This is a genomic window from Falsiroseomonas stagni DSM 19981 (assembly GCF_900114315.1).
GTDB lineage: Bacteria > Pseudomonadota > Alphaproteobacteria > Acetobacterales > Acetobacteraceae > Falsiroseomonas > Falsiroseomonas stagni.
In genome coordinates this window covers 697,757-752,997 of the sequence record NZ_FOSQ01000001.1, presented here as the reverse complement: position 1 = coordinate 752,997, position 55,241 = coordinate 697,757, and the positions used below count along the sequence as shown (strand labels likewise).

The 55,241-nt window shown below is 71.9% G+C and carries 56 protein-coding genes (2 of these 56 running past the window's edge); 32 read left to right on the top strand and 24 right to left on the bottom strand.

Going from position 1 to position 55,241, the window contains the following annotated elements; genetic code table 11:
• Both BM041_RS03530 and BM041_RS03525 read left to right on the top strand, forming a co-directional pair.
• Positions 1–851, top strand: partial view of an alpha/beta fold hydrolase gene (locus BM041_RS03530; RefSeq protein ID WP_092955523.1) — the 3' portion only. 226 nt of this gene lie to the left of the window's left edge; 851 of the gene's 1,077 nt are visible here — the last part of the coding sequence; its start codon lies beyond the left edge, outside the window; its stop codon occupies positions 849–851.
• A 68-nt stretch (positions 852–919) separates the two neighbouring features.
• The gene (locus tag BM041_RS03525) at positions 920–1,900 is read left to right on the top strand and encodes a Bug family tripartite tricarboxylate transporter substrate binding protein (RefSeq protein ID WP_175533703.1); all 981 of its coding nucleotides are present in this window, start codon (positions 920–922) and stop codon (positions 1,898–1,900) included.
• Positions 1,901–1,906: 6 nt separating this feature from the next.
• Here the strand turns inward: BM041_RS03525 and BM041_RS03520 are convergent, their stop codons facing one another.
• From BM041_RS03520 to BM041_RS03505, 4 genes are all read right to left on the bottom strand, one after another.
• Positions 1,907–3,427 (bottom strand): tripartite tricarboxylate transporter permease, encoded by a 1,521-nt coding sequence (locus BM041_RS03520; protein ID WP_092955517.1) that lies wholly within the window; start codon positions 3,425–3,427, stop codon positions 1,907–1,909.
• A complete protein-coding gene (locus tag BM041_RS03515) occupies positions 3,427–3,909 on the bottom strand; it encodes a tripartite tricarboxylate transporter TctB family protein (RefSeq protein ID WP_175533702.1) in 483 nt (160 codons plus the stop codon). Before BM041_RS03515 ends, BM041_RS03520 begins: the two co-directional genes overlap by 1 nt.
• Before the next feature lie 2 nt (positions 3,910–3,911).
• Positions 3,912–4,925 carry a Bug family tripartite tricarboxylate transporter substrate binding protein gene (locus BM041_RS03510; protein WP_175533701.1) on the bottom strand — a complete coding sequence of 338 codons (1,014 nt, stop codon included), beginning with the start codon at positions 4,923–4,925 and terminating at the stop codon, positions 3,912–3,914.
• Between the two features lie 77 nt (positions 4,926–5,002).
• Positions 5,003–5,821: a GNAT family N-acetyltransferase gene (locus BM041_RS03505; RefSeq protein ID WP_092955512.1), complete on the bottom strand. Its 819-nt coding sequence runs from the start codon at positions 5,819–5,821 to the stop codon at positions 5,003–5,005.
• 98 nt (positions 5,822–5,919) lie between these two features.
• Here BM041_RS03505 and BM041_RS03500 point away from each other — a divergent pair, with 98 nt between their 5' ends.
• From BM041_RS03500 to BM041_RS03490, 3 genes are read left to right on the top strand one after another with little or no spacing between them, the layout of a single operon-like run.
• Entirely contained in the window at positions 5,920–6,741 is an 822-nt protein-coding gene (locus BM041_RS03500; RefSeq protein WP_092955509.1) for a sugar phosphate isomerase/epimerase family protein, read from the top strand.
• Positions 6,738–8,165, top strand: coding sequence for an enolase-like domain-containing protein (locus tag BM041_RS03495; RefSeq protein ID WP_092955506.1), 1,428 nt, complete (start codon positions 6,738–6,740; stop codon positions 8,163–8,165). The genes BM041_RS03500 and BM041_RS03495 overlap by 4 nt, the downstream gene beginning before the upstream one ends.
• On the top strand, positions 8,162–8,749 hold the full coding sequence (locus tag BM041_RS03490; RefSeq protein ID WP_139225942.1) for a hypothetical protein: 588 nt from the start codon (positions 8,162–8,164) through the stop codon (positions 8,747–8,749). Before BM041_RS03495 ends, BM041_RS03490 begins: the two co-directional genes overlap by 4 nt.
• A 68-nt stretch (positions 8,750–8,817) precedes the next feature.
• Here BM041_RS03490 and BM041_RS03485 read toward each other — a convergent pair whose 3' ends face one another.
• Genes BM041_RS03485 through BM041_RS03450 form a run of 8 tightly spaced genes read right to left on the bottom strand, consistent with a single transcriptional unit; the run spans position 8,818 to position 16,333 of the window.
• Positions 8,818–9,381: a DUF2585 domain-containing protein gene (locus BM041_RS03485; RefSeq protein WP_092955500.1), complete on the bottom strand. Its 564-nt coding sequence runs from the start codon at positions 9,379–9,381 to the stop codon at positions 8,818–8,820.
• Entirely contained in the window at positions 9,382–10,362 is a 981-nt protein-coding gene (locus BM041_RS03480; RefSeq protein WP_245761908.1) for a Bug family tripartite tricarboxylate transporter substrate binding protein, read from the bottom strand.
• A gap of 32 nt (positions 10,363–10,394) precedes the next feature.
• Positions 10,395–11,204, bottom strand: a complete 810-nt coding sequence (locus BM041_RS03475; RefSeq protein ID WP_092955497.1) for a sugar phosphate isomerase/epimerase family protein — start codon at positions 11,202–11,204, stop codon at positions 10,395–10,397.
• Positions 11,204–12,364: a dihydrodipicolinate synthase family protein gene (locus BM041_RS03470; protein ID WP_092955494.1), complete on the bottom strand. Its 1,161-nt coding sequence runs from the start codon at positions 12,362–12,364 to the stop codon at positions 11,204–11,206. Before BM041_RS03470 ends, BM041_RS03475 begins: the two co-directional genes overlap by 1 nt.
• A gap of 4 nt (positions 12,365–12,368) precedes the next feature.
• Complete coding sequence (locus BM041_RS03465; protein ID WP_092955491.1) at positions 12,369–13,523, bottom strand: Gfo/Idh/MocA family protein; 1,155 nt, start codon at positions 13,521–13,523, stop codon at positions 12,369–12,371.
• 14 nt (positions 13,524–13,537) lie between these two features.
• Positions 13,538–14,593, bottom strand: a complete 1,056-nt coding sequence (locus tag BM041_RS03460) for a dihydrodipicolinate synthase family protein (protein ID WP_245761907.1) — start codon at positions 14,591–14,593, stop codon at positions 13,538–13,540.
• Between the two features lie 56 nt (positions 14,594–14,649).
• Complete coding sequence (locus BM041_RS03455; RefSeq protein WP_092955485.1) at positions 14,650–15,291, bottom strand: TetR/AcrR family transcriptional regulator; 642 nt, start codon at positions 15,289–15,291, stop codon at positions 14,650–14,652.
• A complete protein-coding gene (locus tag BM041_RS03450; RefSeq protein WP_245761906.1) occupies positions 15,278–16,333 on the bottom strand; it encodes an NAD-dependent epimerase/dehydratase family protein in 1,056 nt (351 codons plus the stop codon). Before BM041_RS03450 ends, BM041_RS03455 begins: the two co-directional genes overlap by 14 nt.
• Before the next feature lie 47 nt (positions 16,334–16,380).
• On the opposite strand from BM041_RS03450, the gene BM041_RS03445 reads away from it, so the two are divergent.
• The gene (locus BM041_RS03445; protein WP_092955479.1) at positions 16,381–17,322 is read left to right on the top strand and encodes an SMP-30/gluconolactonase/LRE family protein; all 942 of its coding nucleotides are present in this window, start codon (positions 16,381–16,383) and stop codon (positions 17,320–17,322) included.
• Between the two features lie 4 nt (positions 17,323–17,326).
• Positions 17,327–18,283, top strand: coding sequence for a Bug family tripartite tricarboxylate transporter substrate binding protein (locus BM041_RS03440; protein ID WP_092955476.1), 957 nt, complete (start codon positions 17,327–17,329; stop codon positions 18,281–18,283).
• A 132-nt stretch (positions 18,284–18,415) separates the two neighbouring features.
• Here the strand turns inward: BM041_RS03440 and BM041_RS03435 are convergent, their stop codons facing one another.
• From BM041_RS03435 to BM041_RS03415, 5 genes are read right to left on the bottom strand one after another with little or no spacing between them, the layout of a single operon-like run.
• The gene (locus BM041_RS03435) at positions 18,416–19,591 is read right to left on the bottom strand and encodes a hypothetical protein (RefSeq protein WP_175533700.1); all 1,176 of its coding nucleotides are present in this window, start codon (positions 19,589–19,591) and stop codon (positions 18,416–18,418) included.
• Positions 19,588–21,078, bottom strand: coding sequence for a glycerol kinase GlpK (gene glpK / locus BM041_RS03430; RefSeq protein ID WP_092955470.1), 1,491 nt, complete (start codon positions 21,076–21,078; stop codon positions 19,588–19,590). The genes BM041_RS03435 and glpK overlap by 4 nt, the downstream gene beginning before the upstream one ends.
• Complete coding sequence (locus BM041_RS03425; RefSeq protein WP_139225941.1) at positions 21,075–22,106, bottom strand: hypothetical protein; 1,032 nt, start codon at positions 22,104–22,106, stop codon at positions 21,075–21,077. The genes glpK and BM041_RS03425 overlap by 4 nt, the downstream gene beginning before the upstream one ends.
• Complete coding sequence (locus BM041_RS03420; protein ID WP_139225940.1) at positions 22,103–23,260, bottom strand: hypothetical protein; 1,158 nt, start codon at positions 23,258–23,260, stop codon at positions 22,103–22,105. The genes BM041_RS03425 and BM041_RS03420 overlap by 4 nt, the downstream gene beginning before the upstream one ends.
• A 5-nt stretch (positions 23,261–23,265) precedes the next feature.
• Positions 23,266–25,161 (bottom strand): hypothetical protein, encoded by a 1,896-nt coding sequence (locus BM041_RS03415; RefSeq protein WP_092955461.1) that lies wholly within the window; start codon positions 25,159–25,161, stop codon positions 23,266–23,268.
• 231 nt (positions 25,162–25,392) lie between these two features.
• Between BM041_RS03415 and BM041_RS03410 the strand changes: the two genes are divergently transcribed.
• The 5 genes from BM041_RS03410 (at position 25,393) to BM041_RS03390 (ending at position 30,925) form a co-directional block, all read left to right on the top strand.
• Positions 25,393–27,582 (top strand): hypothetical protein, encoded by a 2,190-nt coding sequence (locus tag BM041_RS03410; RefSeq protein ID WP_092955458.1) that lies wholly within the window; start codon positions 25,393–25,395, stop codon positions 27,580–27,582.
• Complete coding sequence (locus tag BM041_RS03405) at positions 27,579–28,277, top strand: glutathione S-transferase family protein (protein ID WP_217648600.1); 699 nt, start codon at positions 27,579–27,581, stop codon at positions 28,275–28,277. The genes BM041_RS03410 and BM041_RS03405 overlap by 4 nt, the downstream gene beginning before the upstream one ends.
• Positions 28,278–28,337: 60 nt before the next feature.
• Positions 28,338–28,928, top strand: a complete 591-nt coding sequence (locus tag BM041_RS03400; protein WP_092955455.1) for a cytochrome P460 family protein — start codon at positions 28,338–28,340, stop codon at positions 28,926–28,928.
• Between the two features lie 149 nt (positions 28,929–29,077).
• Complete coding sequence (locus BM041_RS03395) at positions 29,078–29,734, top strand: DUF1028 domain-containing protein (protein ID WP_092955452.1); 657 nt, start codon at positions 29,078–29,080, stop codon at positions 29,732–29,734.
• Between the two features lie 15 nt (positions 29,735–29,749).
• Positions 29,750–30,925: a M20 aminoacylase family protein gene (locus BM041_RS03390; RefSeq protein WP_092955450.1), complete on the top strand. Its 1,176-nt coding sequence runs from the start codon at positions 29,750–29,752 to the stop codon at positions 30,923–30,925.
• Between the two features lie 3 nt (positions 30,926–30,928).
• Here the strand turns inward: BM041_RS03390 and BM041_RS03385 are convergent, their stop codons facing one another.
• Positions 30,929–31,423: an NAD-binding protein gene (locus tag BM041_RS03385; protein WP_175533697.1), complete on the bottom strand. Its 495-nt coding sequence runs from the start codon at positions 31,421–31,423 to the stop codon at positions 30,929–30,931.
• 89 nt (positions 31,424–31,512) lie between these two features.
• The gene (locus tag BM041_RS03380) at positions 31,513–32,658 is read right to left on the bottom strand and encodes a cation:proton antiporter domain-containing protein (protein WP_092955448.1); all 1,146 of its coding nucleotides are present in this window, start codon (positions 32,656–32,658) and stop codon (positions 31,513–31,515) included.
• Positions 32,659–32,741: 83 nt separating this feature from the next.
• Here BM041_RS03380 and BM041_RS03375 point away from each other — a divergent pair, with 83 nt between their 5' ends.
• Both BM041_RS03375 and BM041_RS03370 read left to right on the top strand, forming a co-directional pair.
• Positions 32,742–33,551 carry an alpha/beta fold hydrolase gene (locus BM041_RS03375; RefSeq protein ID WP_092955445.1) on the top strand — a complete coding sequence of 270 codons (810 nt, stop codon included), beginning with the start codon at positions 32,742–32,744 and terminating at the stop codon, positions 33,549–33,551.
• On the top strand, positions 33,548–34,270 hold the full coding sequence (locus tag BM041_RS03370) for an SDR family oxidoreductase (RefSeq protein ID WP_092955443.1): 723 nt from the start codon (positions 33,548–33,550) through the stop codon (positions 34,268–34,270). The genes BM041_RS03375 and BM041_RS03370 overlap by 4 nt, the downstream gene beginning before the upstream one ends.
• Positions 34,271–34,424: 154 nt before the next feature.
• Here the strand turns inward: BM041_RS03370 and BM041_RS03365 are convergent, their stop codons facing one another.
• Positions 34,425–35,285, bottom strand: a complete 861-nt coding sequence (locus tag BM041_RS03365) for a TauD/TfdA dioxygenase family protein (RefSeq protein WP_175533696.1) — start codon at positions 35,283–35,285, stop codon at positions 34,425–34,427.
• A gap of 235 nt (positions 35,286–35,520) precedes the next feature.
• Between BM041_RS03365 and BM041_RS30410 the strand changes: the two genes are divergently transcribed.
• From BM041_RS30410 to ychF, 11 genes are all read left to right on the top strand, one after another.
• Positions 35,521–35,679 carry a hypothetical protein gene (locus BM041_RS30410; RefSeq protein WP_175533695.1) on the top strand — a complete coding sequence of 53 codons (159 nt, stop codon included), beginning with the start codon at positions 35,521–35,523 and terminating at the stop codon, positions 35,677–35,679.
• Positions 35,676–35,804: a hypothetical protein gene (locus BM041_RS31740; RefSeq protein ID WP_281244493.1), complete on the top strand. Its 129-nt coding sequence runs from the start codon at positions 35,676–35,678 to the stop codon at positions 35,802–35,804. The genes BM041_RS30410 and BM041_RS31740 overlap by 4 nt, the downstream gene beginning before the upstream one ends.
• Before the next feature lie 62 nt (positions 35,805–35,866).
• Positions 35,867–37,027, top strand: coding sequence for a YeeE/YedE family protein (locus tag BM041_RS03355; protein WP_092955435.1), 1,161 nt, complete (start codon positions 35,867–35,869; stop codon positions 37,025–37,027).
• Positions 37,028–37,107: 80 nt separating this feature from the next.
• A complete protein-coding gene (locus tag BM041_RS03350) occupies positions 37,108–37,401 on the top strand; it encodes a c-type cytochrome (protein WP_217648599.1) in 294 nt (97 codons plus the stop codon).
• Positions 37,402–37,412: 11 nt separating this feature from the next.
• Positions 37,413–38,684, top strand: a complete 1,272-nt coding sequence (locus BM041_RS03345) for an NAD(P)/FAD-dependent oxidoreductase (protein ID WP_092955432.1) — start codon at positions 37,413–37,415, stop codon at positions 38,682–38,684.
• On the top strand, positions 38,684–39,121 hold the full coding sequence (locus tag BM041_RS03340; RefSeq protein ID WP_092955429.1) for a thiosulfate oxidation carrier protein SoxY: 438 nt from the start codon (positions 38,684–38,686) through the stop codon (positions 39,119–39,121). The genes BM041_RS03345 and BM041_RS03340 overlap by 1 nt, the downstream gene beginning before the upstream one ends.
• A complete protein-coding gene (gene soxZ / locus BM041_RS03335) occupies positions 39,118–39,441 on the top strand; it encodes a thiosulfate oxidation carrier complex protein SoxZ (RefSeq protein WP_092955426.1) in 324 nt (107 codons plus the stop codon). The genes BM041_RS03340 and soxZ overlap by 4 nt, the downstream gene beginning before the upstream one ends.
• Positions 39,442–39,575: 134 nt before the next feature.
• Positions 39,576–40,280, top strand: coding sequence for a 50S ribosomal protein L25/general stress protein Ctc (locus tag BM041_RS03330; protein WP_092955423.1), 705 nt, complete (start codon positions 39,576–39,578; stop codon positions 40,278–40,280).
• A 105-nt stretch (positions 40,281–40,385) separates the two neighbouring features.
• A complete protein-coding gene (pth, locus tag BM041_RS03325) occupies positions 40,386–40,961 on the top strand; it encodes an aminoacyl-tRNA hydrolase (protein ID WP_092957420.1) in 576 nt (191 codons plus the stop codon).
• Positions 40,961–41,431 carry a hypothetical protein gene (locus tag BM041_RS03320; RefSeq protein WP_092955420.1) on the top strand — a complete coding sequence of 157 codons (471 nt, stop codon included), beginning with the start codon at positions 40,961–40,963 and terminating at the stop codon, positions 41,429–41,431. Before pth ends, BM041_RS03320 begins: the two co-directional genes overlap by 1 nt.
• A 4-nt stretch (positions 41,432–41,435) precedes the next feature.
• On the top strand, positions 41,436–42,530 hold the full coding sequence (ychF, locus tag BM041_RS03315; RefSeq protein ID WP_092955417.1) for a redox-regulated ATPase YchF: 1,095 nt from the start codon (positions 41,436–41,438) through the stop codon (positions 42,528–42,530).
• Between the two features lie 126 nt (positions 42,531–42,656).
• Here the strand turns inward: ychF and BM041_RS03310 are convergent, their stop codons facing one another.
• Positions 42,657–44,681 (bottom strand): M3 family metallopeptidase, encoded by a 2,025-nt coding sequence (locus tag BM041_RS03310; protein WP_092955414.1) that lies wholly within the window; start codon positions 44,679–44,681, stop codon positions 42,657–42,659.
• A 102-nt stretch (positions 44,682–44,783) separates the two neighbouring features.
• Here BM041_RS03310 and BM041_RS03305 point away from each other — a divergent pair, with 102 nt between their 5' ends.
• Positions 44,784–45,956: a cobalamin-independent methionine synthase II family protein gene (locus BM041_RS03305; protein ID WP_092955412.1), complete on the top strand. Its 1,173-nt coding sequence runs from the start codon at positions 44,784–44,786 to the stop codon at positions 45,954–45,956.
• Between the two features lie 88 nt (positions 45,957–46,044).
• Here BM041_RS03305 and BM041_RS03300 read toward each other — a convergent pair whose 3' ends face one another.
• Both BM041_RS03300 and BM041_RS03295 read right to left on the bottom strand, forming a co-directional pair.
• The gene (locus tag BM041_RS03300) at positions 46,045–46,470 is read right to left on the bottom strand and encodes a GlcG/HbpS family heme-binding protein (RefSeq protein ID WP_092955409.1); all 426 of its coding nucleotides are present in this window, start codon (positions 46,468–46,470) and stop codon (positions 46,045–46,047) included.
• A gap of 11 nt (positions 46,471–46,481) precedes the next feature.
• Positions 46,482–48,446, bottom strand: coding sequence for an oxidoreductase (locus BM041_RS03295; RefSeq protein ID WP_092955406.1), 1,965 nt, complete (start codon positions 48,444–48,446; stop codon positions 46,482–46,484).
• A 123-nt stretch (positions 48,447–48,569) separates the two neighbouring features.
• Here BM041_RS03295 and BM041_RS03290 point away from each other — a divergent pair, with 123 nt between their 5' ends.
• Genes BM041_RS03290 through BM041_RS03270 form a run of 5 tightly spaced genes read left to right on the top strand, consistent with a single transcriptional unit; the run spans position 48,570 to position 52,787 of the window.
• Positions 48,570–49,046: a tripartite tricarboxylate transporter TctB family protein gene (locus BM041_RS03290; protein WP_175533694.1), complete on the top strand. Its 477-nt coding sequence runs from the start codon at positions 48,570–48,572 to the stop codon at positions 49,044–49,046.
• 3 nt (positions 49,047–49,049) lie between these two features.
• On the top strand, positions 49,050–50,546 hold the full coding sequence (locus BM041_RS03285; protein ID WP_092955400.1) for a tripartite tricarboxylate transporter permease: 1,497 nt from the start codon (positions 49,050–49,052) through the stop codon (positions 50,544–50,546).
• Positions 50,543–51,565 (top strand): Bug family tripartite tricarboxylate transporter substrate binding protein, encoded by a 1,023-nt coding sequence (locus BM041_RS03280; RefSeq protein WP_092955397.1) that lies wholly within the window; start codon positions 50,543–50,545, stop codon positions 51,563–51,565. The genes BM041_RS03285 and BM041_RS03280 overlap by 4 nt, the downstream gene beginning before the upstream one ends.
• Positions 51,566–51,567: 2 nt before the next feature.
• A complete protein-coding gene (locus tag BM041_RS03275) occupies positions 51,568–52,320 on the top strand; it encodes a maleate cis-trans isomerase family protein (RefSeq protein WP_092955394.1) in 753 nt (250 codons plus the stop codon).
• A 2-nt stretch (positions 52,321–52,322) separates the two neighbouring features.
• On the top strand, positions 52,323–52,787 hold the full coding sequence (locus BM041_RS03270; RefSeq protein ID WP_092955391.1) for a RidA family protein: 465 nt from the start codon (positions 52,323–52,325) through the stop codon (positions 52,785–52,787).
• Positions 52,788–52,945: 158 nt separating this feature from the next.
• Here BM041_RS03270 and BM041_RS03265 read toward each other — a convergent pair whose 3' ends face one another.
• Entirely contained in the window at positions 52,946–53,404 is a 459-nt protein-coding gene (locus BM041_RS03265) for an Lrp/AsnC ligand binding domain-containing protein (protein ID WP_456303952.1), read from the bottom strand.
• A 121-nt stretch (positions 53,405–53,525) separates the two neighbouring features.
• Here BM041_RS03265 and putA point away from each other — a divergent pair, with 121 nt between their 5' ends.
• A protein-coding gene (putA, locus tag BM041_RS03260; RefSeq protein WP_092955387.1) for a bifunctional proline dehydrogenase/L-glutamate gamma-semialdehyde dehydrogenase PutA crosses the window boundary here: on the top strand, positions 53,526–55,241 show its 5' portion. It continues 1,854 nt past the right edge of the window; 1,716 of the gene's 3,570 nt are visible here — the first part of the coding sequence; the start codon lies at positions 53,526–53,528; its stop codon lies beyond the right edge, outside the window.

Below are 55,241 nucleotides of genomic sequence, written 5' to 3'. Positions count from 1 at the left end.
GCGCCTGGGGCTGGGCGGCGGCGATCGAGGATGATCCCGTCGCGACCGAGACCCGCGCCGTGCAGAACTGCGCCGCCTGGGGCGGGCGAAGCTGCCGGGTCTATGCGCGGGACCTTGATGTGGTGTGGCCCGGGCGGGAAGCGCCGGCGCCGACCGCGCCCGCCCTGCCGCTCAGCGGGGGCATCGGCTGGCGGGTGCAGGCGGATGCGCGCTTCCTGTGGCAGGGGCCGGAACGGGCGCGGGGCGTCTACCTCTGGGCGCATGGGCGATCCGCGGGCGGGGCGGACAGCCGCGGCAGCCAGCCGCAGCCGCATGCGCGGGCCTTCAACAATGCGGGCTATGATGTGGTGCGGCTGGACCGCGACCCCGCGACGGATGAGACGGAGGCCGGCGCGGCCTGGATGCGCCTGGCGCTGGCCGATCTGCGGGCGCGGGGCTATCGCCGCGTGGTGGCGGCGGGGCAGTCCCGCGGGGCCTGGAACGCGTTGCAGGCGCTGGATGCGCCGGGGCGGGCGGATGCGGTGATCGCCATCGCGCCGGCCGCGCATGGCCCCACCGGGAGCATCGCGCATGGCTGGGCGCTGGATGATTTGCGGCGCGTGGTCGCCGCCGCGCGGTCGCCGGGCACGCGGATCGCCATCGCCAACTTCGCCGGCGACGAATTCGACCCCGACCCGGATGGCCGCGCCGCCATCTTCGGCGCCCTGGAGCGCCGGGGCGCGGCGCTGCTGCTGCTGGACCGGCCGGCGGGGCTGTCCGGCCATGGCGCGGGGGCGGATTGGCGCTTCACGCTGCGCTACGCCACCTGCCTGCTGGATTTCGCGGAAGGGCGGGTGCGCGGCTGTTCGTGAACAACGCTTGGCGATGACCGCCGCGTCGTCGTAACCCTGGGGCGGAAACGCTCCGGGAGATGACCGCCATGACCCTGATCCGACGCCGCGCGCTGGCCGCCGGCGTGCTGGCCGCGCCCTTCGTCAATGCGGGCACCGCCCGCGCCCAGGCCAGCCGCCCGATCGTGCTCGTGGTGCCCTATGCCCCCGGCGGCGGCACGGACCTGACGGCGCGCGAATTCGCCCATACCTTCAGCGAGGCGCTGGGCGGCCAGACCGTCATCATCGAGAATCGCGGCGGCGCGGCCGGCCATATCGGGTCCGTCGGCGTCGCGCGGTCGCGGCCGGATGGCAACACGCTGCTCTTCGCCGTCTCCACCAACCTGGTGGTGAACCCGCACATGCAGCGGGACGGGACGGACCTGCTGACCATGCTGGCGCCGGTCGCGCAGATCACCTCCTACCAGTACGTGCTGGTGATCGACCCGCGCCTGCCGGTGAACACCTTGCAGGAGCTGATCGCCTATGCGCGGTCGAAGCCGAAGGGGGAACTGACCTATTCCTCCGGCGGCGTGGGCAACGCCAACCACCTGGCGGGCGTGCTGTTCAGCGATGCCGTGAAGATCGAGATGGAGCACGTGCCCTATCGCGGCACCGGCCCCGCGCTGCTGGACGTGGTGGCGGGGCGGATCACGATGAACTTCTCCTCCCCGCCGCCGGCCATCCAGCTGGCGCGGGAGGGTCGGCTGCGCGCCATCGCCGTGACGGGCGACAACCGCATCGGCACGCTGCCGGACATCCCCACGCTGGCGCAGGCGGGGCTGCCGGGGGTTTCCATCACCGGCTGGCACGGCATCTTCGCCCCGGCGGGCGTGCCCGCGGACCAGATGGACCGGCTGGAACGCGCCGCCCGCCAGGCCGCCGCCACGCAGCGCTTTGCCGGCAGGCTGGAACAGGATGGGCTCGAACCATCCCCGGTGCGGCCGCGGGCGGAGTGGTTCAACGCGGTGCGGGAAGAACACGCGTTCTGGGGCCGGAAGATCCGGGAGCTGGACCTCAAGCTGGAATAGGGGGGGTCAGGCGGCGCGGCGGCGGCCCAGCAGGGACGACGCCGCCGCGCGCAGGCGCGCATTCACGGAAGGGAAGCTCATCGCCAGGGTCAGCGCCACGATCACCGCCAGCACGGCACAGACCGGCCGCGTGAAGAAGGGCGAGAGATCGCCATCGGAGATGACGAGGCCGCGGCGCAGCGACTTGTCCATCAGGTCCCCCAGCACGAGGCCGAGCACGAAGGGCGCGGCCTGGTAGCCGTGGCGGCGCAGGAAGAACATGCAGAGCCCGACGCCGAGCATGGTCCAGACATCGAACAGGCGCTGCGCGATGGAGAAGCTGCCGACCGTGCACAGCACGAAGATGATCGGCATGATGATGCTGCGCGGGATGGTGAGCACCTTCAGCAGGGGCCGCACCAGGAACAGGCCGAAGAACAGGATGCCGATGGTGGCGTAGACGTTCATCGCCACCACGTCGTAGACGAATTGCGGATTCTCGATCATCAGCATCGGGCCGGGCTTGACGCCGTGGATGATCATCGCGGCCAGCAGCACCGCGGCGGGCGCGCTGCCGGGGATGGCGAGCGCCAGCGCCGGGATGATGCCGCCGGGGATGGAGGCGTTGTCCCCGGTCTCCGCCGCGATCAGGCCATCGACGCTGCCCTTGCCGAATTCCTCCGGCGTCTTCGACGCGCGCTTGGCGGCGGCATAGGAGGACCAGGCGGCCATGTCCTCCCCCACCCCGGGCAGGATGCCGATATAGACGCCGATGACGCCACTGCGCAGGATGGTCTTCCAGTACACGATCACGTCGCGGAAGCGCGGCAGCACGCTGTCCACCGCATGGACCTTGGGGCGGGAGGCGCGTTCGGACATCACGGTCAGCACCTCCGCGAAGCCGAAGGCGCCGACGAGGGTGGGGATCAGCGACAGGCCGCCGGCCAGGTCCGCGCTGCCATAGGCGAAGCGTTCATGCGCATGGATGCCGTCCTGGCCGATCTGCGCGACGAAGAGCCCGACCATGCCCATGATCCAGCCCTTCAGCGGATCGCTGCCGGTGATGGAACCCGACATCATCACGCCGAAGAGCGCGAGCCAGAAGAACTCGTAGGATTGGAAGGTGAGCGCGACCTCCCCCAGCGCGGGCGTGAGGATGGCGAGGCAGAGGATGCCGAAGAGGCTGCCCGCGACGCTGCCGGTGGTGGCGATGCCCATGGCACGGCCGGCGAGGCCCTGGCGCGCAAGCTGGTAGCCATCGAGGCAGGCGGCGGCATTGGCGGCGGTGCCGGGGATGTTCAGCAGGATCGCCGCGCGGCTGCCGCCATAGATGGTGCCGACATAGGCGCAGATCAGGATCAGGATGGCGTCATTGGCCGGCAGCTTGATGGTGAGCGTGGTGAGCAGCGAGATGGCGAGCGTTGCCGAAAGCCCCGGCATGCAGCCGATGAGGATGCCCAGCAGCGTGGCGCCGAAGGTGTAGACCAGCGCCCGCGGCTCCGCGAAGGTCAGCATGGAGACGCCGAGCGCGGAGAGGCCTTCGAACATCAGGGGAGCCTCACCAGGAAGATCTCCTGGAACACCAGGGTGATGGCGGCGGCGGCGGCGATGGCGATGATGGCGGCCTGGACGGCGCCGCGTGCGAGCGTGCCGGCAGCCCGGCGTTCCGGCCATTCGAACAGCAGGATCGCCAGGAAGACGAAGCCGCCGGCGGCGAGCCAGAAGGGAACGCCGGTGCCGAGCACGCCGACGCCGAAGCCGGTGGTCAGCAGCAGCGCGAGGCCGACGCGCCAGGGCTCCGCCTGCGCATCGGCCGGCTGAGCATCGGCCGCGACGGGGCGGCGAAGCAGCAGGACGAGGCCGAGCACCGCGATCACCAGGCCGAGCAGCCCGGGCACGAGGCCGGGCGCCGTCCAGGGGTTGATGTGCTGCTGTTCCAGCCGGTCCATGCGCCAGGATTCGACGACGATCGCAAGCCCGATCGCCGTCCAGAGAATCCCGAAGCGCCGGTCGACGCGCGCGGCCGTCACCGCTACAGCCGCTGGATGCCGAGCGTGTCCGGCGCCACGCGCGCCGTGCCGGCATCGTGGTAGAGCCAGGCGGTCTGCCGGACCATCACCCAGGCGGCATCGTAGGCCGCCTGGCCGTGCAGCGGCGCGAACACGGCGGCGCGGCTTTCCGCGTATTCCTTCAGCCGCGCGCTGTTCTTCACCCGCGTCTCCCAGATCTGGGACACGGTCTGGGACACGGCCTCGGGCACGCCCTTCGGCACCCAGATGCCGAAATAGTTCAGCGGCGCCAGGATGTTCGGCAGCCAGCGGCGGACCGAGGGGATCTCCCCGAAGCCCTGGAGGGTGATGGGGCCTTCAGCCTGCACGGCGAGCGGCACGAGGCGTCGCCCTCGGATCATCTCCGCCATCTCCACCAGCAGCTGCGCCACCACCGGTACCTCACCCGCCACGGCGGCGAGCACGGCGGGGTTGCCGCCATCATAGGTGGCGTGGCGATAGTTCACCGCCGGCGCCGCCTGCCTGATCGTCTCCATCATGTTGCGGCCGGCGGAGGATTGCCCCGCGGTGCCGACCGCGATGTCACGGCGCGTCGACAGCGCCTGCAGAAGCTGGCCGAAATCGGCGAAGCCGGAACGCGGATTGACGGAGATGGTGTTGACGTTGGCGACGGTGAAGAACAGGTGCCAATCCGCCAGCATCGTGTCGAGCAGGCCATTGACCTTGTAGCAGCCGACATCGACCGCCGCGCCCGCCGCCCAGGTCATGCCATCCTTCGCGGCCTGCAGCACGTTGCGCGTGCCGATGGAGCCGGAGGCGCCGGGCTGGTTCACCACGACGAAGCGCTGGCCGAGCGCTTCCTCCAGCTCCACCGCCACGATGCGGGCCATCTGGTCGGTCGATCCACCCGCGGCCCAGGGCACGATCAGCGTCACGGGCCTGTCGGGGCGCCATGTCGTGCCCTGCGCGCTGACGAAGGCCGGGGCGGCGAGCATGCCGGCCGTGCTGGCCAGAAGCGTCCTGCGGCTGATGGTCATTGGTCCGTCTCCCTCTCCGGCATCGCTTGGGTAACCCACCGGTTACCGGGGATGGTGAGGCCGCATCGCGCGGGACGTCAACCGAACTCCGGCCCCGCGAAGACGAAGTTTTGTTCAGGTTTCGCGGACGGCATCGCGCCGCGCGCCATGCGGGTGAAGGGACGGAGCGATTCGCCTCCGCTGGCCGTGATCGATGCCGCGATGGCGGCGGCGCCATCCGCCAGGTCGATCACCGCCGGCCGGCCGAGCGCGGCGCGCGCGGCGGCGATCAGCGACAGCGCCTGCGCCTCATCCCGCGCCACCACCGGGCCGATCTGCGGCGCGCGCAGGCCATCGCGCGCCAGCACGAAGCCGCTGCGGTCCGGCGCGACGAAGGCGGCTTCGGGCAGGCGCTGCGCGAAGCCGTGCAGCAGCGCCGCGCGCGGCGCGCCGAAGACATCATCGTGCAGCGGCAGGATCCAGTCCCAGTCAGCCTCCGCCAGCGGGCGCATCGCCTCGCGCCCGGGCAGGGCATGGGGCAGCGTCCAGCGGGCGAAGCCGAAGACATCGCGGAAGCCGAGGCGGCGATAGACCTCCCGCCCCGCCGGCGTCGCATCCAGCACGAGGCTGGGCGCGGCGGCGTGGTCGATGGCCCAGCGCATCAGCGCCGTCGCCAGGCCTTCCCGCCGCCTGTCGGGACGGACCAGCACCATCGATATCCAGGCGAGGTCCGCGCCATAGGGCAGCGTCGCCGCGCTGGCGGCGAGGCAGCCGGCATCGCCATCATCCAGCACGCGCACCGCGCCCTGGTCGAGGAAGATGCGCCAATCCGCCGGCAGCTGGTTCCAGCCGATGCAGGCGGACAGCGCCGCGGCGCGGGGCAGGTCCGGGGGCGTCGCGGCGCGGAAGACGGGCATGGCGCGAAGGCTCGCCCGCGGGGTGGGGATGGTCAAGCAGGCTGGACGCCGCGCGGGGTTCCGCGCATGAGGATCGCGGGCCTTGGATCGGGTGGAAGATGCGGATCTCGCTCTGCAACGAAGTCGTCGCCGGGCTGCCCTTCGCGGAGCAGGCGAAGCTTGCCGCCGCGCTGGGCTATGACGGGCTGGAGGTGGCGCCCTTCACGCTGGATGGGGAGGCGCCCCATCGCATCCCCGCGGCGCGCCGCGCTGAATTGCGGCGGATCGCGGCGGAGGCGGGCGCGCCCATCACATCCCTGCACTGGCTGCTGGTGGCGCCGGCGGGGCTTTCGATCACGACCGCCGATGCGACGGTGCGGGCCAGGACGCTGGATGTGATGCAGGGGCTGGTGGAACTGGCCGCCGACCTCGGCGCGACGCTGCTGGTGCACGGATCGCCGAAGCAGCGCCATGTGGCGGCCGATGGCGACGCGGCGCGGGCGGAGGAGGCGATGGCCAAGGCCGGCGGCTGGGCCGCGCAGCATGGCCTGACCTATTGCCTGGAACCGCTGGATGCCGGCCAGACCAACTGGGCGCGCAACGTGGAGGAGGCGATCGACATCGTCGCGCGGCTCGACCTGCCGGGGTTGAAGACGATGCTGGATGTCAGCGCGGCGGGGAACGGAGAGGCGGAGCCGGCGGCCGCGCTGCTGCGGCGCTTCATCCCCACGGGCTGGATCGCGCATGTGCATCTGAACGACCGCAACCGTCGCGGGCCTGGCCAGGGGGAGGACCGCTTCGGCCCCGTGCTGACGGCGCTGCGCGATGCGCGCTATGCCGGCTTCTGCGCGGTGGAGCCTTTCGACTACCATCCCGACGGCGCGACCAGCGCCGCCCGCGCGATCGGCTACCTCCGCGGCATCCAGGAGATGATGGCATGAACGCGCCCCGCTTCACGCTGCTGGAAACGCAGCGCTTCGAATGGCCCTTCACGCTGCGCCTGCCCTTCCGCTTCGGTGTCATCACCGTGACGCAGGGCCGCCAGGCCGTGATCCGCGCGCGCATCCGGCTGGAGGATGGGACGGAAGCCTGGGGCATCGCGGCGGAGACGCTGGCCGCCAAGTGGTTCGACAAGAACCCGGCGCTGAGCGATGCGCAGAACGAGAACCAGCTGCGCCGCGCGATCGAGCTGGCGACGGACGCCAGCCTGGCCGCCGGCGCCAACACCGCCTTCGGCCATTTCGCCGACAGCTACGCCGCGGTGACGAAGGCGGCGGGCGCGGAGGCGCTGAACCCTCTCGTTGCCAGCTATGGCCGCGCGCTGCTGGACCGCGCCATGCTGGATGCGGTGCTGAAGGCGAAGGGCGTGTCCTTCTGGACCGGCATGCGCGCCAATATCGGCGGCATGGCGACGCATGGCGTGGCGCCGGACCTCGCCGGCTTCGATTTCCGGCAATTGCTGTCGGGGCTTTCGCCGCTGACGCAGGTTCATGCGCGGCACACCGTTGGCTTGGTGGACCCCATCACCGCCGCGGACCAGGACAGCCGGGTGGATGACGGTCTGCCGGAGTCGCTGGAAGAAATCGCGGCGGGGTATCGGCACCGCTACTGGAAGCTGAAGGTCGGCGGGAATGTCGCGGCGGATGTGGAGCGCCTCACGCGCATCGCCGCCGTGCTGGACCGGCTGCATGGCGGCTACCACGCGAGCCTCGATGGCAATGAGCAGTATGAGGACGCCGAAGGCGCGCTGGCGCTGTGGCGGGCGATGCAGGCGGAGCCTCGGCTCGCGAAGCTCTGCGCCTCCATCCTGTTCATCGAGCAGCCGGTGAAGCGGGCAAGGGCGCTGGAGACGGGGATGGCGGTGCTGGCGGCCGAGCGGCCCGTCATCATCGACGAAAGCGACGGGCCGCTGGATGCCTTCGTGACCGGGCGCGCGCTGGGCTATGCGGGCGTGTCCAGCAAGGCGTGCAAGGGCGTGTGGCGGTCGGTCGTGAACCTGGCGCGCTGCCGCGCCTGGAACGCGGAGGAAAAGCGCGACCGCTACTTCATGTCGGCGGAGGACCTGACGACGCTGGCCGGTGTCTGCGTGCAGCAGGACCTGGCACTGATCTCGCTGCTCGGCCTGCCGCATGTCGAGCGCAACGGCCACCACTTCATCGACGGCTTCAACGGAAGGCCGAAGGCGGAGGCGTATCGCTTCATGGAGGCGCATCCGACGCTCTATGCCGATACGCCACGCGGGCCGCGGCTGGCGATCCGCGACGGGATGCTGGACCTGGGCAGCCTGGAGACGCCGGGCATGGGCGCGACGCTGGAGCCCGATACGGCGGCGATGGAGGCGATGCCGAAGGCAGCCTGGCCGTGAGGGCGGTGCTGGCCGCGGCCCTGCTGCTGGCCGGCTGCGCCACAGCGCCGCCACCGAAGCCGGACAGCGTGGCGGCGCCCGCGGAACCCGCGCTGCTGCGCGCCGCGTCGGAGCTGACGATGACGGGCTTCGCGCATTACTGCATGGGCGCGGTCGGTCGGCCTGAGCTGATGACGGAACGGCTGAAGGCGGATGGCTTCGCCCCCGTGCCGGCGGCCGAGGTACCGCCAGCCCCCTTCCGGCAGGAGATCTGGCGCGGCACCCGGCGGCCCTTCTTCATTTCCGTGGTCGAAGGCGGCGCGGGCTGCACGGTGGTGGCGCCGCGCGCGGATGCGGCCCATGCCATGGCGCTGCTGTCCGAGGCCATGCGCCGCGTGGCGGAGGAGGGCGGGCCCGTGGCGCCGCTGGTGGTGCCGGCGAATGAGGTGCCGGCCGATGGCGCGCGCGAGGACCGCTACCAGATCCGCCCGCGCAACGGGCCGCTGGTGATGGACATCACCATCCGTACCAATGCCACCAACCCCGCGCGGCCGGCGCTGATCCTGGTGGCGACGATCCGGCGCGACAACGCGACGCGGACATAGGTCCTGCCCTCAGGCGCCGGGCGCCCCCGCCGGGGCCTTGGCTGCGCCGCACAGGCGGCGGCCACCAATCATCCCCCCGCCTGCCAGGCCTTCACGCTGTCCAGCGGCCAGACCAGCATCAGGACATTCAGGGCGAGGTTGTCGCGGATGACCAGCGCCACGCCGATCTCGAACACCAGGGCGATGGCGATGGTGGCGCGGACGGGCAGGCGGGATGCCAGCAGGAAGCCCAGCGCCATGGCGCCGATGTCGCTGACGGAATTGATGACGCTGTCGCCGAAATAGTCGAGCGAGATGGTGGCGTCGCGGTAGCGCTGGATGACGGCTTCGGTGTTCTCCGCGATCTCCCAGGCGGCCTCCACGATGGTGGAGGCGACCAGACGCGGCATCAGGCCGGCGCGGCGCATCAGCCCATGCGCGGCGCCATAGAACAGGAAGCCATGGATGATGTGGGACGGCGTGTACCAATCCGTGATGTGCTGCGAGTTCTCGCGGCTCATCACCACGCCATGCCACAGCTTCACCGTGCCGCAGGTACAGATCGGCACGCGCCCCATGGCGAGCAGGATCGCCGCCGTGGCCGCGACGATGGCGGCGAAGGCGGCGACCCAGGGCCAGGGGCGCGCGGGCATTCAGTTCACCGTGATGCGGGCCTCGCGCACGACGCGGCCCCACTTCTCCGCCTCCGCGCGCATGGTGGTGGCGAGGTCCGTGGGGGTGGAGAAGACGGCATCGGCGCCGGCGGCGGCGAGCCGCTGCTGCACGGCGGCATCGGCAAGGATCTCCCGCAGCGCGGCGCTGTAGCGATCGACGATGGGCGCCGGCGTGCCGGCGGGCGCCATCACCGCGCCCCAGCTGGTGGCCTGCGCATCGGCCAGGCCGATTTCCGCCAGCGTCGGCACATTCGGCAGCAGCGACGAACGGCGCGGGCCCGTGACGGCGAGGGCGCGGACGCGGCCGCCCTGGATCATGCCGAGCGCGGAGGGCAACTGGTCCAGCATCACCTGCACCGTGCCCGCGACGGTGTCGTTCAGCGCGGGGGCGCTGCCGCGATAGGGCACATGCTGCATCTCCACCCGCGCCACCAGCTTGAGGAGTTCCGGCACGAGATGCGTGGAACTGCCATTGCCGCCGGAGCCGTAGGAGAGCGCGTTGGGCCGCGCGCGCAGGAGGGCCAGGAATTCCTGCACCGTCTGGGCGGGGACGGAGGGATGGACGATCAGCACATGGTCCGTCGCGAAGGCCATGGAGATGGGGGCCAGATCCGTCGCGGGGTTGAAGCCCATATTGCTGTAGAGGTGCGGGTTGATGGTCAGCGTGCCCGTCGTGCCCATCAGGATCGAATAGCCATCCGGCGCGCTGCGGACGACATTCTCCACGCCGAGATTGCCGCCCGCGCCGGTGCGGTTCTCCACCGTCACGGGCTGGCCGAGGCGATCCTGGAGGCGTTCGCCCAGCACGCGCGCCACCACATCCGTGGCGCCGCCCGGCGGGAAGGGCACGACGAAGCGGATGGGGCGCGTGGGCGCCCAGGCCTGGGCGCGGGCGATGCCCGGGAGGAAGGGTGCGGCGAGCGCCGCGGCGGCGAGGTGGCGACGCGTCAGGCGGATCATGGTTGTTTCTCTCCCGGGTTTTCTTGGTGATGTCAGACGGCGCTGAGGTGGCGTTCCTTCAGCAGGGGCAGGACCTCTTCCGGGTCCCTGGCCCACCAGGCCTTCGACAGGATCTCGACTTCCGCGTAGTTGCCGCTGTAGCCGGCGGCGGTGACCATGGCGCGGATGGCGGGGATGTCGATCACGCCCTCGCCGGGGATGCCGCGGTCCAGGACCAGGTCGGTGGTGGGGGACTTCCAGTCGCAGACATGGAAGGCGGCGATGCGGCTGCCCGCGCGGGCGATCTGGCGCGCCAGGTCGGGGTCCCACCAGACGTGATAGACATCGAGCGCGACGCCGGTGCCATCACCGAGTTCATCGCAGAGGTCGAGCGCCTGGCCGAGCGTGGAGAGCACGCTGCGATCGGCGCAGGTCATGGGGTGCAGCGGTTCCAGCGCGATGGTGACGCCAGCGGCGCGGGCATCGGCCATGATGGCGTGCAAGCCATCGCGGACCTGCGCGCGGGCGCCGGGCAGGTCCTTGCTGCCAGCGGGCAGGCCGCCGCAGACCATGACGAGGCAGCGGGCGCCGAGGGTGTGCGCTTCGGCGATGGCGCGGCGGTTGTCCTCGATCGAGGCGGCACGGCCGGCGGCGTCGGCGGCGGGGAACATGCCGCCGCGGCAGAGGCCCGTGACCGTCAGGCCGGCATCGCGGATCTGCCGCGCCGCGGCATCCACGCCCATGGCGTGCAGCACGTCACGCCAGGGAGAGATGCCGGGGATTTCGTGACGGGCGCAGCCTTCGATGCAATCGGCGAGGCCCCACTTCTCCTTCACCGTGACGGTGTTGAGCGACAACTCCATCACGCGACACCGTGCAGGGCGAGCAGCGTGCGCATACGGGTGGCGGCCATCTCGGGGTCGCGCAGCAGGCCGGCCTTGTCGGCCAGGCGGAATAGCTCGGAGAAGTGGCGGATGCTGCGCGTGGATTGCTGGCCGCCGACCATGACGAAATGGTCCTGGTGGCCGTTGAGCCAGGCCATGAAGACGACGCCCGTCTTGTAGAAGCGTGTCGGCGCCTTGAAGATGTGGCGAGACAGCGGGACCGTCGGCGCCAGGATGTCGTGGAAGGTGGCGAGGTCGTTGCGCGACAGCGACGCCAGCGCGCCACCAACGGCCGGCGCGATGGGGTCGAAGATGCCGAGCAGCGCGTCGGAATAGCCGTGCTCGTCACCGGCGATGAGTTCGGCGTAGTTGAAGTCGTCGCCAGTGTACATGCGCACGGTCTTCGGCAGGCGCCGGCGCATGAAGATCTCCTTCTGATCGTCGAGGAGGGAGACCTTAACGCCATCGACCTTGTCGGCCTTGGCGTGGATGACGGCCAGCGCCGTCTCCATCGCGGCCATGTGGTCGTGGTTGCCCCAGTAGCCTTCGAGGGCAGGGTCGAACATCTCCCCCAGCCAATGGATGATGACGGGCTGCTTCACCTGGGACAGCACGCGGGCATAGACGCGTTCGTAGTCGGCGGGGGATTTCGCCGCCTTCGCGAGGGCGCGCGACGCCATGAGGATGATGCGGCCGCCCATGGCCTCCACCGCCTCGCACTGTTCCTCATAGGCACGGATGACGTCGTCCACTGTGACATCGGGGCCGGGTGCCAGGTGGTCGGTGCCGGCGCCGGAGGCCATCACCGCGCCGGGGTGGTCCTGCATCGCATCCAGGCTGCGGCGGATGAGTTCCTGCGCGGCGGTCCAGTCGAGGCCCATGCCGCGCTGGGCGGTGTCCATCGCCTCCGCCACGCCGAGGCCGAGCGACCACAGGTGTTTCCGGAAGGCGATGGTGCGGTCCCAGTCGATCTTCGCGTCGAGCCATGGGTCCTGCTCGGCACGCGTGTCGGCGACGACATGCGCGGCGGCGAAAGCCACGCGGGGATAGGGTGGCGTGGCCTTCGGGAAGTCACGCGGGGCGCTCAGGGTGAATGGCGTCAGGCCGCCCTGTTCATCCGGCAGGGTGATGGTCGGCATGGGCTCAGACCTCCAGCTTCGGCAGGTCGATCCAGCGGCGTTCCGCCCAGGATTGCAGGCCGGCTTCGGCAAGCTGCACGCCCTTCGCGCCAGCCAGCAGATCCCATGGGTAGCTGTCGACTTCGCCGGCGAGGTAGCGGAAGAAGAGTTCCCACTGCACGCGGAAGCCGTTGGGATAGGGCTCCACGTCGGGGACTTCCTGCCAGCCCTCGTAGAAATTGATGGGTTGCGGGATGTCCGGGTTCCAGACGGGCTTCGGCGTGTTCACGCGGCTCTGCGTCCAGCACTTCTGCAACCCGGCGACGGCGGAGCCATGCGTGCCATCGACCTGGAAGGTGACGAGGTCATCGCGGCGGACGCGTGTGACCCAGCTGGAATTGATGTGGGCCACGACACCACCGGCCAGTTGGAAGGTGGCGTAGGCGGCATCGTCGGTATCGGCGGTGTAGGGCTTGCCGCTTTCGTCGATGCGCGTCGGGATATGCGTGGCGCCGAGGCAGGAGACGCTCTCGACCTCACCGAACAGATTGTCCAGCACGTAGCGCCAGTGGCAGAGCATATCGAGGATGATGCCGCCGCCCTCGGCCTTCTTGTAGTTCCAGGACGGGCGCTGCGTCGGCTGGAGATCACCCTCGAACACCCAGTAGCCGAATTCGCCCTTCACGGAGCAGATACGGCCCAAGAAGCCGCTGTCGATCACCATCTTCAGCTTGCGCAGGCCGGGCAGGAACAGCTTGTCCTGCACCACGCCGGCCTTGATGCCACGCGCCTTGGCCAGGCGCGCGACGGCCATGGCCTCCGCCAGATTGTCGGCGGTCGGCTTCTCGCAATAGATGTCCTTGCCGGCCTCGATGGCGCGGGTCAGCAGCCCGGCGCGGAGTTGTGTCGTCGCCGCGTCGAAGAACAGCGTGTCGTTGGGGTCGGCCAGGCAGGCGTTGATGTCGGTGGAGACGCGGGAAATGCCATGGGCCTTGGCCAGCGCTTCCAGCTTCTCCTTGTTGCGGCCGACCAAGATGGGGTCGGGCATCACGCGGTCGCCGTTCTTCAGCATCACGCCACCATCCTTCCGGATGGCCGCGATGGAACGGATGAGGTGCTGGTTCATGCCCATGCGTCCGGTGACGCCGTTCATGATCATGCCGATGCGGCGTTCCGCCATGGGGGTCGCTTCCTTCAGGAGAGCCAGGTGTGGAGGTTGGCGCGGACGAAATCGTCATCCGTCAGTTCGGGGTAGTGCAGCGCGGCGGCGGAGATCAGCTCCGCCTGGCCGGGGGAAAGCTGTTCATGCGGGTCGAGGCACCAGGTGCCTTCCAGCAGGCCCTGGCGACGCAGCACCTCATGGCAGCCGGGGATGCAGCCAGCGAAGGCATTGGCGGTATCGAAGATGGCGGCGTTCATCTCCGTCACCTGCGCATCCTTCGCCAGCAGCGCGGCGGGGATGGGGGCGCCGGTGGCCGCGGCGCATTCCTGCTGAAGCGCGACCGCCGCCTGCGTCCAGACGGACCAGTGGCCGAGCAGCCCGCCCACGATGCGCAGCGGCGCCTCGCAGCCCGTGACGCGCAGCGCGAAGGGCGTCAGCAGATCGCCCACGATGTGGTCGTCATTGCCGGTGTAGAGCGCGATGCGCGAAGCGGCGCCGGCTTCCAGCACGCCGCGCAGCACATCGAGCGTGGCGTAGCGGTTGAAGGGCGCGATCTTGATGGCGACGACATTCTCGATCAATGCGAAGCGCTTCCAGAACGCGGCGGAAAGCGGCACGCCGCCGACGGCGGGTTGCAGGTAGAAGCCGAAGACCGGCATCTCCTCCGCCACCGTGCGACAATGTGCGATGATCTCGTCCTCGCTCGCGCCCTTGAAGGCGGCGAGGCCCAGCAGCACGGCGTGGTAGCCAAGAGCGCGCGCGGTGCGCGCTTCCGCCAGCGCCTGGTCGGTGCGGCCGATGGCGCCGGCCACCAGCACGGGCTGGGACTGCACCTCGGCAGCAGCCTCGGCCGCGATCGTCAGCACGGGCTCGAACAGGCCGACATCGCGGATGGCGAATTGCGTGGTGTGGACGCCGACGGCAAGGCCGCCGGAGCCCGCCGCCAGGTAGTAGCGGGACAGTGCCTTCTGCCGGCGTGGATCGAGTTCCCGCTTCGCATTCAGCGCCAGCGGATGGGCGGGGATGGCGCAACCCGCGCGCAGCCGATCCACCATGCCCGAAGGCCAGTCCTGCCACCGCAGTCCCACGCCCGTTCCCTCCCCAGGTAACTGGGTGGTTACTTACCGGTGGGAAGGGCCGGCGGTCAAGGGCGCAGGAAGCCGAGCACCACGTCGGAGATATGCGCCTCCCGCGCCGCGATGGCGGCTTCGGTGTCGAGCGGCGTGTGGAAGATGGTGGACAGGGTGTGGCGGTTGGCGACGTAGAAATGGCCGAGGCCGAGGATGGAGATGTAGAGCTGCATCGCATCCACGCCGCCACGGAACACGCCTTCCCGCGCGCCGCGTTCCAGCACGCCCTTCAGCGCCTCCAGCATCGGGGAATAGAGCGCGGGTACATCCTCCGACCGCCGCAGATAGGCGGCGCGGTGGAGGTTCTCCTGGTTCAGCAGGGCCACGAATTCCGGGTGCCGGCTGGTGTAGCGGAGGTTGAAGGCGACCAGGCGCGTCATCGCCTCCGCCGGCGGCAGGCTGGCGACGTCGAGTTGCCGCTCCTCCTCCCGCTTCGCGGCATAGGCGCCTTCCAGCACCACCAGCCACAGCTCCTCCTTGCTGCCGAAATGGGCGTAGAGCATGCGCTTGTTGGCGCCGGCGCGGGCGGCGATCTCATCCACGCGCGATCCCGCCAGGCCCTTCTCCGCGAATTCCACCAAAGCGGCGTCGAGGATGCGCTGGCGCGTCGCTGTCGCCCGGGCGGAGAGCGGCGCGCGGGGGTTAGAAGCGACCATCCCGGACCTCGAACTTCGTGGCCTTGCCGAGCGCGCGGCCGCCCGCCGCCACCCAATCCGCGACCCAGTCGATCAAGGTCAGCAGCGGCACGGTCGGATAGCCGAAACTGGCGAAGGCGCGGGCGGCGTTGGACAGCAGCGCGGTCGGCGCCTCCTCTCCGGCAAATTCCGGCTGCCGGTCCATGCGCGCGCCGAGCTTCTGCGCGAGCCAGCGGATGGAGACGGTCTCCGGCCCTGTCACGTTCAGGATCGGGCAGGTCGCATCCGCGCGGGCCAGGGCGCGCAAGGTCCAGGCATTGGCATCGCCCTGCCAGATGACATTCGCGTGACCCATGGCGAGCGGCACGGGCGTGCCGTGCCAGACCTTGGTGGCGATGTCGTGGATCACGCCGTAGCGGCAATCGATGGCGTAGTTCAGCCGGATGCCGAAGCAAAGCGTGCCGCGCGTCGCGGCGGCGTGCTGGAAGGCGCGTTCGCGGCCGAGGCAGCTGGCCGCGTAATCGCCGATCGGCGATGGCGCCACCTCCTCGTCCGGCGCGGGCCCGTTCACCGGCCACATCGGCAGGACATTGCCGGTGGAGAAGAAGACGATGCGGGACGTGGCCCAGCGCGCGGCCACGCGGGCGGGGAGTTGCACGTTCATGGCCCAGGTCAGGGCCTCATTCCCCGTGCTGCCGAATTTGCGCGCGGCCATGAAGATGACGTTGGGGGCATCGGGCAGCGCGGCGAGGGCGGCATCGTCCAGCAATTCGGCGGTGAGGCATTCGATGCCCCAGGATTCCATGCGTTCCCGCAGGCCGGGTTCGGACCAACGCGCCACCGCGATCACGCGGCGCGCCGGGTCGGCGCGCCTGGCCAGGCGGCAGAGCGTCGGCCCCATCTTGCCGGCGGCGCCGAGCACCAGGATGTCGCCGGGCACCTTCGCCAGGTCGGCGACCAGCGCGGGGTCCGGGCGGGACATCAATTCTTCCAGCATCGCCTCATCGGCGATGCGCGCCGGCCAATCGCCCATGTTCCCCTCCCGCCTCGATCGGGGCAGCATGGGGGGGAGAAGGCCCGGCGCCAAGATGCCGGCCAAGGAGACGCCCGATGAGCTGGCAGGAAAGCCTCCGCTACCCCGACCCCGCCGTGCGGTCGCTGGACCCGTCCTTCAACCGCCTCCGCCTGCCGCTGGCCAGTGTGGAGCGGCTGTGGACGGGCAGCCGGTGGGGCGAGGGGCCCGTCTGGCTCGGCGACCAGCGCTGCCTGCTGTGGTCCGACATCCCGAACAACCGCGTGCTGCGATGGGATGAGGAGACGGGCGCCGTCACGCATTTCCGCAAGCCGTCGAACAACGCCAATGGCCATACGCGGGACCGGCAGGGGCGGATCGTCGCCTGCGAACATCTCGGCCGCCGCGTGATCCGGCACGAATATGACGGCAGCATCACCGTCATCGCCGACAGCTACCAGGGCAGGAAGCTCAACAGCCCGAACGACGTGGTGGTGAAGTCGGATGGCAGCATCTGGTTCACCGACCCGCCCTTCGGCATCGGCGGCTTCTATGAGGGCGAGAAATTCACCCCGGAGCATCCCCACACGAACGTCTACAGGGTGGATGGCAACTCGGGAAAAATCACCTGCGTCTGCGACGATGTGGACCATCCGAACGGGTTGGCCTTCAGCCCGGATGAGAGCGTGCTCTATGTGGTGGAATCGCGGTCCGATCCGCGCAACATCCTGGCCTATGACGTCAACGGCGCGACGCTGTCCAACCGCCGCGTCTTCATCCGCACGGAGCCCGGTGAGACCCCGGACGGCTTCCGCGTCGATGTGGAGGGCAATCTCTGGTGCGGCTGGGGCATGGGCGGGCCGGGGCTGGATGGGGTGAAGGTGTTCAACAGCGCCGGCGCGCCGATCGGCTTCATCGACCTGCCGGAGCGCTGCGCGAATGTCTGCTTCGGCGGGCGGCACCGGAACCGGCTGTTCATGGCGGCGGCGCATTCGCTGTATGCGCTGTACGTGAACACGCAGGGGGCGGCGGGGGGCTGAGGCGATGAAGCGTTTCCTCCTGGCCACGCTTGCCCTTTGTGCCCTGGCGCTGCCCGTGGCGGCACAGCCGCAGGGCACGCCGATCCGCCTCGTCGTCGGCTTCCCGCCGGGGGGCGGGATCGACCTGCTGACGCGCGTGCTGGGCACGGAATTGCAGGTCAGGCTGAACCGGCCCGTGGTGGTGGAGAACCGCGCCGGCGCGGGCGGGAATCTGGCGGCGGAGATCGTGGCCCGCGCGCCCGCCGATGGCAGCGTGCTGGGATCGATCCCCGCCGGGCCGCTGGTCATCAACCGGCACATCTACCGGACCATGCCATTCGACCCGCTGGCCGATTTCACGCCGATCAGCCGCTTCGCCGCCATCCCCGTGGTGATCCTGGCGGCCAACGACTTCCCGCCGCGCAGCATCGCCGAACTGGCGGATTGGCTGCGCGCCGGGCGGCCGGCGAATTGCGGCACGCCGGGGGCGGGCACGACGCAGCACCTGGCGGACATGCTGCTGCTGCGGGCGCTGGGCAACCTCGACTGCACCATCGTGCATTACCGCGGCACGGGGCCGGCGCTGCCGGACCTGCTGAATGGCCGCATCCAGGTCTACACCGACACCGTCGTTACCGGCCTGCCGCCGACCCGCGATGGCCGCGCGCGGGCGCTGGCCATCGCGTCGCGCACACGATCCTCGCTGGCGCCGGATGTGCCGACGGTGGCGGAGACCATCCCGGGCTTCGAGGCCGAGACCTGGCTCGCCTTGATGGGGCCGAAGGGCATGGCGGAGGAGCTGGCCGCGCGGCTGGAGGCCGCCGCCATCGCCATCGCCCGCGATCCCGCCGTGGTGGCGAAGCTGCGGGAATTGGCGTCGGAGGCGGTGGGCTCGACGCGGGCCGAACTGGCGCGGACCATCCGCGACCAGGATGCGATGTGGGGCCCGGTTGCGCGGGCCGCCAACGTCACGGCGGATTGATTATTTCATGCCCTCAGACGCCGGGCGGCGGCTCCGCCGCCTTGGCTTCATGCTGCCGAGGGCACGCCTGCGGCGTGACGCATAAGCGGCGGCGCCCGCTCGGGCGCTCGCCCGCCTTCGGCGGGCGCCGGGTCAGCGGTCCCTGGGACCGCAGACCTCGCGCAGCGCCCGGCCGAGCGGAATCAGATCCCGCTCGGCCAGCGCCAGCGGGTTCACCACCAGCACGCCGTCGCGCAGCCGGCCCTGGCCGACATGGATGTCGCGCATGCGGAGTTGCGCCTCCGCCGCCCGGGCCTCGGCGGGCGTTTCCATTGCCACCAGCAGCATCGGCACCGGGCCGTCCGTGATGGTCACGCCGGGCGCATTGCCGAGCGCGGCGCGCACCGCATCCAGCCTGGCGCGCAGCCGCGCCGTGCGGGGCGCGTCGCCCTCCGCCACGAAGCGTTGCAGGGCGACGATCAGGCCCACGATCTCCTCCTTCCCCGCCTTGCAGGGGCGGCCGATGCCGTGGCGCGGCAGGTGCCGGGCCGCGGTGTCGCATGCGAATTCCGCCGGCAGGGCGAATTGCGCCGCGGGCAGATCAAGGTCGAGCATCTGCATCAGGGCGGAGGCGACCAGGTCCCGCCGCCCGGCCAGGATGCCACTGGCCTGCGGGCCGCCGATGGCCTTGCCGCCGGAGAAGCAGACGAGGTCGGCGCCGGCCTCGAAGAACCGGCGGAGATTGGCGGCGGGGGGAAGCTGCGCGGCGGCGTCCACCATGACGGGGACACCGGCGGCATGGGCGACGCGGACCACATCCTCCAGCGCCGGTTCCGACCAGGGCTGCGCGACCCAGAGCACGCCCGCCGTGCGGTCGGTGAAGGCGGCCGCGTAATCCTCCGGCTCCGCGTCGCGGATGCCGGCGCCGCTGACGCGATCGGGGATGCCGACTTCGTCGATCCTGCAGCCCGCCCCCGCCAGCGCGCGGTCATACATGTTGCGGTGGCTGCGGGCCATCACGAAGCGGTCGCGCTTCATGTCGAAGGGGATGGCGTTCATGACAGCGACATCGAGGCCGGCGGCGCAGGCGGCGGCGCCCAGCAGCAGGCCGGCGGCGGCGCCGGACGTCACGATGCCGGCCTCCGCGCCGGTGGCCTCGCTGATGGCGCGCGACGCCGCGGCCTGGAGGTCCGGCATCTCCACGCAGCGATCCGCGGCCTCCGCCATCGCGGCGCGAACCTCCGGGTGCATCATGCCGCCGGACAGGCGGGTGTTGGTGCCGGCGGCGTTGATGATGGGCGTGACGCCGAGGCGTTCGTAGATCGTCACTTCGTGAGAACCCGCTGCACGGCGCCCTGCCATCCCGCATGCAGGGCATCGGCCTCCGCCCGGGCCATGCGGGGGGTGAAGCGGCGTTCCAGCCGCCAATGCGCCACCGCCGGGCCGGGGGGCGGCAGCAGCCCCGCCTGCAATCCCGCGAGGTAGGCGGCGCCGAGCGCCGTCGTCTCCTGCACCGCCGGCCGGTCCACGGGCGCGCCGAGCAGATCGGCCAGGAACTGCATCGTCCAGTCGGAAGCCGTCATGCCGCCATCGACGCGCAGCACGGGCTGGCCCTCCGCCCCCCAATCGGCGCGCATGGCCTCCACCAGGTCGCGCGTCTGGAAGGCGACGGATTCCAGGGCGGCGCGGGCGATCTCGGCGGGGCCGGTGCCGCGCGTCAGGCCGAGGATGGCGCCGCGCGCATCGGCATCCCAATGCGGCGCGCCGAGCCCGACGAAGGCGGGGACGAAATGCACGCGCTGGGCGGGGTCTGCCTGGGCGGCGAGGGTGCCGCTCTCCGCGGCGTCCGCGATGATGCGCAAGCCGTCGCGCAGCCATTGCACGGCGGCGCCGGCGATGAAGATCGCGCCCTCCAGCGCATAGGTGCGGCGGCCATTGAGTTGCCAGGCCAGCGTCGTCAGCAGGCGGTTGTTCGATTCCACCGCGACATCGCCGGTGTTCAACAGCAGGAAGCATCCGGTGCCGTAGGTGGATTTCACCATCCCCGGCTCGAAGCAGGCCTGGCCGAGCATGGCTGCGTGCTGGTCGCCGGCCATGCCGCGGATGGGCACGGCGGCGTCCAGCAGGCCGGGGGCGGTGGTGCCGAATTCGGCCGCGCAGTCGCGGACCTCCGGCAGCACGGCACGGGGGATGCGGAAGAGGCGGAGCAGGTCGTCATCCCAGTCGCCGGCGCGGATGCCGAACAGCATGGTGCGCGCGGCATTGGTGGCATCCGTCGCATGCACCCGCCCGCCCGTCAGGCGCCACAGCAGAAAAGAATCCACCGTGCCGAAGGCGAGGTCGCCGCGTTCCGCCGCGGCACGGGCGCCGGAGACGTTGTCGAGCAGCCAGGCCAGCTTGGTGGCGGAGAAATAGGGGTCGCACAGCAGCCCCGTCCGCGCCGTCACCAGCGGCGCCGCGCCACGATCGACCAGCGCGGCGCAATCGGCGGCCGTGCGCCGGTCCTGCCAGACGATCGCGCGCGCGATGGCGCGGCCGCTGGCGCGGTCCCAGAGCAGCGTCGTCTCCCGCTGGTTGGTGATGCCGATGCCGGCGAGCTGCCGGGCCTGCGCGCCGCCCCGCGCCAGGGCCTCGCGCATCGTGGCGAGGGTCGCGGCCCAGATATCCTCCGGCTCATGCTCCACCCAGCCCGGGGAGGGGTAGTGCTGCGGCAGGGCCAGCTGCGCCACGGCGCGCGGCGCCAGGTCCGCGCCATGCAGGATGCTGCGGGTGGAGGTGGTGCCCTGGTCGATGGCCAGGAGCAGGGCTTCGGTCATGGCGTGTCCTTCGGCAGGCGGGCGACCAGCCAGGCGGCGACGGCCGTCGCGGCGAGTGGCGCCAGCAGCATCCCGGTCGCGGAATCGATGGCGGTGGCCAGGGCGGCGAGTAGGGCGAAGAGCAGCGCGGCCAGGGCGGCGCGGCCGAAGGCGTCCCGGGCCAGCATCACCGCCAGCAGCGCCGCGAAGACCGGCAGGAAGGCGGCGCCGAGCAGCGCGGCGCGGAAGGCGGGAAGCTGCTCCGCCGGCATCAGCCCGGCCGCCACCGGGGCGCCTTCCGCCGCCAGGGCCAGCACCACCACCAGCGCCTGCAGCGCCAGCAGCAGGGTGGCGAGGCGCAGGGGGTGAAGGCCCGGAAGGGGCAGGCGGTGCGCGGCCACCAGCGCCAGGCCCGGCACCGCCACCAGGGGCGCGAGCGCCAGCGCGGCGGCCGGGCCGTCCCGCAGCAGGGCGACCCCCGGCCCCGCAACCGCGGCCAGCGCCATGGCCATGCCGGCCAGCACCGGGCCGGTGCCCGCGCGCAGCTTCACGGGCAGCAGGGCCCCGGCCGCAACACCCGGCAGCGCGGCCAGCGCCGCGCCCAGCCCCAGCGCCAGCAGCCCCGTCCCGGAACCTGTCCCGGCCGCCACCCAGGCCAGCGCCGCCGCGGCGCCGACCGCGCCGGGCAGCAGCAGGGAAGCGCCATGGGCCCGCGCCGCCACCAGCCCGACCCAGAGCGCCACCAGCGCCGCGGCCGACAGCGCGCCGGTGGCGGCCAGGGGGAGGGTCGTGCCATCCGCCAGCAGCAGCGCCATCGCCGCCAGGCCGCCGCCCAGCGCCGCGACGCCGGCCGGCCCGGCCACCGAGCCACGGAAGGCCGCCAGCATCGCCGCCGGCGCGCCGGCCAGGATGGAGGCGGCGATGACGGGGGCGAGCAGCGCGCCCCAGGCCCCGCCGCCGGCCAGGTGCTGCAGCGCGCCGCCCAGCAACAGCGCCAGGAGGGGGCCGAGCCAGATGCCGGCCGCGACCAGGCCCGCGCCAGACCTCATCCGCGCCATTCCCCCCAGGCGGGGGAAGCGGTTTCCGTCAGCCAGAGGCGCCAGGACGGGGCCAGGGCGCCGATGCCCGCGGCCTCCTCCTCCAGCACCGGGCGCCAGCGCGCGACCAGCGCATCCATCGCGGCGTAGTCGCGCAGGCGGAACAGGCATTCGGCCAGCCAGCCGATCACCGCGGGGGTGGCGACGCCGCGGGCCAAGGCGGATTCCAGCGCCAGGCGCGCGGCGGCCAGATCCCCCAGCGCCAGCAGGTCCCGGCCCAGCGCGGCCTGCGCCTCCGCATCCTCCGGCATCGCCTCCCCCAGCGCCTGCCACAGCCCCGCGGCTTCCGCCCGGCAGGCATCGGCGCGGGCGGGGTCCAGCAGGCCGGAGAAGGCGGCACGGTCGAGGTGCCGGGCCAGCGCCCGGCGATCCGCCACGCGGCCGGCGCGGGCGGCGGCGCGCAGCGTCTCCGCCCGCGCCAGCAGGCGGCGCTCCACCGCCGGGCGGACCTGTTCGGCGCGGTCGCGCACCCCGGCGTCGGGATCGCCCAGCGCCACGCGCAGCAGCGCCTCCCCCCCCGGGCGCAGCGCATCCTGCGCGATGTCGAGCGCGCGGGCCTTCTGCGCGGGCGTGCCCCAGTGCAGCACATCGCCCAGCGCCTCCACCAGCAGGCCATCCGGCACGCCGGGCGCGGCGGCGATGGCGGCGAGGCGGGCTTCCAGCGGGTCCTCCGGCGGCGGGCCCTCCGGCAGCCGGAGGCCGCGCGGCGCGCCCATCGCCACCGCCAGCACGCCGCCCAGCGCCGCCACCGGGCCGAGGGCGGGCAGCAGCGCCATGGTCACGCGCAGCACCGCGCCCGGCCAGCCCGCGGGCGGCGGATCGAGCCGCCGCGCCAGCAGCAGGGACAGGCAGACCGGGATGTGCAGCAGCAGCGCGCCGGCCAGCCAGCCCAGCAGCAGCGCGGTCGCCACCAGCGCCTGCGCCAGCGCGATGCCGAGCAGGATGAGGAAGGCCGTCTCCTCGCCGCGGGCGGAGGCCGCGCGCGCGACCAGTCGGGGCATCAGGCGGCGTTCGGCGCCGCGGCGTTCGGTCGGACGGCCTTCATCATCCCGGGCATCCTCCCGGGCCTCCAGCGGCCGGCGCGGCATGACTCGCCTATCGGGCATGGGGGTCAGCCACGCGGGGCGCCGGCCTGGTTCAGCAGCGCGACGCCGACGATCACCTGCGCCGTCGCGGCGGGGGCGCGTTCAGCCAGCAGGGCGCGCAGCCGGGCGGCCGCGATCTCCGCGCCCCCCAGCCCGGCGGCGGGCAGCAGGACGGACAGGCGGCGCTCGTCGAGCCGCGCCTCCACCAGCACATCGGACCCGCGGAAGGTCTCCGCCATGGCGGCGCGCGTCGCCTCCAGCGCCGCGGCGGCGCGGGGGCCGGCGGGGATCTGGGCGGAGAGCAGCGCCAGGTCGAAGCCGACGCGGCGGGCCAGCGTCGCCATGGCGGCGACGGCGCGGGCGGCATCATCCCCGGCGACCATCATGCCGCCGCCGGGCAATGCGCCGCCGGCGGCTGCGGCGGCGGCATCGGCGGCCTCCCGCGCCCTTGCATCGGCCAGCGCGGCGCCGAGCCAGCCGGCCGCCGCTTCCAGCGCCGCCACCGTGTCCAGCGCGAGTTCCGCGAAGCCGATATCCTCCACCTTGACCATGCCGAGCACGAGGCCGTCCCAGGGGGACAGCACCGGGGCGGCCAGGATCCCCTCCCCCGCCAGCGCCAGGCGGTCCGCCGGGCGGGTGACGACGAGGGCGCCGCGGCCGCGCTCCATCGCATCCACCAGCGGGCCGCGCAGGAAATGGTGGGAGAGCGCCGCATCGGCGGGCCAGCCCTCGGACGCCACCAGGTGCAGCGTGTGGTCCTCCGCCAGCCAGAAGGAACAGGCGGTGCAGCCGGTGGCGGCGCGCAGCAGGCCGGTGGCGCCGCGGATCACGCCTTCCGTCCCGTGGCCAAGGGCGCGGGACGCCTCGAACACCGCCGTCGCGGCCTGGAGGCGGGCGCCGAGGCGGGCATCGAGTTCGAGCGCGCGGGCGGCCAGCCGGTCATTCGATTCGGCGATGGCCGCGCGGTCCAGCAGCGCGCCGGCGGCGGCCTGGTCCGCGGCCTCCGCCCGCTGCCGGGCGCGGTCGGTGAAGAAGCCCACCAGCGCCGCGGCGCAGGGCCAGGCCAGGGGCTCCACCCAGGCATTGGCGGTCCAGGCTTCGCTCGACAAGGCGATGCCGATGCGCAGCAGCCCGGCGGTGAGCGCAACGGCGACGCCGGGCACCAGGCCATGCCGCGCCGCGACATAGAGCACCGGCAGCGCGAAGGGGGAGACCGGCCAGCCGCCGAAGCCGTTGCCCCGCATGACGAGGTCAAGCAGCAGCAGCGCCACCAGCGCGCCGAAGCCTTCCAGCAGGGGGCGGAGCGGCAGGTCGGCGCCGCCGGCGGCGCGTGGCGTGGCGGGGGCCGGGGCCTGCCCTGGGGCGGGCTCCGGCGGGGCGGGTTCGGAGGATGGGGCGAGGCCGGCCTTGCCGCCCAGCGCCCGCAGCCGGTCCGCCGCGGCCTCCGCCGGCTTCGGCGCGCGGGACCAGGGCAGGCGGTGGCGCGGCGGCGCGGCGGGGGGTTCCGCTGGCGGCGCGGCGGGGGGCGGTGCTGCCAAAGAGGCGGCCCCTGGGGCGACCACAGGCGCCGCCGGCGGGGCCTGGCGGGGCGAGGGTTCGGGGCGGATCAGCGGCGTGGCGCGCGGCGGCGGCGTGGTCGCGGCGTTGCGCGCCGGGACCGGGGAACCCGCGCCTTCCAGCCCGGCCATGGCGGCATGGGCGGCCCAGGGATCGGCGCCGGACAGCTTGCCGCGCGGCGCCATGACCGGTTCCGCCAGCGACTCCAGGCCCGGCTCGATCCGCGCATCCACCCGGCGGAGCGCGGGGCGGGGTTCCGGCGCGGGGGCCGGGCGCGACCGCGCGGCCGGTGGCGTGGCCTCCGGCGCCCTCTCGGCCGGGGCTGGGTCGCGGCGCCGGCCCGACGAGGCGGTCGGCATCTTCACGCCAGCATCCCCGCCACCATCCCCGTCCCTGCCCTCATGCGAGCCCCGATCGCCAGCCCCGGTCGCCATCCGGCCCGCGGGATGGGCACGACCGTCGCATGAACAGATGCTTATTGGGAAGGATGGGCCAGCGCCAGGGCTGCATACCCCCCCCTGCCGCAGGCAGGCTGCTTGCCCCTGGCGGGGGGCGGGCGGGGCGGGTAGGTGTTGCGGGCCACCGATCCGGGTCCGATGTCCGCCACCGCCGCGCCCCCCGATATCCCGCCTGGCCTGCCGGCCCGCGATGGCCGGCACTTCGCGCTGGCCTTCGCGGCCGCGTCGCTGGCGGCGATCGGGGCGATGGCGCTGCTGCCCGCCCCCAGCGCGCCGCGCCCGGCCCGCTTCGTCGAAGCACCGCCTTCCCCGGCCGACCGCGCCGCGGCCACGCTGGAACGCGCCTCCGCCGCCCGGCCGATGGATGCGGAGGCGCTGCGCCGGCTGGCCGACCAGCTGCGGACCACGCACCGGCCCCTGCAACTGGCCATCGCGCTGGAACGGCTGCATGCGCTGACCGGGGAGCCCGCGCCGCTGCGGGAGGCGATGGAGCTGCGCACGGACCTCGGCGACCAGGCGGCGGCGCGGGCGGCGCTGGACCGGCTTTCCGCCATCGGCGCGACGACGGAGGCGGAGGCGCTGCGCCTGGCGGCGCTGCGGATCGAGGGGGGCGACGCGGCGGGCGCGGTCTCCGGCCTGATGCAGGCGCTGGCGCGGCGGCCGACGCCGGAACTGGCGCTGCGCACGGTGCAGGCGGCGGTTCGGCTGCCGGAGCCGGGGATCGCGCTGCGGGCGCTGGGCGCCACGCTGTTCCAGGCGGCGCCGGACCTGCTGGAGGCGCTGCGCCGCGTGCTGATAGGAGATTCGCGGCCCGACCTGGCGCTGCTGCTGCTGGAAGGCCTGCCCCTGCCCGCCCAGGCCGACCCCGCCACCGCCTTCGCCCTGGCGCAGGCGGAAGCGCGGGCAGGCTGGGGGGGCGCGGCGCTGGCCCGGCTGCTGGCGCTGCGCGCCACGGATGGCCTGCCCGCCGGCGCCGGCGCGCTGCTGGTGGATTTGGCGCTGCGGGAGGGACGGCTGGACGAGGCCTTCGAGGTCGCGGCGCTGCTGCCCGCGGAAGCCTGGCCCGCCGCGCTGCCCGCCCGGCTGGCGGAGGCCGCGCGGCTGGCGCAGCGGCCGGAGCTGCCGCGCCGGATCGACCCGCAGCGCCTGGCCCCTCGCCCCGAGATGGCGGCGCAGGTCGCGCTGGCGCGCGGCGACCGGGCGGCGGCGCGGCGCCTGGCGGAGCTGGCGCTGGGACGCCCGCCCAACAGCACGGACGGCGCGCGCGGCCTGGCGCTGGTGCTGCGCGATGCCGGGCAGGACCAGGCGGCCTGGGACCGGCTGCGGCGGGAATTGCAGGGCGCGCGCCCCGATCCCGGCGCGCTGCGGCTCTTCGCGGAACTGTCCATGGCGCCGGCGCGCGGCGGCCCGGGGCTGGCGCTGCTGGAACGCCACCGGGCGGATGGCATGGCGGCCGGGGAGGCCTGGCTGCGGCTGGCGCTGGCGGAGGAACGGGGGGAGGAGGCGGCGCGCTTCCTGACGGAAGGCGGGCCGGCGGGGGCCGGCGAGCTGGTCGAAGCGCTGTCCCTGGCGGCGCGGCGGCGCGACGCCGCCCTGGCCGATGCGAGCGCGGCCGCGCTGCGGTCCCGCCGCGACTGGCCGGATGGCTGGACGCCGGAGGAGGCGCGGGTGACGGCGGCGCTGGCCCGGCCACTCGGCACCGGCAGCCTCGGCCTCGCACTCGACATGCTGGACTGGGCGTCGGAGCAGGAGGCGCGCAACCGCATCGTGCTGCTGCTGGCCGCGGTGCCGGAAATCGGCGCCGTCGCGGCGCAGCTGCCCCAGCTGGCGCAGCACCCCGCGCTGCGGCGGCTGCGGCGGGAGGCGGAGGCCGGCCAGGCGGCGGCGGAAGGCACCACGGCGCGGCTGGCGCTGCTGGCGGTGCTGTCGCCGCGCGATGCCGTGCCGCTGCTGGCAAGGCGGGCGGAGGCGGAGCCGGCGCGCTTCGGCCCCGCGCAGGCGCTGGCGGTGTACCGCGCGGATGGGCCGGCGCAGGGGGAGGCGAGCCTGCGCGCGCTGCTGCCCCGCCTGGCGCGCCCGCAGCAGGAAGGCACGCTGTTCCTGCTGCTGGGCGCGGCGCCGGCGGAAGCCCGGCCGCTGCTGGCACGGGTGGCGGATGAGGTGCTGGGCGCCGGCTGGCGCCCGCGCTTCGAGGCGCTGCTGGCGCGGCAGGGACGGCGGGCGGAGCTGGTGGCGGCGCTGCGCGCGCGCGCCGCGATGCCCGGCGAGGACCGGCGGGAGATCGCCCGGCGCCTGGCCGAGTTGGGCGAGACGGATATCGGGGAATGACCATGGGCATGATGCTGTACGAACTGGCCGGGGCCGACCCGGCGCGGCGCTTCAGCCCCTATTGCTGGCGCATCCGCTACGCGCTGGCGGCGAAGGGGCTGGCGTTCGAGGGGGTGCCCTGGCGCTTCACGGACACCGACGCGATCCGCGCGCATGGGGCCGACAAGGTGCCGGTGCTGGTCGATGGTGGCCGCGCGGTGGCCGATAGCTGGGCCATCGCCGAATACCTGGAGGACACCTACCCGGAGCGGCCGAGCCTGTTCGGCGCCGATCCCGGCCGGGCGCTGGCGCGCTTCGTCAATGCCTTTGCGGACGCCGTGGTGGTGCCGGGCATCGCGCGGCTGGTGGTGGCGGATATCCTTCCGGTGCTGGATGCGAAGGACCATGCCTATTTCCGCGCGAGCCGGGAGAAGCGCTTCGGCATGACGCTGGAAGCGGCGCAGGCGGATCGGGATACGCGGGTGGAGGCGTTCCGGCAGGCGCTGCACCCGCTGCGGATGGTGCTGCGGACGCAGCCCTTCCTCGCGGGGGAGGCGCCGCTCTACGCCGATGCGATCGTGATGGGCTGCTTCCAATGGGCGCGCTGCGTCAGCCCCTTTCATCTGTTGGCCTCCGATGACCCCGTGGAGGCTTGGCGGCAGCGGATGCTGGATCTGCACGACGGCATGGCGCGCCAAGTGCCGGCTTTCGATTGAGGGCCTTCGACTGAGGGATCAAATAAAGAAGATTGGCAGCGCCCCCCGCGCCATGGCCTGATGCGTGGCATCAACGAGGCTCGGGGAGAGCGGTCCATGCGGGTTTCCATGCTGGCGGGTGCCGTGGCGCTGGGACTGGTGGCGGTGGGCGGCATGGGCGCCGGAGCGCAGCCGAGGGCGCCCTACACGCCCGGGCCGCACAACATCGAATTGCCGGCGGATTGGCAGGCCCGCTTCATCCGCTACGCCACGGTGGACAAGGCGGACCGCAAGATCATCCGCCACATGTATGTGAACCCCGAAGCCTATGCGGCGACGCGGGCCGGGCAGCCGGCGCCGATGGGCACGCTGCTCATCATGGCGGATACCCGTGCGCGACTGGATGCGCAGGGCAACCCGCTGCTGGACACCTCCGGCCGCTTCATCCCGGAACCCGGCTGGATCGCACTCGGCGTGCAGCAGAAGGAGGCCGGCTGGGGCGAGGGCTATGGGCCGGACCAGCGCAACGGGAACTGGGAATACGCGGCCTTCGACGGCGCGGGCGCGCGGCGCAACGTATCGATGAATTCGTGCTTCGGCTGTCACCTCGGCGCCCGCGCGCAGCAGGATTTCACCTTCACCTACTGGGACCATGCGGTGGCCAGGCGGTGACAAGGCCGCGCGCGCCCACGCCACTTCCTTCTTTTTCGGGCCGCACAGCGGCCCGCGCGCGCAGGCCGCCCTTGCCGGCGGGCGCTACAGCGCGTAGGCGCGAAGGCAAGCGGCCGGAGGCCGCGCCCGCCGTCTGAGGGCTTCAATTCATGACCTTTTCGTTGATCGGGCGCTGCGCGCGCACGGGGCAGTTCGGGGCCGCGGCCACGACATCATCGCTGGCCGTGGGGGCGCGGGTGCATGCGGTGGCGCCCGGCGTGGGGGCGGTGCTGACGCAGCACCGGACGGACCCGCGGCTCGGCCCGCGCGGCATCGGGCTGCTACGGTCCGGCTGCACGGCGGAACAGACCATCGCGGCGCTCGTCGCCTCCACGCCGGATCACCCATGGCGGCAACTGGCGGCGATCGATGCCGCGGGGCGCACGGCGCATTTCCATGGCGCGCGGGTGAAGCCGGAACATGGCGCGGCGCATGCGAAGGATGTCGTCGCCATCGGGAACATCCTGTCGTCGAGCCGCGTGCCCGATGCCATGGCGGCCGCCTTCGCGGCCGACCCCGGCCTGCCGCTGGCGGAGCGCCTGCTGCGCGGGCTGGAAGCGGGCGAGGCCGCGGGCGGCGAGCATGGCGCGGTGCGCTCCGCCAGCCTGCTGGTCTTCGGCGCGCATGATTTCGCGCTGGTGGATTTGCGGGCCGATGGCCATGACCAGCCGATCCCGGCGCTGCGCGCGCTGTGGGAGGAATATGCGCCGCTGGTCGATGCCTATGTCGTCCGCGTGACCGATCCCGACAACGCCATCGCCCTCTGACAGGGAAAGACCCTCATGCCCGTCATCAACCGCATCGCCGACCTCCAGCCCGAGATGGAGACCTGGCGCCGCGACCTGCACGAATATCCGGAGCTGCGGTTCGAGGAGAGCCGGACGGCGCAGCAGGTGGCGAAGCTGCTCGCCTCCTGGGGCATCGAGGTGCACACCAACATCGCCAAGACCGGCGTGGTCGGCGTGCTGCGCGGCGCCGGCACTTCGGGCCGCACCATCGGGCTGCGCGCGGACATGGACGCGCTGCCGATGACGGAGGCGACGGGGCTTCCCTATGCCTCGAAGAATCCCGGCCGGATGCATGCCTGCGGGCATGACGGGCACACGACCATGCTGCTGGGCGCGGCCAAGTACCTGGCGGAGACCCGCAACTTCGACGGCACGGTGCATTTCATCTTCCAGCCCGCGGAGGAAGGCGGCGCGGGGGCCAAGGTGATGATGGATGAGGGCCTCTTCGCCCGCTTCCCCTGCGATACCGTCTATGGCGTGCACAACGACCCGTCGCTGCCGCTGGGCGAGGCCGATGTGCGGGACGATGTGATGATGGCGGCGAGCGACATCTTCTTCATCACCGTGCGCGGCAAGGGCGGCCATGCCGCGCGGCCGCATGGGGGCATCGATCCCATCGTGGTGGGCGCGCATATCGTGGCGGCCTTGCAGACCATCGTCGCGCGGCGGGTGGATCCGCTGGAATCCGCCGTGATCTCCACCACGCAATTCCATGCCGGCACGGCCACCAACATCATCCCGGACGAGGCGCAGCTCTGCGGCACGGTGCGGACCTTGAAGGCCGAGGTGCAGGACCTGATCGAGGCGTCGATGCGGCGTGTCGTGGAAGCGACGGCGGCGGCGCATGACGCGGTGGCGGAGTTCACCTACCAGCGCGGCTATCCCGCCACGATCAACCACGCGGACCAGGCGCGCCGCGCGGCGCGGGCGGCGGCGAGCGTGCTGGGAGATGGCAAGGTGCGGCGCGACATGCCGCCGGTGATGGGCGGCGAGGATTTCTCCTTCATGCTGCTGGACCGGCCGGGCGCCTACCTCAAGCTCGGCCAGGCGGCGGGGGTGAAGGGTTCGGCGCCAGTGCATACGGTGCAGTACGACTTCAACGACGATCTGCTGCCGGTCGGCGCCAGCTACTTCGCGACGCTGGTGGAGCAGGAGATGCCCCGGGGGTAGATCCTACCCTCCGGCGATGTCCTCCATCGCGCGGCGGCGGAGGACATCGACCGTGGCCTGGGCCGTGCTGGCGGCGACGCCGAGGGCCTGCATGGCATAGTCCGCCATGCCAAGCGCGGTCTCACGTTCCCCCATCAGCACCAGGCCGGTGCCGGCGATCTCCTGCTCCAGCCAGGTCGCTTCCTCATCCGTATGGGTGCGGACCACGGCCTGGATGCCCGGGCGGGCGGCGCGGGCCAGCCGCAGCACCTCCCGCGCCTGGGGGGCGTCCGGCAAGGCGACGATGACCAGGCGGGCGCGTTCGGGCGCGGCGGCGTGGAACACCTCCTCCCGCGTCGCATCGCCCCAGATGGCGGGGATGCCCTGGGCGACCAGGCGTTCCGCGCCGGCGCGATCCTCCTCCACCACGATCAGCGGCAAATGATGGCGGCGGAGCGCGGCGATGACGAGGCTGCCGACGCGGCCGGAGCCGACGACGATGGCGTGCTGCTCCGGCACCGGCCAGGGGAGTGACGGTGGCGGCGAGGGGCGCGCCGCGGGGCGGGCCAGGCGCTTCTCCAGCCAGGGCGCCAGCGCCTCCGCCCCCTTCAGCAGCAGGGGGGGGTCGCGATGATGCTGGCGACGGCGGCGACCAGGATGGGGCCGCGCACGCCATCCGGCAGCAGGCCGTGGCGGATCGCGACCTCCGTCAGCAGGAAGGAGAATTCGCCGATCTGCGCGATGCCGGCGGCGACGACCAGCGCGATGCGGGGCGGCACGCGGAAGGCCAGCATCACGGCCAGGGCGCCGCCGCCGATGCCGACCAGCACGACGACGACGGAGGCGAGGGCGGCCAGGAGCTCGGCCGCCACCAGGCTGAGGTCGAGCAGCAGGCCGACGGAGACGAAGAAGATGGCGGAGAAGATGCGGGCCAGCGGCGTCGCCTCCGCCGCCGCCTGGTGGCCGACATCGCTTTCGCCGAGCACGATGCCGGCGAAGAAGGCGCCGAGCGCGAAGGAGACGCCGAAGAGGGAGGAGGCGAGCACCGCGACGCCGAGCGCCGCCGCCAGGACGGCAAGGGTGAAGAGTTCGCGCGAGCCCCCGCGCGCCACGCGCACCAGCGCCCAGGGCAGCGCGCGGCGGCCGGCCAGGACCATCACCAGCGCGAAGGCGATGAGGGAGGCGGCGGCCTTGCCGATATCCAGCACCACGCCCTGCCCATCCCCGCCGCCCGCCAGCGCAGGCAGGAGGACGAGGGCGAAGACCACGACGAGGTCCTGCATCACGAGCCAGCCGAGCGCGAGCCGCCCCGGCGGCCCGCCCAGCTTGCCGCGTTCCTCCAGCGCCCGCGTGGCCACGGCGGTGGAGGAGATGGCGAGCGCGAGCCCGAAGGCGATCGAGGCGCCCGGCGACAGGTCCAGCAACCCCTGCCCCACCAGGGCGCCGAGCCCCAAGGCGAGGGCGATCTGCAGCACCGCCCCGGGCACCGCGACCCGCCACACCGCCAGCAGGTCCGCCGGCTTGAAATGCAGGCCCACGCCGAAGAGCAGCAGCGCCACGCCGATCTCCGCCATGGCGGAGACCATGCCGCGCTCCGCCAGCGATCCCGGCAGCCAGGGGCCGATGACGATGCCGGCGGCGATGTAGCCGATCAGCGCCGGCAGGCGCAGCAGGCGCGCCAGGCTGCCGAGGATGAAGGCCAACAGGATGCAGGCGACGATGGTCGCCAGCATGGGGTCGGGTCCATGGGGCATGGCGCGACCATAGCGGAGGACGCCGCCACGCCCGCAAGGGCCTCGGGTTGCGGGTTGGGCGCCACCTTGCCACCATCGCCGGGATGCGCGCGCCCGACCCCTTCGACCTGATCTACGCCCGAGGCTCCATGCTGGCCTGGGACCCGCCCGCGCCCCGCCCCGGCGCGCCGGCGCTGCTGCTGCTGCATGGCGCGGCCTGCGGCCCCTGGGTCTGGGCGGAAGGTTTCGGCGCCCGGCTGTCGCAGGCCGGCTTCCGCGCCTTCGCGCCGGGCTTCAACCGCGGCACGGCGCAGCGCCCCGCGGGCATCGCGGATTTCGCCGATGACGCGCGCGCGGCGATCGCGGCGATCCGGCAGCCCGTCGTGATCGTCGGGCATTCGCTGGGCGGGCTGGTCGCGCAGCGGCTGCTGGCGGAGCCGGGCGTGGCTGGCATCGCGCTGCTGGCGCCGGCGCCGCCGGAGGGCCTGGCCTGGGCCAATTGGCGGCTGGCGATGGCGGACCCGCCCCTGTGGCGGGCGGTGGCGCGGATGACGGAACCGGGCGCGGGCCTGGCCCACGCCGCCCTGCTGAAGCGCGCCCTGTTCAGCGCGGCGATGCCGGAGGCGCTGGCGCTGCGGCACCTGGCCCGCATGGGCGCCGAAAGCCGCAGCGCGCTGCTGGAAGCGCAGGCGCCGCAACCCGTGCCGCCGGCCTGGGGGGTGGGCAAGCCCGCCGTGATCTATGGCGCGCGGCGGGACCCGCTGGTGCCGCCCGACGCCGTGGTGCGCACCGCCGCCTGGCACGCCGCGCCCTTCGCCCTGCTGGACGGCATGGCGCATGCGATGATGCTGGACCGGGGCTGGGAGAACCTGGCGGACCGTCTGCTGGCCTGGGTGGAGGAAGGCTGGAAATGAGCGACGCGGTCCTCATCACCGGCGGCTCCGGCGGCATCGGCCGCGCCATCGCGCGGCGCGCGGTGGAGGCAGGGTTTTCCGTGGTCAACCTCGACCTGCGGGCGCCGGAGGAGCCGCTGCCGCGCGAAATCTTCTTCAGTTGCGACTTCGCTGACCTCGTCTCGGCGCGTGCCGTTCTGGCGGAGGTCGCGGCGAAGCACGCGCCGCTGCGGCTGGTGAACAATGTCGGCGTGGTGAAGCCCGCGAGCATCGAGGAGACGACGCCGGAAGACCTGGCGACGGTGATGGATGTGAACCTGCGCAGCGCCCTGCTGGCGGCGCAGGCGCTGCTGCCCGCGATGCGCGCGGCGCGCTTCGGGCGGATCGTCAACATCGCCTCCCGCGCCGCGCTGGGGAAGGAACTGCGCAGCGCCTATGGGGCCAGCAAGGCGGGGCTGATCGGGCTGGCGCGGACCTGGGCGCTGGAACTGGCGGCCGATGGCATCACGGTGAACGCCATCGGGCCGGGGCCGATCGCGACCGAGCTGTTCCGCCGCGCCAACCCGGACAACAGCCCGCGCACCCGCGCGATCATCGAGGGGGTGCCGGTGAAGCGGCTCGGCACGCCGGAGGATGTGGCGCATGGCGTCCACTTCTTCCTGGATGACCGCGCGGGCTTCGTGACGGGACAGGTGCTGTATGTCTGCGGGGGGATGACGGTGGGGCTGGCGCCGGTCTGATCGGGTGATGCTGGGGAAGGCGCTGCCTTCCCCAGACCCCATCCGCCAGGAGGCAGAGCCTCCTGGACCGTCATCAGTCAAAAACCTCGCGGTCCAGGGTCCCGTTGGACCCTGGCGAGGGGGGTCCGGGGGGAGCAGCGCTCCCCCCGCCCGCCTACCCCGCCGAAACCCAGGGCGTGACCAGGTCCGCCGGCCCCAGCGGCCGGCTGCCGCGCACCATCGTGCGGTGCAGGCGCCAGGCGGCCGGGAAGGCGGCGCGGTGCAGGACGGCGCGATTGTCCCAGACCACCAGATCCCCCTCCCGCCAGCGATGGCGCAGCGTGATGGCGGGGTCCGTCGCCGCGCCCAGCAGGCGGTGCAGCAGCGCCGCGCCCTCTCCCTCCGGCAAGCCACGCACCCGCGCGGTGGTGTCGTGGTCCAGCACCAGCGCGCGCCGCCCCGTGGCGGGGTCGATCCGCACCAGCGGATGCACCACAGGGGCCAGGCCGGCGGCGCGGCCGCGGGGATGGGCGTGTTCCACCGCCAGATACTCGATCCGCTCCCGCAGATGGGGATCGAGCCGCGCATAGGCCGCGACCTGGGAGGCGAAGGCGATGACGCCACCCTCCGCCGGGATCGCCGCGGCGAAGAGGGCGGAATAGCGGCTGGGCTCCGCCGCCCAGGTCATGTGCGCATGCCACTGGGCGTGGCGGTCATCGGGCTCGTCCTGCTCCAGCACCACCTCCGGCAGGCCGGGCAAGGCGAGGCGGGAGAGCGGGTGGCGGGACAGGGTGCCGAGGCGCGCCGTGAAGGCCACCTGCTGCACGGGATCCAGCGCCTGGCCGCGCAGCACCACCACCTCATGCGCCTCCAGCGCCTGGCGGAGCGCGGCGGCGCCGGCCTCATCCAGGTCGCGCGTCACATCGAGGCCGAGGATCTCCACCCCGAAGGCGGGATGCAGGGGCCGCGTTTCCAGCCCGCGGGCGGACAGCGCGGCGGGGCGGGCATCGAGGATGGCGGCGGGGAGGGAGGACATGGCGGCGATGTTCCAGGCGGACATGGGGGGCGGCGGGGCGGGCGCGGCTGGAGCGTCAACACCCCTTGCGGATCGCGTCCCTGCAGCCCGGCATGAAAACCCCTCTTGCATCGTGGAATTCGGATACACCGCTTCGGGCCGCCGAGTCCACCATATCCGAGCGTCCGATCAAATAAAAACGACGCAATGACGTGTAACACTTGATATGGCGACCATGATCGTGGAACATCCGCCCATGGCTGAATTCCCCCCGCCGCGGCGGCCGCGCGCCGCGCCGCTCACCGACCGCCTCACGCAATTCCTGGAAGGTCCCGGCGCGCTGGCGTTGCGGGCGCTGCTTGTGATGGGCACCACCGCGGCGGCGCTGGCGGCACTCGGGCTGATCCGGCCGTGACCCAGGCCGCCGCCATCGCCGCCGCGGCGATGCTGGGCTGGCTGATCGCCATCCTCCTCACCGCCCCGCCGCCGGAGGAGGAGGAGGAGATGGGGGCGCTGCTGGCCGCGACCGTGGTCCTGTAGGCCACGCTTCCGTTGGGGCGGCGCCTCCCCTATCTCGCGCCAAACCGGGAAGGGCTTGGGCGGTGGTGAAGGTGGCGGGGGCGGCGCTGCTGGTGGCGGGTGGCGCGGCCTGGCTGGCGCAGGATGCGGGCTGGCGGCAGGGCGCGCTCTGGCTGCTGGGGGCGGCGCTGGGCCTCGCGCTGTTCCAGGCGAGCTTCGGCTTCGCCGGCGCCTTCCGGCGCCTGCTGGCGGAGGGGCGGGGCGCCGGGCTGCGGGCGCAGATGGTGCTGCTGGCGATCGCGACCCTGCTGATGCTGCCGGCGATCGACGCGGGCAGCCTGCTGGGCGCGCCGGTGCGGGGCTTCGTCTTTCCGACCGGCGTCGCGCTGCTGCTGGGCGCCTTCCTGTTCGGGATCGGGATGCAGATCGGCGGCGGCTGCGCCTCCGGCACGCTCTACACGGCCGCCGGGGGCCAGGGGGCGCGGATGTGGATCACGCTGGCGGCCTTCGTGGCGGGAGCGACCCTGGCGGCCTGGCAGCATGAGGCATGGGCGGGCTGGCCGGGGCTGGCGCCGCTGTCGCTGCCGGCAGCGCTGGGCCTCTGGCCGGCGGTCGGGCTCAGCCTGGCGGTCTTCGCGCTGGTCTGGGCCGCGTCCCGCGCGATCGAGCAGGCGCGGCATGGCGGGGTGGAACGCATGGCCTGGCGCCCCGCCGCCCCCTTCCCCGCCGTGCTGTGGCGCGGGCCCTGGCCGATGGCCTGGGGGGCCGTGGCGCTGGCGGGGCTGTCGGTGCTGACGCTGTTCCTGGCGGGGCGGCCCTGGGCGATCACCGCGGCCTTTCCCCTGTGGGGTTCGAAGGCGGTGGAGGCGCTGGGCTGGGACGATCCCGCCTTCTGGCCCTTCTGGGAGGACCCGACCCGGACGGAGGCGCTGCTGCGGCCGCTGCTGGCGGACCGGACCACGCTGATGGATCTCGGCCTCATGGCGGGCGCCTTCCTGGCGGCGGCGCTGGCGGGGCGCGCGGGGGGCTGGCGCTGGCCGAGGGCCGGGGAGGCCGCAGCCTCCATCCTGGGGGGGCTGCTGCTGGGGGTGGGGGCGGTGCTGGCCTCGGGCTGCAACATCAGCGCCTATCTTGGGGGCATCGCCTCCGGCAGCCTGCATGGCTGGGTGTGGATCGGGCCGGCGCTGCTGGGGAATGCGGTGGGGCTGCGGTTGCGGCCCCTCTTCGGCCTGGGGCGTGCGTGATACGGTGGATTTGACACCGTTAATTCGTGCATTGTAGCAACTGCCGAGGAACGACGCCGAATGTCGCCGGGGAATGAACCATGATCCGCATCACATTGGTCGCCGCCGCGCTGGCGGCGGGGCTGCCGCTGGCCGGGGCGCGCGCGCAGGCGCCGCTGGTGGCGGAAGGCTGCATCGGCTGCCATGGGCCGAATGGCGCCGGCGCGGGCGGGGTGCCGGCGCTTGCGGGGCGGGACCGGGCGGAGCTGGTGGCGCTGATGGCGGCCTTCCGGGCGAATGAACGCCCGGCCACCATCATGGGCCGCGTCGCCCGCGGCTACACGGAGGCCGAGATCGCCGCCGCCGCCGACCATTTCGCCCGCCTGCCGCGCTGAGGAACCGGACCATGACCCTCTCCCGCGGCGCGCTGCTGGGCGCCGCCGCGCTCCTCGCCACCCCGTCCCTGTCCCGCGCCCAGGGCCAGGCGCGGCTGCTGGTGGTGGGGGGCGGCTTCGGCGGTGCCTCCGCCGCCGCCTTCGCGCGCCGCCGCTACCCGGACCTGGCGGTGACGCTGGTGGAGCCGAAGACGCGCTTCGTCACCTGCCCCTATGGCAACCTCGTCATCGGCGGCGTGCGGCAGATGGGTGACATCACCCATGGCTATGACGGGCTGCGGGCCCGGGGCGTCCGCGTGGTGCATGACTGGGCCACGGGCATCGACGCGGCCGCGAAGCGCGTGCGGCTCGGCGGCGGGGAGACGCTGGCGTATGACCGGCTGATCCTCTCCCCCGGCATCGCGCTGCGCTGGGGCGCGATCGAGGGCTATGACGAGGCGGCATCCGAGCGCCTGCCCCATGCCTGGGTCCCCGGCGATGGCGCCCAGACCCTGCTGCTGCGCCGGCAGCTGGAGGAAATGCCGGATGGCGGGGTGGTGGGGCTGGCCATCCCCGGCAACCCCTTCCGCTGCCCGCCCGGCCCTTACGAGCGCATCAGCATGATCGCGGCCTACCTGAAGCGCCACAAGCCTCGGTCGAAGATCCTGGCGCTGGATGCGAAGGATGCCTTCAGCAAGCAGGGGCTGTTCCAGGATGGGTGGAACGCCCTCTATCCCGGCATGATCGAATGGGTGCCGGCCAACCGCGATGGCCGCGTGACGCGGGTGGATGCGGCGGAACGCGTGCTGGAGACGGAATTCGGCACCCGCCACAAGGTGGACGTCGCCAACGTCATCCCGCCCCAATCGGCCGCGCGCATCGCGATCGAGGCCGGGCTGACGGACCAGTCCGGCTGGGCGCCGGTGAACCCCGTGACCTTGGAAAGCCGGGTGGCGCCGGGCATCCATGTGGTGGGGGATGCCAACATCCCGGGGCCGATGCCGAAATCCGGCTACATCGCGAACAGCACCGCCAAGCAGGCGGTGGCGAGCGCGGTGGCGTCGCTGCGCGGCGAAGCGCCTCCCCAGGCCCTTTACTACAACACCTGCTACAGCCATGTGGGCGAGGATTACGGGATCTCCATCGTCGGCATCTTCCGCCCCAATGCGGAAGGCACGGCGATCGTGGAGGTGCCGAATTCCGGCGGCGTCTCCCCGCGGGGGGATCTGCCGGAACAGCGGCGGCTGGAGGCGACCTATGCCGACAGCTGGTATGAGAGCATCACGAAGGACATGTTCGCCTGATGAACACCCCCCTGCCCCGGCGCGCCGCAATCGGCCTGCTGCTGCTGGCGCTGCCCGGCGCGGCGGTGGCGCAGGAGGATGCGGTGGCGGCCGCGATCCGGGAGCAGGTGGGCGACACGCCGGCCACCGAGGGCGGCATCACGCTGCGCGCGCCCCCGGTCGCGGAGAATGGCGGCCAGGTGCCGGTGACGGTGCTGGTGGAAAGCCCGCAGACGGCGGAGGCGCATGTGACCGCCATCCATGTCTTCGCCACCCGCAACCCGACGCCGGGGGTGGCGAGCTTCCGGCTGACGCCGCTGATGGCGCGGGCGGAGGTGCAGACGCGCATCCGCCTGGCGGAGGACCAGCGGATCATCGCCGTCGCGACGATGAGCGACGGCACGGTGCGGCGGACGGCCGCCGAGCTGCGCGTGACGACCGGGGGGTGCCTCTCGTGACCCTCGCGACACCGCGCATCCGCGTCCCGCGCAGCGCCCGGGTGGGGGAGGCGGTGGAGATCCGCGCCCTGATGGAACACCCGATGGAGACGGGGCTGCGCCAGGATGGCGGCCGGACGGCGCCGCGGGACATGCTGCAGCGGCTCACTGTCTCGGTGAACGGGGCGCTGGCCTTCCAGGCGGAATTCCGCAACGGGACCTCCGCCAACCCCTACCACGTGTTCTTCCTGAAGCTGGACCGCACCAGCGAACTGGTCTTCACCTGGACCGATGAACAGGGGCGCAGCGCGCGGGCGCAGGCCAGGGTCACCGTGGGGTAGAAGGGGCGGCTGAATCCGGCCTGGAAGGCCGCTTCCTGCCGCCAAGCCTTGCGTTCGCGCGGCCCTTAAGCTAGGCGTCCCCCGGCGTCGGCACCCCTGGAGGCCGGCGCTTTTCTTTTCAAAGGAGCCTGGCAATGGTCCAGACAGTACGGATCGAGGCCGTGGCGCGCGAGCACGCAGGTAAGGGGGCAGCACGCGCGACCCGCCGTTCGGGGCTTGTCCCCGGTGTCGTCTATGGCGCCAAGCAGGAGGCGACGCTCGTGTCGCTCGACCCGCGCGACGTCATGAAGGAACTGACCAAGGGTGGCTGGCAGTCGCACCTCTATGAGGTTGCGGTGAAGGACGGCCCGACGGAGCGCACGATCATGCGCGACGTGCAGTTCGACCCGGTGACCGACCGCCCCATCCATGTCGATTTCCAGCGCGTCGCCCCCGGCGCCCGTATCCGCGTGCGCGTCCCCGTGACGTTCCTGCATGAGGACACCTCCCCCGGCATCAAGGCCGGCGGCGTCCTGAACGTGGTGCGGCGCGAGGTCGAGGTGATGGCCGAGATCGACAAGGTCCCGGACAGCTTCCAGATCGACCTGGCCGCAGCCAAGGTGGGCGAGAGCCTGCGCTGGTCCGCGATCAAGGACAATTTCGGCGCCCGCCCGGTGATCGTCGGCCGCGACTTCGTCGTGGCGACCGTCGCCGCGCCGACGACCGATGAGTCGCTGACGCCCGTCGTCGCCGCGCCGGTGGCGGACCCGAAGGCCAAGGGCAAGGGCGGCAAGGCTGCCCCCGCCAAGGCCGCGCCGGCCGCCGCTGCCAAGCCGGCCGCGCCCGCCAAGAAGAAGTAAAACCCGACCGGGGCCGCCCCGCCAGCAAAGGCGGGGCGGGCCCGGCCTTTTGTCTCGACGCAGGGGCCGGCCCGCCCGGCCCCGCTGGCGGAGGATGTCGTGGCGCTGCTGTGGGTTGGCCTCGGGAATCCGGGGCAGGAACACGCCAAACAGCGCCACAACATCGGCTTCATGGCGATGGATGCCATCGCCCGCCGCCACGGCTTCTCCGCCTGGCGCAAGCGCTTCAAGGGGCTGGTGGCCGAAGGCGCGATCGGCGGCACCAAGGTGCTCGCCCTGAAGCCCGAGACCTACATGAACGCCAGCGGCGATTCCGTGCAGCAGGCTGCCGCCTTCCTGAAACTGGCGCCGTCCGATGTCTGGGCCTTCCATGACGAGCTGGATTTGGCGCCGGGCAAGGTGCGGGTGAAGAAGGGCGGCGGTGCCGCCGGCCATAACGGCCTGCGGGACATGCAGCGCGCCTTCGGCAGCCCGGATTTCTGGCGCGTGCGGCTCGGCATCGGGCATCCCGGCCACAAGGACCGGGTGCATGGCCATGTGCTGGGCAATTTCGCCAAGGTCGATACCTGGGTGGAGCCGCTGCTGGACGCGGTGGCCGATGCCGCGCCGCTGCTGGCCGGCGGCAAGGCCGAGGATTTCATGACGCGCGTGGCGCTTCTGACGCAGCAAGGACCAGCGTGATGGAAAACGACGAAGCCATGTTCGGCGGGGATTTCGGCGGCCCCGGCCCCGAGGATTTCGCCAATGGCGCCGCGGCGCTGGCCGCGGGGCTGATCCGCGAAGCCCAGGCGCTGGCCCAGGCGGCGGCCGCGCTGCGCGCCACCGGCAACCCCAACCCGCCCGGCGTGGCGGCGGCGGAGCCGATTTCCGATGTGCGCCGCCTGCGCATGGTGCTGCACACCGCCGGTGAGGCCGCCTTGCGCGCCGCCCTCGCGCTCGATGCCGCGGCGCTGCTGGCGGAGAACCGCAGCCCGCAGGAACACGCCATCCGCATCGCCGATGCCGCCAAGCGCGTCGGCCTGCCGGCGGGGACGCTGGCGCCGCTGCTGCGTTCCGCGGCGCTCGATTTCCGCACCGATGACGCGGCGGCGCGCATCGCCGCCTCCACCCTGGCCGCCGATCTCTGCGCGCTGCTTTCTCAGGAATCCTGATCCCATGGGCTTCAATTGCGGCATCGTCGGCCTGCCCAATGTCGGCAAGTCCACCCTGTTCAACGCGCTGACCGCGACGGCCAGCGCCCAGGCCGCCAACTACCCCTTCTGCACGATCGAGCCGAATGTGGGCCGCGTGGCGGTGCCGGACCCGCGGCTTGGCGTGCTGTCGAAGATCGGCAAGTCGCAGAAGATCATCCCGACCAGCCTGGAATTCGTGGACATCGCCGGGCTGGTGCGCGGCGCCTCCAAGGGCGAGGGGCTGGGCAACCAGTTCCTGGCCAATATCCGGGAGGTGGATGCGATCGTCCATGTGCTGCGCTGCTTCGAGGATGACGACATCACCCATGTCGAGGGCAGCGTCGATCCGGTGCGGGATGCGGAGACGGTCGAGACGGAGCTGATGCTGGCCGACCTCGACAGCCTGGAGAAGCGCGTCATCGGGCTGCAGAAGCGCGCGCGCGGCGGCGACAAGGAAGCGACGGCGCAGATGGCGCTGATCGAGCCGATCCTGGCGGCGCTGCAGGAAGGCCGCCCCGCCCGCACGGCGATCCCGAAGGGGGAGGAGGAGGCGGTGCGTCGCCTCCAGCTCATGACCTCCAAGCCCGTGCTCTATGTCTGCAATGTGGAGGAGGCCTCCGCCGCCAGCGGCAATGCGTTCAGCGCGCGGGTGTTCGAGATGGCGAAGGCGCAGGGGGCCAAGGCCGTCATCGTCTCCGCCGCCATCGAGGCCGAGATCAGCCAGATGGCGGATGCGGACCGGGCGGACTTCCTGGAGTCGCTGGGCCTTGCCGATAGCGGGCTCGATCGCATCATCCGGGCGGGGTACGAACTGCTCGGCCTGATCACCTATTTCACGGTGGGGCCTAAGGAGACGCGGGCCTGGACCATCATCCGCGGCACCAAGGGGCCGGGGGCGGCGGGCGTCATCCATGGCGATTTCGAGCGTGGCTTCATCGCGGCGGAGACCACGGCCTATGATGACTATGTCTCGCTGGGTGGCGAGCAGGGCGCCAAGGAAGCGGGGAAGATGCGCGTCGAGGGCAAGGAATACGTGGTGAAGGACGGCGACGTCCTGCTGTTCCGGTTCAACGTTTGAGGGGATTGCGCAGGTAGCGGAGACCCCCACCCCGACCCTCCCCCGCAAGCGCGGGGGAGGGAGTATGGGACGCTCCCTCCCCCGCGCTTGCGGGGGAGGGCTGGGGTGGGGGTTTGGGCCGCCTCGCTATGCCGCCAACCCGCGCTTCCTGAGCAGCGCATCCACCGCCGGCTTGCGCCCCCGGAACCCCACATAGAGATCCATCGGGTCCTTCGTATCCCCCGCCTCGAACACCGCCTTCAGCCGCGCGGCGAGATCGGCGTGGAAGGGGTCGCCCGCTTCCTCGAAGGCTTCGAAGCCGTCGGCGTCCAGTACTTCCGCCCAGAGGTAGAAATAGTACCCCGCCGCGTAGCCGCCGCCCGCGAACAGATGCCCGAAATGGATCGGGCGGTGGCGCAGCCCGATCGCGTCGGGCATGTCGATCTCGCGCAGGAAGTCGCTTTCGAAAGCCGCGAGATCGAGCGTTTCCGGCGATGCCACGCGGTGCAGCGCCAGGTCGATGAGGGCGGAGGAGACGTATTCCACCGTCGCGAAGCCCTGGCCCTCATTCCGCGCCGCCAGCAGCTTTTCCAGTAGCGCCTCCGGCAGCGGCTCGCCCGTCTCGACATGCTTCGCGTAGCGGCGCAGCACGTCGGGGACGCTCAGCCAGTTCTCCATCACCTGCGAGGGGAACTCGACGAAATCGCCGAGCACCGCGGTGCCGGATTGCGACGGGTAGCGCGCCGTGCTCAGCAGCCCGTGCAGCGCGTGGCCGAATTCGTGAAACAGCGTGCGGGCATCGTCGAAGGACAGCAGCGTGGGCGATGCCTTCGCCACGTTGTTGTTGTTGACGATGATGGGGGAGACGCGGCCATCCAGCGCATCCGCCACGCGGAAGCTGCTCATCCAGGCGCCGGACCGCTTGCCGGAGCGCGCGAAATTGTCGAGCAGGAAGACGCCGCGATGCGCGCCATCCGCGTCCGTCACCTCGAAGGCGCGGACATCCTGGTGGTAGCGCGGGATGTCGGCGCGTTCCTCGAAGCGGATGCTGAAGAGGCGCTTCGCCGTGTCGAAGACCGCCGCCAGCATGGCGTCCAGCGCGAAATAGGGCTTGAGCGCGCCGGCATCGATGGCGTGCTTCTGCTGGCGGGCGCGTTCGGCCCAGAAGCGCCAGTCCCAGGCCTCGATCGGGTCGTTGTGGCCGGCGGCGCGGGCCATGGCGGCCAGTTCCTCGCGCTCCGCCGCCGCGCGCCGCTTGGCGGGTTCCCAGGCCGCGCGCAGGAGGCCCTCCGCCGCTTCGGGCGTGCGCGCCATGGTGTCCACCAGCCGGTATTCCGCGAAATCGGCGTGGCCGAGCAGCCGGGCGCGTTCCGCCCGGAGCGCCAGGATTTCCTTCACCAGGGCCGCATTGTCGCGGTCGGGATGCAGGGCGCCGCGGGCGACCCAGGCGCGCCACGCCTTCTCCCGCAGCGCGCGCTCGGTCGAGAAGGTCAGGAAGGGCTCGACGGAGGAGCGCGCGAGGGTGATGACGTAGCCCTCCGCGCCCCGTTCCTTCGCGGCCTCCCGCGCCGCCTGGACCAGGCTGTCGGGCAGGCCGCCGAGCTGGTCCGGCGCCAGTACCATCTGCCAGTCATTCTCGTCCGCCAGCACGTTCTGCCCGAAGCTGGTGTGCAGCGTGGCGAGGCGGGTGGAGAGTTCCGTCAACCGGTCGCGCGTCGCCTGGTCCAGCGCCGCGCCGGCCCGCACCAGGCCCTGGTAGCGGCGCTCCAGCAGGCGCTTCTGGTCGGGGGCGAGGGCGAGCGTGTCGATCCGCGCATGCAGCGCCGCGACGCGGCTGAAGATGCCGGGGTCCAGCGCGATGGCGGATCGGTGGCGCGCCAGCTTCGGCGCCCAGTCCCGCTCCACCGCCTGCAATTCGGGCGTGGCCTGGCTCAGGGTGAGGTTGAAGAAGACGGAGGCGATCCGCGTCAGCATCCCGCCGGCGCGTTCCAGCGCCTCCATCGTGTTCGCGAAATCGGGCGGCGCGGGGTTGTCGCCGATGGCGGCGATTTCCGTCAGATGGGCTGCCAGCGCGGCATCGAAGGCCGGGGCGAAATGCCCGGCCCGGATCAGGTCGAAGGGCGGCACGCCGAAAGGGGTGGTCCAGGGGCGGAGGAGCGGGTTCTCGGTCATGCCTCATTTGTGGGGTGCCGGCCCGCACGGGTCCAGGCCTACTCGACAGGATCGCGCGATCCGCTAGCGTCACCACCAAGCATACCGGGACGGAACGTGACCATGCAGCGCAGCGAAACCCGCATCCTGACCACCCATACCGGCAGCCTGCCCCGGCCGGCGGCGCTGACGAAGCTCTATGCGCGGCGCGTGCGGGGCGAAGCGGTGGACCCCGCGGCGATCGAGGCGGAAGGGCGCGCGGCACTCCAGGGCATCATCCCGAAGCAGATCGAAAGCGGGCTCGACATCATCAACAATGGCGAGCAGCAGCGGGAAAGCTTCGTGCTGTACCTCCGCCACCGGCTCAGCGGGCTGGGGGACAGCAGCAGCCGCACGGGCTGGGCGGACCTTGATGCCTATCCCGACTACAAGGCGCAGCTGAAGGAGTTGGCCAGCAAGCAGGAAGCCGTGACCAACACGGATTTCCTGCCCGCCGCGATCGGGGAGGTCCGCTACCTCGACCCCGCCGCCGTCAACGACGAATGCACGGATTTCCGGACCGCGCTGGCGGCGCATTCCGGCAGCTACGCGGAGGCGTTCCTGACCGCGCCATCGCCCGGCATCATCGGCTCCATCGTGCAGAACCGCCACTATGCGACGGAGGAAGCCTATCTCGCGGCGCTCGGCGATGCGCTGAAGGTCGAATACGAGGCGATCGTCGCGCAGGGCTTCGTGCTGCAGCTGGATTGCCCCGACCTGGCGCTGGAACGGCATTGTTCCTATCGCGACCGGCCGCTTTCCGACTTTCTCCAGTTTTGCGAACGTGTGATCACGGCGATCAACCGCGCCATCGCCAACATCCCGCGGGACCGCGTACGGCTGCATGTCTGCTGGGGCAACTACGAAGGCCCGCATGACCATGACGTGCCGCTGGAGGACATCCTGCCCATCGTCACGCAGGCCAATGTCGGCGGCTTCGTGCTGCCCTTCGCCAACCCGCGCCATGCGCATGAATACAAGATCTTCGAACGCAAGCCGCTGGCGGAGGACCAGATCCTCGTCGCCGGCGTGCTCGACACCACCACGAACTTCATCGAGCACCCGGAAGTGATCGCGGACCGGATCGAGCGCGTGGCGCGCGTGATGGGCGATCCGCGCCGCGTGCAGGCGGGCACGGATTGCGGCTTCGATACCTCCGCGGGGCGTGGCCGCGTGGCGAATGACGTGGTCTGGGCGAAACTGAAGTCGATGCGCCAGGGCGCGGAGATGGCCTCCGCCCGGCTGTTCAGGAGCTGATCGCGATGTGCTGGTTCTGCATGGGCCCCGACGCGCAGCTGGGCTTTCACGCCGAGATCGTCGAGGAGGACGAGGAGGAGGCGCCGGTTCAGGAAACCGGCGCACCCACCGCTTCCAGCCCCGCGCGCGCCACTTCCATGTCATCGGAATAGTGGCCGCCGGAGACGCCGATGGCACCGATCATCTGGCCCTCCTCCATCACGGGATAGCCGCCGCCGAAGATGACCAGGCGCGGCGTGTGGGTGATGCCGTGCAGCAGCGGCGGGTCGTTCTTGATGAAGTCCCACCAGACATGTGTGGCGATGCCGAAGGAGGACGCCGTCCAGGCCTTGTCCTGCGCGATCTGGATGGCGAGATGCGCGGCGCCGTCCATGGCGTGGAAGGCCTTGAGCTGGCCGCATTCATTCACGACGGCGATGCACATCGCCTTCTTGAGGTCGCGCGATTTCGCGATGGCGGCCTCGATCATCCGCTGCGCGGTGTCGCCATCGATGCTGCGCTTGATGATGGACATCTGCGTTCCCCCTACACCGCCCGCGCGGCAACCTGAGCTTCGACCAGCGCGACGGCCACGCGGCGCGGCGCATAGGCATCGCCGACGAGGTGCGTGCGCTCCACCCCTGCCCGCTTCAGCGCCTCCACCAGGCCGTTGCGCGATTGCGCCTGGCCAATCCAGAGCAGCGCGGCGCAATCCTCCACCCAGCCTTCCCGCCCCGTGAGGTAGTGGCGCAGCACCACCGCGCCGCCCTCGATCCGGACGGGGGCCATGGAGGTGCGGAATTCCGCGCCGGCCTTGTCGAGTTCGCGGAGAGTCGCGATGCGCGACACCATCGGCAATTCGCGGAAGGGTTCGAAGAAGCGCGTCGTGACCATCAGTTTCCCGAGCGACGCCACGGCTTCCGCGATGGCGGCGGCCCAGTAGTAGCCATCCTCATCCATCATCAGGATGCGCCCCGCATTGCCGCCGCGCAGCGAGGCGAGGTCGCCGATAGAGGTCGGCGCAAGCACCGGAACGCTGCCATCGCCGGGCAGCGACGGCGCCACGGCCTGCGCGCCCGTCGCGACGATCACGGCGTGCGGCTGCTCCGCCACGATTTTTGCGAGAGTCGCTTCCTCGTTGAGGCGCAGTTCGACACCGGCGCGCTTCAATGCGCCTTCCTGGAACAGGGTGAGGTGCCGGACCTCGCCGCCCAGCGGGAAGTGGCTGGCGTCGCGGAACTTGCCGCCGAGCACGGCATCCCGTTCGAACAGCACCACGCGATGGCCGCGATCGGCGGCGGTGCGCGCGGCTTCCATCCCCGCGGGGCCACCGCCGACGACGACGACGGTGGAACGCACGGCCTGCTTCAGCTTGCCGAAAAAATGCTCCCGGCCGGCGAGCGGATTGGTGGAGCAGCCGATCGGCTCGCCGCTGGAAATCCAGTCCCAGCACTGGTTGCAGGCGATGCAGCGGCGGATTTCGGCGGCACGGCCGGTTCGCGCCTTGTTCGCCCATTCGGGATCGACGATCAGCGCGCGGCAGAGACCCACCATGTCGCCATCGCCGGATGCGATGATGCTCTCCGCCTGTTCCGGCGTCTGCACGCGGGTGGATTGCACCACCACGCAATCATCGCCCACCGCGCGCTTCACCGCGGCCTGGATGCCCCGGTAGGATTCCTGCGGCCAGTGGCGGTCCGGCAGATGCGTGTCGATGGTGTTGAAGTTGCCCTGGCTGAGGGAGACGTAGTCGCAGAGACCTTCACGGGCGAGCCGCGCCGCGATCTCGCAGGCCTGGTCGGCATCGATGCCGCCATCGGTGAATTCCTCCACCGCCAGGCGATAGCCGATGATGGCGCGGTGGCCGATGCGGCGGCGGACGCCCTGCAGGATCTCGGTCGGGAAGCGGAGGCGATTCTCCAGGCTGCCGCCGTAGCGGTCATCGCGCTTGTTCGTGTAGGGGGAGACGAACTGGCCGATCAGATGGCCCTGCGCGCCATGCACCTCCACGCCGTCCGCGCCGGTCTCCATGGCGTTGAGCGAGGCGGAGACGAAGGCTTCCACCATCTGCTCCACCTCCACCGTCGTCAGCGCATGGGGCGTGCCGCCGGAGCGCGGGCAGGGGATGGCGGAGGGGGCGAGCAAGGTGCCGACGCGGCGGCCGAGATGCTGGCGCCCGCCATGATTCATCTGGAAGACGAAGAGCGCGCCGGCCTTGTGCACCTGGTCGACCAGGCGGCGCAGGCCGGGAATCGGGCCGCGGTCGAACAGGGGAATGGCCTGCGGCGTCACCGCATCCCCGGGATGCACCCGCGCGGCCTCGCTGACCACCACGCCCGCGCCGCCTTCGGCAACGGTGCGATAGAAGGCCAGCATACGGTCGCCGACGCGATTCTGCTCCGCGAGGTTGGAGGTGGTGGCGACCCGCATCACGCGGTTGCGCGACGTCGCCGCGCCGATCCGCACCGGCGTGAACAGCCTTGGAAAAGCCTGAACGCGTCCGCCGTCCATGCGCCGGATGTCCTCCCGATTGACGCCACCCTATGGCCATCGGGTTGTCCGGACAAGGTAGCTTGCGCGACTGGCGGGTATCGCGCGATGCTGCGCGCGGGAAGAAACGACACCGGGAATGCCATGGCGCGTCTCGACGCAGCGGTCAGCCTGTTCTGGGTCCTGCTCGGCATCGCGCTGTGCTGGAGTTCGATGGGGCTTGGCTTGAGCGACCCGAGCGGACCGGCCTCCGGCTTCTTTCCCTTCCTGGCGGGGCTGCTGGTGCTGGGCGGCGGAGTCGGGCTGCTGCTGCGCCATGTCGTGACCGGCGGCCAGCCGGCGCCCGGGGAGGAGATCGCCCCGCAATTCTGGGAGGCACCAGGCGCGCCCTTCCGCACCGCCGTGCTGATCGTCGTCGTCGGCGGCATGATCGTGGCGGTGCCCTGGCTGGGCTTCGCGCTGGCGGGCGCGGTGGGGCTGCCCATCCTGTTCCGCGTGATCGCGCCGGACAAATCCTGGGTATCCGCCATCGTCACCGGCATCATCGCCGCCGGCGGCATGCATCTGCTGTTCGCGGTCGCGCTCGGCACGCCGCTGCCGCGCGGCCCCTTCGGGTTCTGACGCATGGATCCGATCAGCGGCCTGCTGGCGGGGTTCGAGGTCATCCTGACCTGGCAGAACATCCAGTTCATCTTCATCGGCAGCGTCATCGGCACGCTGATCGGCGTGCTGCCGGGCATCGGGCCGCTGGCGGCGCTGTCGCTGCTGCTGCCGGCGACGGTGGCGCTGCCGCCGGTGGGCGCTGTCGCGATGCTCTGCGCCATCTTCTACGGGTCGATGTATGGCGGATCGATCACCTCGATCCTCGTAAACATCCCCGGGGAGGCCGCTTCCGTCGTCACCTGCCTCGATGGCTATGCCATGGCGAAGCAGGGGCGCGCGGGGGCGGCGCTCGGCATGGCGGCGCTGGGGTCCTTCATCGCGGGCACGGTCGGCATCGTGGTGCTGTGCCTGGCGGCGCCGATGCTGGGCGCCTTCGCCATCCGCATGGGACCGCCGGAATATGCCGCGCTCATGCTGCTGGGCCTGGCCTGCACCATCCTGATGATCCAGGGATCGGCGCTGAAGGGCGCGATCATGATCGGGCTCGGCGCCTGGCTCGCCGCCATCGGCATGGATATCGTGACGGGCGAATTCCGCTTCACCGCGGGCAGCGTCGACCTCTCCGCGGGTATCGAGTTGCTGGCCGTGGTGATCGGGCTGTTCGGCGTCTCGGAGATCCTGCTGAATGTGGAGCAATCCGCGCGCGGCATGGCGGTGAAGGCGAAGCTGTCCAATCTGTGGCCGACGCGCGCCGACTGGAAGGCGTCCTGGGCGCCGATCCTGCGCGGCACGGGGCTCGGCTTCGCGATCGGGCTGCTGCCGGGCGGCGGGCCGGTCACGGCGTCCTTCCTCTCCTACGCCGTGGAGCGTCGCGTGGGTAAGAACCCCGAGACCTTCGGCAAGGGACGGATCGAGGGCGTGGCGGGGCCGGAGGCCGCGAACAATGCCGCGGTCTCGTCGGGCATGATCCCGCTGCTCTCGCTTGGCATTCCCGGCAATGCGGTGACGGCGCTGCTGATGGGCGCGCTCATCATCAACGGCGTGCAGCCCGGCCCGACCATGATGATCGACCGCGCCGATGTCTTCTGGGGCGTGATCGCCAGCCTCTATATCGGCAATGTCTTCCTGCTGGTGCTGAACCTGCCGCTGGTGGGGCTGTGGGTGCAGTTGCTGCGCGTGCCCTATGCCGTGCTCTTCCCGGCCATCCTGCTGCTGGCCCTCGTCGGCACCTATTCGGCCAACCGGAACCTGTTCGACCTCTGGGTCATGCTTGGCTTCGGTGTCGTGGGCTGGGCGCTGCGCAAATTCGGCTATGAGCTGGCGCCGCTGGTGCTGGCCTTCGTGCTGGCGCCGCTGCTGGAACAGTCGCTGCGCCAATCCATGGTGATGTCGCCCGACGGGGCGATGATCTTCCTCCAGCGCCCGCTGGCCGCGGTGATGATCGCCGCCGCCGTCGGGGTTCTTCTGCTGGTGGTCTTCAAGCGCAAAACAACAACCCTTGTGGGAGGAACAGCATGACCATCACCCGACGCGGATTGATCGCCACTGGCGCCGCACTGCCCTTCGCCGGCGCCGCCATGGCGCAGGAAACCCATCCCGCGCGCGCCGCGCTCAATGCCATCAAGCCCGCGGGCTATCCGCGGGAGCCGATCGAGATGGTCGTCGTCTATCCCGCCGGCGGCGGCATGGACATCACCGGCCGCGTCGTGCAGCGCTTCTTCGAGCGTGTGACCGGCGAGCGCAGCTTCGTGAACAACCGCACCGGCGGCGCGGGCCTGGTCGGCCACACCTGGCTGGCGACGCAGGCGCCGAGCGACGGGCATGCCGTCGGCATCATCGCGAACCTCGTGATCTCCGACGCCGCGCGGTCCCAGGGCCGCTGGCAGGTCAGCGACCTCGACCACATCGCGCATCTGAACGCGGAACCGCTGAACCTGATGGTCAATGCGGACGGCCCCTTCAAGACGGGCGGGCTGCGCGGGCTGCTGGAAGCGGCGCGGGCACGCCCCGGGACCATCCGCGTCGCGAATGTCGTCGGCGGCTACTACGAATACCTGATCGAGCAGCTGGAACAGGCCAGCGGATCGCGCTTCCTCAAGGTGCCGTTCCAGGGCGGTGGCCCCGGCATCACCGCGCTGCTCGGCAACAATGTGGACCTCGCCTTCGGCTTCTTCGCGGAGGTGCGCGGCCACATGCAGGGCAACCGCCTGCTCCCCATCGCCGTGACGGGCCGCCAGCCCACCGCCTTCCTGCCGGAAACGCCGACGGTGAACAGCGTGATCGGGCGGGACGACGTGAACTGGGGCGTCAGCCGCTGGATCGCGGTGCCGAAGGCGGTGCCGGCGGATCGCAAGGCCTGGCTGGCCGCGGCCTTCCGCGCCGCCGTCGCGGACCCCGCGCTGGTGGAGGAATTCCGCAACCTCGGCGCGCTGCCGGATCCGGCGCTGAACTCGCCGGCCGCGCTGAACGCCGCGGTGGCGCAGATGGCGGAAGCCGAGCGCGCCTACCTCGTCGCCTCCGGCCGGGTTCCGCGCTGACCATGGTTGATGTGTTGGGGTGGCGCGGCTGCTTCGGGGTGGTCACGCCCTCCACCAACACGGTGGTGCAGCCGGAGTACGACACGATGCGCCCGCGCGGCATCACGAACCATGTCGCGCGGATGCACATCGCCAATGATGCGCTGAACAGCGATGCCGATTTCAACACGCTGATCAGCCGCATCGATGCGGCGTTGGAAGGCGCGCTGGAACGCGTGCTGACGGCGCAGCCGGATCGCATCGTGCTCGGCATCTCCGCCGAGAGCATCTGGGGCGGCGGCCTGGCTGCTGCCCGCGCGATCCAGGATCGGGTGGACCGCATGACCGGCGGCCTGCCCTTCACCCAGGCGGCGGATGCGCTGCCGGCGGCGCTGAAGGCGCTGGGCATCACCGGCCCGGTCGGGCTGGTGACGCCCTACTTCCCCGTCGCCCACAGCCATCTCGTCAACTACCTGGCGGAGATCGGGTGCGAGGTGGTGGCGGCCAGGCATCTGCAACGCCCCTCCCCCGTCGGCATCGGCCTCACGCCGCTCGCCACGCTGCGGGAGGCGATCAATGAGGTGAACCGGCCGGAGGTCCGCGCCATCATCCAGTTCGGCGCCAACCTGCCCATGATGCACCTGGCGGCGCAGGCGGAGGCCTGGCTCGGCAAGCCCGTCATCGCCATCAATGCCGCGACCTACTGGCACGCGCTGCGCAGCCACGGGATCACGGACCGCATCACGGGCTGCGGGCGCCTGCTGGAGGAGCATTGAGCATGGCCACCAACGAGCAACGCCTGGCCGCGCTGGGCGTCACGCTGCCGCCGCCCTTCCGGGACGAGGCGAACCGCGTGCGCGCCCTGCGATCCGGCATCCATGTCTACATGAGCGGGCATGGGCCGCTCGGCGAGGGCAATGTGCCGCTGGTCGTCGGCAAGCTCGGCCGCGAACTCTCCATCGAACAGGGGCGGGAGGCCGCGCGGATCACCGGCCTCTGCTGCCTGTCCACCTTGCGGCACTATCTCGGCACGCTCGATCCGGTGGTGCGCTGCGTGCGCGTCATGGGCTTCATCAACTGCGCGCCCGGCTTCAACCGGCCGTCGGAGGTGCTGCACGGCTTCTCCGACCTCATGGTCGATGTCTTCGGGGAGGGCGGGCGGCATTGCCGCTCCGCGATCGGGGTGGCGGAGCTCTATTCCGACATCCCGATCGAGGTCGAGGCGCTGTTCGAACTGGGTTGACCCGCCAGCCCGGGCTGCGCGGTGACGCGGCCGCAGGGCGCGATCCTCCAGGCCCATGGGAACCAGGTCGCCGCGGGCTTCCTGCGGCTGCATGTTCGGGCGGTGCGGTGGATGAGACGGAGATCGCCTTCAAGCGGGCGAAGGCGGCCGATCAGGGTTCAGAGAAGGCGCAGCGGGCCGTCATTCTTCACCTCCTCCATCACGGCGTAGGTCCGCGTCTCCTTCACGCCGGGCAGGCTGAGCAGGACCTCCCCCAGGAAGCGGCGATAGGCGGCCATGTCGGCCAGGCGCGCCTTGACCAGGTAGTCGAAGCCGCCGGCGACCATGTGGCATTCCAGCACCTCCGGCGCGCGGGTCACGGCCTCCGCGAAGCGGGCGAAGGCGTCGGGGGTGGTCTTGTCCAGCAGCACCTCCACAAAGGCCAGCAGGCCGAGGCCGAGCTTCTGGGGATTCAGCCGCGCGGCGAAGCCCAGGATATAGCCCTGGGTCACCAACCGTCGAAAACGTTCGCTGGTGGCGGCGGGGGAGAGGCCGATGCGCTCCGCCAGCTCCGCATTGGTGATGCGGCCGTCGCGCTGGAGGATGTCCAGCAGGCGGAGGTCGGTCCTGTCCAGCACCGATGATCCTTCGGGTCAATGGCTTGTCCGCCGCTGATCCTATGGCGAATGGCGCAAAACGCCAGATGGTGATCCGGCACACCCGCCCCTAGCCTTCGGGCGCCGAGACGGAGCCGCCGCCATGCCCTTTGCCGATCTGCTCGCCGATGCGCCCCACCGCGATGCGCTGCGCCGCGCCGTCACCGCCGCCACGCGGCGGGCGGAGACGGCCTGCCTGCCGCCGCTGATAGAGGCTGCGCGGCTGGCGCCCGCGCTCCAGGCGGAGGCGACGGCGCAGGCACGGGACCTGGTCACCACGCTGCGCGCCCGTCCCCGCAAGGGCGGCGTGGAGGCGCTGGTGCAGGAATTCTCGCTCTCCTCGCAGGAGGGTGTGGCGCTGATGTGCCTCGCGGAGGCGCTGCTGCGCATCCCGGACGACGCGACGCGGGATGCGCTGATCCGCGACAAGATCGGCGGTGGCGACTGGGCGGCGCATCTCGGCCATTCGCAGTCGCTCTTCGTCAACGCGGCCACCTGGGGGCTGGTGGTGACGGGGCGGCTGACGACGACCGCGACGGAAGGCGGGCTCGGCGCGGCCCTGACGCGGCTGGTGGCGAGGGCCGGGGAGCCGGTGATCCGCCGCGGCATGGACATGGCCATGCGCATGATGGGGGGGCAGTTCGTTCGCGGCGAGACGATCGAGGAGGCGCTGAAGCGCGCCCGCGCGATGGAGGCCAAGGGCTTCCGCCATTCCTTCGACATGCTGGGGGAGGCAGCGATGACCGCCGCCGACGCCGCGCGCTACCTGGCGGCCTATGAGGGCGCGATCCACGCCATCGGCCAGGCGAGCGCCGGACGCGGGATCATCGAGGGGCCGGGCATCTCCATCAAGCTCTCCGCGCTCCATCCCCGCTACAGCCGCGCGCAGCGGGCGCGGGTGATGGCGGAACTGCTGCCGCGGCTGCTGGCGTTGGCGCGGCTGGCGCGGCGCTACGACATCGGCCTCAACATCGATGCGGAGGAAAGCGAGCGGCTGGAGCTGTCGCTCGACCTGCTGGAGGTGCTCTGCGAGGACCCGGCGCTGGCGGGCTGGAACGGCATCGGCTTCGTCATCCAGGCCTACCAGAAGCGCGCGCCCTTCGTCGTGGACGTGGTGGCCGAGATGGCGCGGCGGACGGGCCGCCGGATGATGGTACGGCTGGTGAAGGGCGCCTATTGGGACAGCGAGATCAAGCGCGCCCAGGTGGATGGCCAGGCCGACTTCCCGGTGTTCACGCGCAAGGTCCATACGGATGTGTCCTACCTCGCCTGTGCGAAGCGAATGCTGGCGGCGCCGGATGCGATCTTTCCCCAATTCGCCACGCACAACGCGATGACGGTCGGCGCCATCCACGCCATGGCGGGGCCGGATGCGGATTACGAATTCCAGTGCCTGCATGGGATGGGGGAGCCGCTCTATGAGGCGGTGGTGCAGCGGCTCGGCCGCGCCTGCCGCATCTACGCGCCGGTCGGCACGCACGAGACTCTGCTGGCCTATCTGGTGCGGCGGCTGCTGGAGAACGGCGCCAATTCCTCCTTCGTCAATCGCATCCATGATCCCGCGGTGTCGGTGGAGGCGCTGCTGGAGGATCCCGTCGCCGTGGCGTCGTCGCTTACCCCGGTGGGCCGCCCGCATGATGGCATCGCGGCGCCACACGCGATCCTGGGCGATGGGCGCGCGAACAGCGCGGGGATGGATCTGGCGGATGAGGACACGCTGGAAGCCCTGGCCGCGACGCTGCGCGCCGGCCTTTCGGGAGTCGGTGACGCGCCGCGCAGCATGATGAACCCCGCCGATACGCGTGACGTGGTCGGCACA

Coding starts and splice junctions, on each gene's coding strand:
- BM041_RS03525 (WP_175533703.1), top strand. CDS start 920: ATGACCCTGATCCGACGCCGCGCGCTGGCCGCCGGCGTGCTGGCCGCG.
- BM041_RS03520 (WP_092955517.1), bottom strand. CDS start 3,427: ATGTTCGAAGGCCTCTCCGCGCTCGGCGTCTCCATGCTGACCTTCGCG.
- BM041_RS03510 (WP_175533701.1), bottom strand. CDS start 4,925: ATGACCATCAGCCGCAGGACGCTTCTGGCCAGCACGGCCGGCATGCTC.
- BM041_RS03505 (WP_092955512.1), bottom strand. CDS start 5,821: ATGCCCGTCTTCCGCGCCGCGACGCCCCCGGACCTGCCCCGCGCCGCG.
- BM041_RS03500 (WP_092955509.1), top strand. CDS start 5,920: ATGCGGATCTCGCTCTGCAACGAAGTCGTCGCCGGGCTGCCCTTCGCG.
- BM041_RS03495 (WP_092955506.1), top strand. CDS start 6,738: ATGAACGCGCCCCGCTTCACGCTGCTGGAAACGCAGCGCTTCGAATGG.
- BM041_RS03485 (WP_092955500.1), bottom strand. CDS start 9,381: ATGCCCGCGCGCCCCTGGCCCTGGGTCGCCGCCTTCGCCGCCATCGTC.
- BM041_RS03480 (WP_245761908.1), bottom strand. CDS start 10,362: ATGATCCGCCTGACGCGTCGCCACCTCGCCGCCGCGGCGCTCGCCGCA.
- BM041_RS03475 (WP_092955497.1), bottom strand. CDS start 11,204: ATGGAGTTGTCGCTCAACACCGTCACGGTGAAGGAGAAGTGGGGCCTC.
- BM041_RS03470 (WP_092955494.1), bottom strand. CDS start 12,364: ATGCCGACCATCACCCTGCCGGATGAACAGGGCGGCCTGACGCCATTC.
- BM041_RS03465 (WP_092955491.1), bottom strand. CDS start 13,523: ATGGCGGAACGCCGCATCGGCATGATCATGAACGGCGTCACCGGACGC.
- BM041_RS03455 (WP_092955485.1), bottom strand. CDS start 15,291: ATGGTCGCTTCTAACCCCCGCGCGCCGCTCTCCGCCCGGGCGACAGCG.
- BM041_RS03450 (WP_245761906.1), bottom strand. CDS start 16,333: ATGCTGCCCCGATCGAGGCGGGAGGGGAACATGGGCGATTGGCCGGCG.
- BM041_RS03445 (WP_092955479.1), top strand. CDS start 16,381: ATGAGCTGGCAGGAAAGCCTCCGCTACCCCGACCCCGCCGTGCGGTCG.
- BM041_RS03440 (WP_092955476.1), top strand. CDS start 17,327: ATGAAGCGTTTCCTCCTGGCCACGCTTGCCCTTTGTGCCCTGGCGCTG.
- glpK (WP_092955470.1), bottom strand. CDS start 21,078: ATGACCGAAGCCCTGCTCCTGGCCATCGACCAGGGCACCACCTCCACC.
- BM041_RS03425 (WP_139225941.1), bottom strand. CDS start 22,106: ATGAGGTCTGGCGCGGGCCTGGTCGCGGCCGGCATCTGGCTCGGCCCC.
- BM041_RS03420 (WP_139225940.1), bottom strand. CDS start 23,260: ATGCCCGATAGGCGAGTCATGCCGCGCCGGCCGCTGGAGGCCCGGGAG.
- BM041_RS03410 (WP_092955458.1), top strand. CDS start 25,393: ATGTCCGCCACCGCCGCGCCCCCCGATATCCCGCCTGGCCTGCCGGCC.
- BM041_RS03405 (WP_217648600.1), top strand. CDS start 27,579: ATGACCATGGGCATGATGCTGTACGAACTGGCCGGGGCCGACCCGGCG.
- BM041_RS03400 (WP_092955455.1), top strand. CDS start 28,338: ATGCGTGGCATCAACGAGGCTCGGGGAGAGCGGTCCATGCGGGTTTCC.
- BM041_RS03395 (WP_092955452.1), top strand. CDS start 29,078: ATGACCTTTTCGTTGATCGGGCGCTGCGCGCGCACGGGGCAGTTCGGG.
- BM041_RS03390 (WP_092955450.1), top strand. CDS start 29,750: ATGCCCGTCATCAACCGCATCGCCGACCTCCAGCCCGAGATGGAGACC.
- BM041_RS03380 (WP_092955448.1), bottom strand. CDS start 32,658: ATGCCCCATGGACCCGACCCCATGCTGGCGACCATCGTCGCCTGCATC.
- BM041_RS03375 (WP_092955445.1), top strand. CDS start 32,742: ATGCGCGCGCCCGACCCCTTCGACCTGATCTACGCCCGAGGCTCCATG.
- BM041_RS03370 (WP_092955443.1), top strand. CDS start 33,548: ATGAGCGACGCGGTCCTCATCACCGGCGGCTCCGGCGGCATCGGCCGC.
- BM041_RS03365 (WP_175533696.1), bottom strand. CDS start 35,285: ATGTCCTCCCTCCCCGCCGCCATCCTCGATGCCCGCCCCGCCGCGCTG.
- BM041_RS30410 (WP_175533695.1), top strand. CDS start 35,521: ATGGCTGAATTCCCCCCGCCGCGGCGGCCGCGCGCCGCGCCGCTCACC.
- BM041_RS03350 (WP_217648599.1), top strand. CDS start 37,108: ATGATCCGCATCACATTGGTCGCCGCCGCGCTGGCGGCGGGGCTGCCG.
- BM041_RS03345 (WP_092955432.1), top strand. CDS start 37,413: ATGACCCTCTCCCGCGGCGCGCTGCTGGGCGCCGCCGCGCTCCTCGCC.
- BM041_RS03340 (WP_092955429.1), top strand. CDS start 38,684: ATGAACACCCCCCTGCCCCGGCGCGCCGCAATCGGCCTGCTGCTGCTG.
- BM041_RS03330 (WP_092955423.1), top strand. CDS start 39,576: ATGGTCCAGACAGTACGGATCGAGGCCGTGGCGCGCGAGCACGCAGGT.
- BM041_RS03320 (WP_092955420.1), top strand. CDS start 40,961: ATGGAAAACGACGAAGCCATGTTCGGCGGGGATTTCGGCGGCCCCGGC.
- ychF (WP_092955417.1), top strand. CDS start 41,436: ATGGGCTTCAATTGCGGCATCGTCGGCCTGCCCAATGTCGGCAAGTCC.
- BM041_RS03310 (WP_092955414.1), bottom strand. CDS start 44,681: ATGACCGAGAACCCGCTCCTCCGCCCCTGGACCACCCCTTTCGGCGTG.
- BM041_RS03305 (WP_092955412.1), top strand. CDS start 44,784: ATGCAGCGCAGCGAAACCCGCATCCTGACCACCCATACCGGCAGCCTG.
- BM041_RS03300 (WP_092955409.1), bottom strand. CDS start 46,470: ATGTCCATCATCAAGCGCAGCATCGATGGCGACACCGCGCAGCGGATG.
- BM041_RS03295 (WP_092955406.1), bottom strand. CDS start 48,446: ATGGACGGCGGACGCGTTCAGGCTTTTCCAAGGCTGTTCACGCCGGTG.
- BM041_RS03290 (WP_175533694.1), top strand. CDS start 48,570: ATGGCGCGTCTCGACGCAGCGGTCAGCCTGTTCTGGGTCCTGCTCGGC.
- BM041_RS03285 (WP_092955400.1), top strand. CDS start 49,050: ATGGATCCGATCAGCGGCCTGCTGGCGGGGTTCGAGGTCATCCTGACC.
- BM041_RS03280 (WP_092955397.1), top strand. CDS start 50,543: ATGACCATCACCCGACGCGGATTGATCGCCACTGGCGCCGCACTGCCC.
- BM041_RS03275 (WP_092955394.1), top strand. CDS start 51,568: ATGGTTGATGTGTTGGGGTGGCGCGGCTGCTTCGGGGTGGTCACGCCC.
- BM041_RS03270 (WP_092955391.1), top strand. CDS start 52,323: ATGGCCACCAACGAGCAACGCCTGGCCGCGCTGGGCGTCACGCTGCCG.